The sequence below is a fragment of the Rhodococcus sp. P4_F3_2 genome (genome assembly GCF_056401335.1).
In genome coordinates, this window is the sequence record NZ_JBFUJN010000021.1 from 61705 (window position 1) to 119375 (window position 57671).

At 62.4% G+C, this 57671-nt stretch carries 50 protein-coding genes, 1 tRNA gene and 1 riboswitch (1 of these 52 running past the window's edge); of the genes, 11 read left to right on the forward strand and 40 right to left on the reverse strand.

Translation table 11 applies throughout. From position 1 onward, the window contains the following. Positions 1–25: 25 nt before the first annotated feature. Entirely contained in the window at positions 26–1357 is a 1332-nt protein-coding gene (locus tag AC1DWA_RS21990) for an ABC transporter substrate-binding protein (RefSeq protein ID WP_003944031.1), read from the reverse strand. A gap of 218 nt (positions 1358–1575) precedes the next feature. Continuing rightward, positions 1576–2193 carry an ANTAR domain-containing response regulator gene (locus AC1DWA_RS21995; RefSeq protein ID WP_003944029.1) on the reverse strand — a complete coding sequence of 206 codons (618 nt, stop codon included), beginning with the start codon at positions 2191–2193 and terminating at the stop codon, positions 1576–1578. Between the two features lie 107 nt (positions 2194–2300). Here AC1DWA_RS21995 and AC1DWA_RS22000 point away from each other — a divergent pair. Both AC1DWA_RS22000 and AC1DWA_RS22005 read left to right on the forward strand, forming a co-directional pair. After that, positions 2301–2377 (forward strand) — tRNA-Leu (locus AC1DWA_RS22000). Positions 2378–2452: 75 nt separating this feature from the next. Beyond that, complete coding sequence (locus AC1DWA_RS22005; protein WP_477846780.1) at positions 2453–3085, forward strand: AMIN-like domain-containing (lipo)protein; 633 nt, start codon at positions 2453–2455, stop codon at positions 3083–3085. Between the two features lie 167 nt (positions 3086–3252). Here AC1DWA_RS22005 and AC1DWA_RS22010 read toward each other — a convergent pair whose 3' ends face one another. Then, complete coding sequence (locus AC1DWA_RS22010; RefSeq protein ID WP_175470281.1) at positions 3253–4188, reverse strand: bifunctional 5,10-methylenetetrahydrofolate dehydrogenase/5,10-methenyltetrahydrofolate cyclohydrolase; 936 nt, start codon at positions 4186–4188, stop codon at positions 3253–3255. 22 nt (positions 4189–4210) lie between these two features. After that, a riboswitch (ZMP/ZTP riboswitch) is annotated at positions 4211–4291 on the reverse strand. A gap of 174 nt (positions 4292–4465) precedes the next feature. Here AC1DWA_RS22010 and AC1DWA_RS22015 point away from each other — a divergent pair. After that, positions 4466–4969: an SRPBCC domain-containing protein gene (locus AC1DWA_RS22015; RefSeq protein ID WP_003944006.1), complete on the forward strand. Its 504-nt coding sequence runs from the start codon at positions 4466–4468 to the stop codon at positions 4967–4969. Positions 4970–5002: 33 nt separating this feature from the next. On the opposite strand, the gene AC1DWA_RS22020 is transcribed toward AC1DWA_RS22015, so the two are convergent. The 12 genes from AC1DWA_RS22020 to AC1DWA_RS22075 all read right to left on the reverse strand — a co-directional run bounded on the left by AC1DWA_RS22020 (position 5003) and on the right by AC1DWA_RS22075 (position 21439). Further along, positions 5003–5884 (reverse strand): acyl-CoA thioesterase, encoded by an 882-nt coding sequence (locus AC1DWA_RS22020; protein ID WP_019748651.1) that lies wholly within the window; start codon positions 5882–5884, stop codon positions 5003–5005. Further along, a complete protein-coding gene (pyk, locus tag AC1DWA_RS22025; RefSeq protein ID WP_003944038.1) occupies positions 5885–7303 on the reverse strand; it encodes a pyruvate kinase in 1419 nt (472 codons plus the stop codon). Positions 7304–7385: 82 nt separating this feature from the next. Continuing rightward, entirely contained in the window at positions 7386–8888 is a 1503-nt protein-coding gene (locus tag AC1DWA_RS22030; protein ID WP_477846781.1) for a glutamate synthase subunit beta, read from the reverse strand. After that, entirely contained in the window at positions 8881–13359 is a 4479-nt protein-coding gene (gltB, locus tag AC1DWA_RS22035) for a glutamate synthase large subunit (protein ID WP_477917024.1), read from the reverse strand. Before gltB ends, AC1DWA_RS22030 begins: the two co-directional genes overlap by 8 nt. A 132-nt stretch (positions 13360–13491) precedes the next feature. Beyond that, a complete protein-coding gene (locus AC1DWA_RS22040) occupies positions 13492–14370 on the reverse strand; it encodes a TM2 domain-containing protein (RefSeq protein ID WP_030245814.1) in 879 nt (292 codons plus the stop codon). 127 nt (positions 14371–14497) lie between these two features. Continuing rightward, on the reverse strand, positions 14498–14923 hold the full coding sequence (locus tag AC1DWA_RS22045; protein ID WP_019748655.1) for a TM2 domain-containing protein: 426 nt from the start codon (positions 14921–14923) through the stop codon (positions 14498–14500). Beyond that, entirely contained in the window at positions 14920–15993 is a 1074-nt protein-coding gene (lgt, locus tag AC1DWA_RS22050; RefSeq protein WP_477846783.1) for a prolipoprotein diacylglyceryl transferase, read from the reverse strand. The genes AC1DWA_RS22045 and lgt overlap by 4 nt, the downstream gene beginning before the upstream one ends. Continuing rightward, positions 15990–16793, reverse strand: coding sequence for a tryptophan synthase subunit alpha (gene trpA / locus AC1DWA_RS22055; protein WP_003944010.1), 804 nt, complete (start codon positions 16791–16793; stop codon positions 15990–15992). The genes lgt and trpA overlap by 4 nt, the downstream gene beginning before the upstream one ends. Further along, on the reverse strand, positions 16790–18139 hold the full coding sequence (gene trpB, locus AC1DWA_RS22060) for a tryptophan synthase subunit beta (RefSeq protein ID WP_019748657.1): 1350 nt from the start codon (positions 18137–18139) through the stop codon (positions 16790–16792). The genes trpA and trpB overlap by 4 nt, the downstream gene beginning before the upstream one ends. 74 nt (positions 18140–18213) lie before the next feature. After that, the gene (gene trpC, locus AC1DWA_RS22065; protein ID WP_003944016.1) at positions 18214–19023 is read right to left on the reverse strand and encodes an indole-3-glycerol phosphate synthase TrpC; all 810 of its coding nucleotides are present in this window, start codon (positions 19021–19023) and stop codon (positions 18214–18216) included. Positions 19024–19148: 125 nt separating this feature from the next. Next, the gene (locus AC1DWA_RS22070; RefSeq protein WP_477846784.1) at positions 19149–19856 is read right to left on the reverse strand and encodes a TIGR02234 family membrane protein; all 708 of its coding nucleotides are present in this window, start codon (positions 19854–19856) and stop codon (positions 19149–19151) included. Next, on the reverse strand, positions 19853–21439 hold the full coding sequence (locus AC1DWA_RS22075) for an anthranilate synthase component I (protein WP_477917026.1): 1587 nt from the start codon (positions 21437–21439) through the stop codon (positions 19853–19855). The genes AC1DWA_RS22070 and AC1DWA_RS22075 overlap by 4 nt, the downstream gene beginning before the upstream one ends. A gap of 57 nt (positions 21440–21496) precedes the next feature. Here AC1DWA_RS22075 and AC1DWA_RS22080 point away from each other — a divergent pair, with 57 nt between their 5' ends. Next, the gene (locus AC1DWA_RS22080) at positions 21497–21955 is read left to right on the forward strand and encodes a peroxiredoxin (RefSeq protein ID WP_020907928.1); all 459 of its coding nucleotides are present in this window, start codon (positions 21497–21499) and stop codon (positions 21953–21955) included. 39 nt (positions 21956–21994) lie between these two features. On the opposite strand, the gene AC1DWA_RS22085 is transcribed toward AC1DWA_RS22080, so the two are convergent. Beyond that, positions 21995–22777 carry a dioxygenase family protein gene (locus AC1DWA_RS22085; protein ID WP_019748662.1) on the reverse strand — a complete coding sequence of 261 codons (783 nt, stop codon included), beginning with the start codon at positions 22775–22777 and terminating at the stop codon, positions 21995–21997. Positions 22778–22952: 175 nt separating this feature from the next. Here AC1DWA_RS22085 and AC1DWA_RS22090 point away from each other — a divergent pair, with 175 nt between their 5' ends. Continuing rightward, entirely contained in the window at positions 22953–23462 is a 510-nt protein-coding gene (locus AC1DWA_RS22090) for a MarR family winged helix-turn-helix transcriptional regulator (RefSeq protein ID WP_029538195.1), read from the forward strand. Between the two features lie 29 nt (positions 23463–23491). Here the strand turns inward: AC1DWA_RS22090 and AC1DWA_RS22095 are convergent, their stop codons facing one another. Continuing rightward, positions 23492–25030, reverse strand: coding sequence for an FAD-binding protein (locus AC1DWA_RS22095; protein ID WP_097387328.1), 1539 nt, complete (start codon positions 25028–25030; stop codon positions 23492–23494). A gap of 266 nt (positions 25031–25296) precedes the next feature. On the opposite strand from AC1DWA_RS22095, the gene AC1DWA_RS22100 reads away from it, so the two are divergent. Then, on the forward strand, positions 25297–25887 hold the full coding sequence (locus tag AC1DWA_RS22100; RefSeq protein WP_477846785.1) for a TetR/AcrR family transcriptional regulator: 591 nt from the start codon (positions 25297–25299) through the stop codon (positions 25885–25887). Here AC1DWA_RS22100 and AC1DWA_RS22105 read toward each other — a convergent pair. From AC1DWA_RS22105 to AC1DWA_RS22200, 20 genes are all read right to left on the reverse strand, one after another. Then, on the reverse strand, positions 25884–26351 hold the full coding sequence (locus AC1DWA_RS22105; RefSeq protein ID WP_029255477.1) for a hypothetical protein: 468 nt from the start codon (positions 26349–26351) through the stop codon (positions 25884–25886). The genes AC1DWA_RS22100 and AC1DWA_RS22105 overlap by 4 nt on opposite strands. Then, positions 26348–26884 (reverse strand): hypothetical protein, encoded by a 537-nt coding sequence (locus AC1DWA_RS22110; RefSeq protein WP_020907934.1) that lies wholly within the window; start codon positions 26882–26884, stop codon positions 26348–26350. Before AC1DWA_RS22110 ends, AC1DWA_RS22105 begins: the two co-directional genes overlap by 4 nt. Next, on the reverse strand, positions 26851–28170 hold the full coding sequence (locus AC1DWA_RS22115) for an MCE family protein (RefSeq protein ID WP_029255478.1): 1320 nt from the start codon (positions 28168–28170) through the stop codon (positions 26851–26853). Before AC1DWA_RS22115 ends, AC1DWA_RS22110 begins: the two co-directional genes overlap by 34 nt. Then, complete coding sequence (locus AC1DWA_RS22120) at positions 28167–29324, reverse strand: MCE family protein (RefSeq protein ID WP_477917028.1); 1158 nt, start codon at positions 29322–29324, stop codon at positions 28167–28169. The genes AC1DWA_RS22115 and AC1DWA_RS22120 overlap by 4 nt, the downstream gene beginning before the upstream one ends. Then, the gene (locus AC1DWA_RS22125) at positions 29321–30583 is read right to left on the reverse strand and encodes an MCE family protein (RefSeq protein ID WP_069147170.1); all 1263 of its coding nucleotides are present in this window, start codon (positions 30581–30583) and stop codon (positions 29321–29323) included. Before AC1DWA_RS22125 ends, AC1DWA_RS22120 begins: the two co-directional genes overlap by 4 nt. Next, complete coding sequence (locus tag AC1DWA_RS22130) at positions 30583–31605, reverse strand: MCE family protein (protein ID WP_477917030.1); 1023 nt, start codon at positions 31603–31605, stop codon at positions 30583–30585. Before AC1DWA_RS22130 ends, AC1DWA_RS22125 begins: the two co-directional genes overlap by 1 nt. Continuing rightward, positions 31602–32624 (reverse strand): MCE family protein, encoded by a 1023-nt coding sequence (locus AC1DWA_RS22135; RefSeq protein ID WP_021334007.1) that lies wholly within the window; start codon positions 32622–32624, stop codon positions 31602–31604. The genes AC1DWA_RS22130 and AC1DWA_RS22135 overlap by 4 nt, the downstream gene beginning before the upstream one ends. Beyond that, positions 32621–33790, reverse strand: a complete 1170-nt coding sequence (locus AC1DWA_RS22140; protein ID WP_477917032.1) for an MCE family protein — start codon at positions 33788–33790, stop codon at positions 32621–32623. The genes AC1DWA_RS22135 and AC1DWA_RS22140 overlap by 4 nt, the downstream gene beginning before the upstream one ends. Before the next feature lie 9 nt (positions 33791–33799). After that, on the reverse strand, positions 33800–34672 hold the full coding sequence (locus AC1DWA_RS22145; RefSeq protein WP_003944051.1) for an MlaE family ABC transporter permease: 873 nt from the start codon (positions 34670–34672) through the stop codon (positions 33800–33802). Beyond that, the gene (locus tag AC1DWA_RS22150) at positions 34669–35409 is read right to left on the reverse strand and encodes an MlaE family ABC transporter permease (protein WP_021344419.1); all 741 of its coding nucleotides are present in this window, start codon (positions 35407–35409) and stop codon (positions 34669–34671) included. Before AC1DWA_RS22150 ends, AC1DWA_RS22145 begins: the two co-directional genes overlap by 4 nt. A 34-nt stretch (positions 35410–35443) precedes the next feature. Further along, entirely contained in the window at positions 35444–36697 is a 1254-nt protein-coding gene (locus tag AC1DWA_RS22155; protein ID WP_477846788.1) for a cytochrome P450, read from the reverse strand. Between the two features lie 53 nt (positions 36698–36750). Continuing rightward, positions 36751–38388 carry an acyl-CoA synthetase gene (locus AC1DWA_RS22160; RefSeq protein ID WP_290287027.1) on the reverse strand — a complete coding sequence of 546 codons (1638 nt, stop codon included), beginning with the start codon at positions 38386–38388 and terminating at the stop codon, positions 36751–36753. 26 nt (positions 38389–38414) lie between these two features. Then, positions 38415–39662 carry a hypothetical protein gene (locus tag AC1DWA_RS22165; RefSeq protein WP_042952026.1) on the reverse strand — a complete coding sequence of 416 codons (1248 nt, stop codon included), beginning with the start codon at positions 39660–39662 and terminating at the stop codon, positions 38415–38417. A gap of 5 nt (positions 39663–39667) precedes the next feature. Then, a complete protein-coding gene (locus tag AC1DWA_RS22170; RefSeq protein WP_477846789.1) occupies positions 39668–40219 on the reverse strand; it encodes a Cif family virulence factor in 552 nt (183 codons plus the stop codon). A gap of 58 nt (positions 40220–40277) precedes the next feature. Beyond that, complete coding sequence (locus AC1DWA_RS22175; RefSeq protein ID WP_020907945.1) at positions 40278–40469, reverse strand: ferredoxin; 192 nt, start codon at positions 40467–40469, stop codon at positions 40278–40280. A gap of 2 nt (positions 40470–40471) precedes the next feature. Beyond that, positions 40472–41866, reverse strand: coding sequence for a cytochrome P450 (locus AC1DWA_RS22180; protein ID WP_195791395.1), 1395 nt, complete (start codon positions 41864–41866; stop codon positions 40472–40474). Continuing rightward, positions 41863–42669, reverse strand: a complete 807-nt coding sequence (locus AC1DWA_RS22185; protein ID WP_317832675.1) for an SDR family oxidoreductase — start codon at positions 42667–42669, stop codon at positions 41863–41865. Before AC1DWA_RS22185 ends, AC1DWA_RS22180 begins: the two co-directional genes overlap by 4 nt. Then, positions 42669–43874 carry a cytochrome P450 gene (locus AC1DWA_RS22190; RefSeq protein ID WP_317832673.1) on the reverse strand — a complete coding sequence of 402 codons (1206 nt, stop codon included), beginning with the start codon at positions 43872–43874 and terminating at the stop codon, positions 42669–42671. Before AC1DWA_RS22190 ends, AC1DWA_RS22185 begins: the two co-directional genes overlap by 1 nt. Continuing rightward, the gene (locus AC1DWA_RS22195) at positions 43871–44437 is read right to left on the reverse strand and encodes a TetR/AcrR family transcriptional regulator (RefSeq protein WP_024487471.1); all 567 of its coding nucleotides are present in this window, start codon (positions 44435–44437) and stop codon (positions 43871–43873) included. The genes AC1DWA_RS22190 and AC1DWA_RS22195 overlap by 4 nt, the downstream gene beginning before the upstream one ends. A 136-nt stretch (positions 44438–44573) precedes the next feature. Next, positions 44574–45431 carry a mycofactocin-coupled SDR family oxidoreductase gene (locus AC1DWA_RS22200; RefSeq protein WP_317832671.1) on the reverse strand — a complete coding sequence of 286 codons (858 nt, stop codon included), beginning with the start codon at positions 45429–45431 and terminating at the stop codon, positions 44574–44576. A gap of 229 nt (positions 45432–45660) precedes the next feature. Here AC1DWA_RS22200 and AC1DWA_RS22205 point away from each other — a divergent pair, with 229 nt between their 5' ends. From AC1DWA_RS22205 to AC1DWA_RS22225, 5 genes are all read left to right on the forward strand, one after another. Continuing rightward, entirely contained in the window at positions 45661–47127 is a 1467-nt protein-coding gene (locus AC1DWA_RS22205) for an aldehyde dehydrogenase (protein WP_477917034.1), read from the forward strand. A gap of 61 nt (positions 47128–47188) precedes the next feature. Continuing rightward, entirely contained in the window at positions 47189–47938 is a 750-nt protein-coding gene (locus tag AC1DWA_RS22210) for an SDR family oxidoreductase (RefSeq protein ID WP_317832667.1), read from the forward strand. Continuing rightward, positions 47935–48879: an NAD(P)-dependent oxidoreductase gene (locus AC1DWA_RS22215; protein WP_080910676.1), complete on the forward strand. Its 945-nt coding sequence runs from the start codon at positions 47935–47937 to the stop codon at positions 48877–48879. The genes AC1DWA_RS22210 and AC1DWA_RS22215 overlap by 4 nt, the downstream gene beginning before the upstream one ends. Beyond that, positions 48876–49337 (forward strand): carboxymuconolactone decarboxylase family protein, encoded by a 462-nt coding sequence (locus AC1DWA_RS22220; protein ID WP_003944075.1) that lies wholly within the window; start codon positions 48876–48878, stop codon positions 49335–49337. The genes AC1DWA_RS22215 and AC1DWA_RS22220 overlap by 4 nt, the downstream gene beginning before the upstream one ends. Before the next feature lie 87 nt (positions 49338–49424). After that, on the forward strand, positions 49425–50891 hold the full coding sequence (locus tag AC1DWA_RS22225; protein WP_069147166.1) for an FAD-dependent oxidoreductase: 1467 nt from the start codon (positions 49425–49427) through the stop codon (positions 50889–50891). 10 nt (positions 50892–50901) lie between these two features. Here AC1DWA_RS22225 and AC1DWA_RS22230 read toward each other — a convergent pair whose 3' ends face one another. The 3 genes from AC1DWA_RS22230 to AC1DWA_RS22240 form a co-directional block, all read right to left on the reverse strand. Next, positions 50902–51738: a helix-turn-helix domain-containing GNAT family N-acetyltransferase gene (locus AC1DWA_RS22230; protein ID WP_477846790.1), complete on the reverse strand. Its 837-nt coding sequence runs from the start codon at positions 51736–51738 to the stop codon at positions 50902–50904. 102 nt (positions 51739–51840) lie between these two features. After that, positions 51841–52863, reverse strand: a complete 1023-nt coding sequence (locus AC1DWA_RS22235) for an alpha/beta hydrolase (RefSeq protein WP_046378652.1) — start codon at positions 52861–52863, stop codon at positions 51841–51843. Positions 52864–52949: 86 nt separating this feature from the next. After that, positions 52950–57671: part of an amino acid adenylation domain-containing protein coding region (locus tag AC1DWA_RS22240; RefSeq protein WP_477917036.1), annotated on the reverse strand (this coding region is incomplete at its 5' end). The annotated region continues 7562 nt past the right edge of the window; the window shows 4722 of its 12284 annotated nt.

A 57671-nucleotide genomic window follows, 5' to 3' on the forward strand; every position in this document is an offset into this window, starting at 1 on the left:
ACCCTGGCCCATTCTCGTTGGCTGCTTACTTGCCCACGACCACGAATCCTTCTGTGGTCAGCGTGTTCTCAGGGCCGAACTTGAGCTTTCCGTACGAACCGATGGACGGTTCTCCCGAATCGTTGAAGTCCAACTCACCGGTGATGCCGTCGTAGTCGATGTCGGTTCCCGCCTTCACCAACGGCAGGCACTCGACGTAGGACGTGCACTTGGTGCCACCTTCGGTGACGCTGTTGATGTTGGCCGCGATGTCGGTACCGGCCGTCGACTTCGCCTGCTCGGCAGCAAGCGCTGAGATCACCACCGCGTCGTACGACTCGCCGGCGTAGTTGAAGTCGATCAGAGAGGGGTTCACAGCCTTGAGACGATCCTGGAAGGCAGCTCCGACGTCCGTCAGGGGCGTGGTTCCCTGCATGGTGTCGAGCAACGGCTTCGCCACGGATTCGCCGAGCGCGTTACCCATGTTGCCGTCGACGCCGTACATCGCCATTCCGTCCGACGGGCCGATGCCCACTTCGTGCATGCGCGTGATGATCTTCGCCGACTCCTCGAAGCCCACCAATGCCACTGCATCCGGATTGAAGTTCTTGACTTGATCGACTTCGGAGTTGAACGACTGCGCGTTCGGGTCGTAGATGATCTTCTCGATCTGATCGGAGGGGACGCCCGAATCGATCAGATTCTTTTCGATGTTGTCCGCCAGACCCGTCCCGTACGGGTCGTTGAGGGCCATGATCGCTACGCGCTGACCACCGTCGTCCGAAATGAGCTGTGCGACGGCCTGAGCCTGCAGTACGTCCGTCGGAGCGGTGCGGAAGTACATGCCCTTGTCGGGGTAGCAGACGAATTGGTCCGAGGTGTTGGCAGGCGAGAACATCACGACGCCTGCGCTGGCGATCTTGTCGATCACCTTGAGCGAGACCGAAGACGACGCGGCGCCGACGATGACCTGAGTGCCTGCAGCCAATTCGCGGTCGACGGTGGTGTTGGCGGTGTCCGTTGTGGTGTCACCCGAATCGCCGGGAATCAGCTGGACCGGTTGGCCGAGAACGCCTCCGGCAGCATTGACGTCGTTGACTCCCAGCTGGGTGCCCGCGACCATCGGCGGCCCGAGGAACGACAAGCTGCCTGTATCGGGAAGAAGCGTACCGATACGCAGCGCTTCCGTGGACGGGGTGGCGCCGGCCTTGGCCTGCTCCGGGGTGCAATCAGTCGTGACGGATGTCGTCGCGGCGGAAGCGCCGGACGTAGAGCCACTCGAAGACGAGTCATCCGACTTGTCCGAGCTACAGCCTGCAAGTGCCAGTGATGCCGCGCCGAGAACTGCAGCAGTACGCACAAGTGTTCGTCTAGCCATCCCACGCTCCTAAGATCAGCCGGTGCTCGCGCCACCCGAACTGGCGCTCGCTGTGGGATCAGACGCTAGACCTTGGAACCGTTTCGCGATCCTTCAAGAAAGCCCTGTGACCTGACTGTTATCTGAAGGCGCACAGTGTTTACACGGCTGTAGCGCTGCGCGACGTTTCGACGGTCGACGCAGCCACTCAGTGCAGCCGGATAACCCGGACACTTTGCTCAAGCGTCCGGTTCACCGCCCAGAGTTTCCAGTACGACCTGTGCGACCGCCTTCATCGTGGAGCGCCGATCCATCGCGGCGCGCTGAATCCACTTGAACGCCTCAGGTTCGGTGAGCGCTTGGCGAACCATCAGAACACTCTTGGCTCGCTCGATCAGCTTGCGTGCTTCGAGCCGGTCGGAAAGATCAGCGACCTCACGCTCGAGCGCCGTCACCTCGCGGAAACGACTGACCGCCAATTCGACAGCGGGAACGAGGTCACTGATCGAGAACGGCTTGACCAAGTAAGCCATGGCGCCGGCATCGCGTGCGCGCTCGACCAACTCGCGCTGACTGAACGCTGTGAGAATGACAACAGGAGCGATCCGCTTGGCGGCAATCTCCGAAGCGGCGTCGATGCCGTCTCTCCTGGGCATCTTCACGTCCATGATGACCAGATCAGGCTTGAGCGACTCGGCCAACTCCACCGCAACCTGCCCGTCACCGGCCTCACCGACGACGTCGTAGCCCTCTTCGCGGAGCATCTCGACCAGATCCATGCGGATCAACGCCTCGTCTTCAGCGACGACAACACGACGGGGTGCGAGCTGATTGCCTTGCGGCTGCGGCGAATTCATGGCCACCATCCTCCTCCATCGAACCGCCCCGACACGAGACGCGAACGATTAGAGGGTACCGGTGTTTGACATTGAAATCGCATCTTCTAATGTAGTCATCGCAACAAGCCCTCGTATCCCAATTGGCAGAGGAAACGGATTCAAAACCCGTCCAGTGTGAGTTCGAGTCTCACCGAGGGCACCACCTGCCGCAGTTGGCCGTACCGCAAGGTTTCGGCATTCGGCTGTACCCCAGATCGACCGCAGTTAGATTCGATCCATGAACGGTCGTCGCCTGATTGCTCTGCTCGGAGCCATATCTGTTTTCGCGCTGCTCACCGGGTGTCAGACTGACGACCAATCCGACACTGCCGGCGAATCCAACACTGCCGGCGAATCTTCCACCCAGACCGTCCTCGATGCTGCAACACAGACAGGCACCCTTCAGGTCGGCACTCCCCCGATCGATGCCCTACCAACCGAGATCTCCACGCTTGCTCCGCTCCCGAACGACACGGAGATCTTTTCACCGAATCCGCGCGTCGACGTGACCGAGATCGACGTAACCGATCACGACGGTTTCACCCGAATCACCTACCGATTCGACGGAAATGGATCAGTGTTCTGGAAAACCGAATACGTCAGCGAAGCAATCCGAGCGGGTGACAGCACAGTCGTGGACGTCGGAAGTCGATCGATACTTCAAGTCGACCTGATGGGAGTCCAATCGGATTCGTCGCTCAACTCCGTATCTCACGAGGGCGAAAACATCACGCGCATAGACAGTGCGGCCAGGAACAGTGCGATCCTGCAGTCGTTTGTCGGCACGGTCGACATCCGTCCGGCATACACCGTATCGACATCCGATTCACCGTCCCGGTTGATGATCGACATCCCCACGGCAGACAGCTGACTGTCGAATACACCAATTGCGCGCTCAGCTCAGCCATTCCAGCGCAGCGGTGCTCGACGCGGTAATTCGGTTATCGAGGGGCGGATGAATACTCCGTCTCGAAACCGAGGTCTCACAATCGATCCGAGGCGATTGCTGGGTCCGGTCCAACACGACTGTCATGATTCTCACTGCATGCCCGAACTCTCACTGCATGCCCGAACTTCCGCTGCGCGAACTGCTGCTGCCAGTGTTTGTTCCAGCAGGACGGCAACCGTCATGGGGCCGACGCCACCCGGCACCGGTGTGATCGCACCGGCATGTGGGAGCGCGGCGGCGTACTCCACATCTCCGACGTTGCCCGCGTTGTACCCCGCATCGATCACCACTGCCCCAGGCTTGATCCACGCCCCTTTGATCAGTTCCGGAACACCGACGGCCGCGATGACGATGTCTGCCGAAGCGACGTGGGCGGCCAGGTCGACGGTTCGCGAATGGCAGTATGTCACCGTTGCGCCTCGACGCAGGAGGAGCATTCCCATCGGCAATCCGAGTATCGGGCTTCGGCCGACCACGACAGCATGCTTTCCGGAGAGTTCGACGCCTGTGGCGTCGAGCAGGCGCAGGATGCCACTCGGTGTACATGATTCGAATCCCCCACCGGTCAACGCCATTGCCGCGAACGCTGCCGAGGTAACGCCGTCAACGTCCTTGTCGGCCGAGATGGCATCGAACGCAGCCCGTTCGTCGATGTGGCCTGGCACCGGGTGTTGCAGCAGTATGCCGTCGATCGAAGGGTCCGCCGACGACGCTCTCAGCACGTCGACTAGTTCTTCGGTGGTTGTACTCACCGGGAGTTCGACCGTCCGCGACGTCATTCCGACGACGACAGACCGTTTGGCCTTCATCTGTACATACGCCTTCGAGGCCGGGTCCGCTCCCACGATGACGGCGGCCAGGCAAGGAACGTGCCCCGTCTCATCACGAAACTGCCTCGTGCGCACTGAGAGGTCCGCGAGCGCAGCATCGGCAATTGCGCGTCCGTCGATTATTCGAGCGGCCACGTTCTGGCTGGGCAGATTTTCGGTAGGCAGATCTTCAGTAGACAGATCTTCGGTAGACATGAATCCCCTTCACACAAGATGTGTGAAGCACCCAGGCGGTCGATGCCTCGCGATGTGCACTCCCCGGTGGTAATTCCCACCCGCGCCAGTCGTGCGTGGTCAGCGTACCGCGCGTGTGTCTCACTGCCACGAAACGCATCCGGAACGCCGCTCTCAAATCGAGACAAATCGACATAACCTATCAATAGGTAACGATCTGACCTGCAGTTATTCCATCCTAAGCAATTAGATGGCACGATGGGGGCAACCGCACGGGCACCAAGCATTGGAGGCACCGATGGACAACGGCAAGATAAACCTGACCTATGACGGTCGGGTGTCACTGAGCTTCCAACTGGCAATTCCGCACGCACCGGACAAGGTCTGGAAAGTGATAACGGAACGCGAGTACCTCGACGCCTGGTTCCCGGCGGACGTCGATTTCAATCTCACTCCAGGCGCGGATCTGCTGTTCAAGGTGACCCCGGAACAAGTCGAGCGATTCGGACTGCCCGCAGATCACGTGACGCGCGGGACGGTCATCAGCGTCCACCCGCACCGAATTCTCGAATTCCTCTGGGACGCAGATACTCTGCATTGGGAACTGGCACCGGACGGCACCGGCGGTTGCTGGCTGACCCTCACCCACACGATGGAAGACGAAGAGTCCGCGTACGCCCACGCCGCCGGCTGGCACGCGGGCTTGGAAGTTGTTGCGGCCCAACTCGATGGACGCGAAGTCGACTGGTCTCCGTGGGACCGCGCCGACGAACTCTCACCGCAATATCGCAAGTCTGCTTGATTCTGGGCCCGAGTTCAGTCTCGGGCCCGCATCTCATTCCCCTTTACGCGGGAAATGCCTGATCATTCCTTCTTGGACCACCGTCGCCAACAGCAGTCCTTCCACCGAGAAGTACCGTCCGGTTGCCAGACCGCGCGAACCTGCGGCGACCGGCGATTCGGTGGCGTACAGAACCCAGTCGGTGAACCGGAACGGGCGATGGAACCAGATCGAATGATTGACCGTCGCCGCGACGATACGATCATGACCCCAGGACAAACCATGAGTGGTCAGAATCGAATCGAGCACGGTGGTGTCGGACGAATATGCCAGCGTCGCAGCGTGAATGAGCGAATCGTCCGGCAGATCACCGTCGGGGCGCATCCACACCCGATTGTGGTTGAGTTTCTCGCCGGTGCCCTTGAGGATCCACGCCGGATCGTTGGCGTACCGCATGTCGATCGGCTTGAGCGCCGCACTGAAATGCGGCAGTTTTTCCTCGTACCCCACCAGATGATCGCCGATGGGAGGCAACGACTCCGGAAGTGGAACATCCGGGATCTCGACAGCATGGTCGAGCCCCTTGCCGGAGTCCTGGAACGCCGCGAGCATCACGAACAATTCGTTCTCACCCTGATAGGCAGTCACCTGACGGTTGGCGAATGCCCTCCCGTCACGATGACGCTCCACCCGGTACTCGATAGGCGCCTTCACATCTCCGCCCCGAATGAAATGGGCGTTCACGGCATGGATGGGGCGATCACCGTCGACAGTCCGTCCGGCGGCCATCAGTGCCTGAGACACCAATTGACCGCCGAACGTCCGCGAACCTACCTGTTTCGGGTGGTATCCACGGAACGCGTCGTCACCGATCTGCTCCAGATCCAACAGACCGAGAAGAGTACCGAGGTCGGTGGACGCGTTCGCGTGGGTCACTCAGTGGTCCTCTTCGCCGATACGGTGGACGTGAATGAGGTTGGTGGAACCGACAGTTCCCGGAGGGGATCCGGCAACGATGACCACGAGGTCACCCTTGACGTACCGCCCGAGGGAGAGCAACGCACTGTCCACCTGACGCACCATCTCGTCAGTGGTGGCCACCGCATCGACCAGGAACGTCTCGGTTCCCCACGTCAGCGTCAGCTGACTGCGCACCGCAGGCAGCGGTGTGAAGGCGAGCAACGGCAGCGGCGTGTGCAGACGAGCCAGTCGACGCACCGTGTCACCGGACTGAGTGAACGCAACCAAGGCCTTGGCGTCGAGACGCTCGCCGATGTCGCGTGCTGCGTACGAGATGACTCCGCGCTTGGTGCGCGGGACGTGGGTCAACGGTGGGACACGGGTTGATTCGTTCTCGACGGCCTCGACGATGCGGGCCATGGTGCGAACGGTTTCCATGACGTACTTGCCCACCGAAGTCTCGCCCGAGAGCATGACTGCGTCGGCGCCGTCGAGAACGGCGTTGGCGACATCGGATGCCTCTGCGCGAGTGGGACGTGAGTTCTCGATCATCGACTCGAGCATCTGCGTCGCGACGATGACCGGCTTCGCGTTCTCACGAGCAATCTGGATTGCGCGCTTCTGAACGAGCGGGACCTGCTCGAGCGGCAACTCGACACCGAGGTCACCGCGGGCGACCATGACGGCGTCGAACGCGAGCACGATGGCTTCGAGATTGTCGATGGCCTCGGGCTTCTCGAGCTTCGCGATGACGGGAACGCGGCGCCCGACTCGATCCATGATGGCGTGAACCAATTCGACGTCCGCCGGTGAGCGAACGAAGGAGAGTGCAATGAAGTCGACACCCAGCTTGAGAGCGAACTCGAGGTCGGCGATGTCCTTGCCCGACAGGGCTGGAACGGAGACGTTCATACCGGGCAGTGAGAGGCCCTTGTTGTTGCTGACCGGACCGCCTTCGGTGACCCGACAGACGACGTCGTTGCCGTCGATGGACGTGACGACCAGGCCGACCTTTCCGTCGTCGACCAGCAGTCGATCACCGGCCTTGGCGTCGCGCGCCAATTCCTTGTACGTGGTCCCGACACGATCGTGCGTTCCCTCGACGTCGTCGACGGTGATACGAACCTCTTCACCGTTGGCCCAGGTGGTCCGCTCGTCCTTGAATCGGCCGAGGCGAATCTTGGGCCCCTGAAGGTCGGCGAGAACACCGACGGCCTTTCCGGTGGCGTCCGACGCGGCGCGGACGCGAATGTAGTTTTCTTCGTGATCGGCATGCTCGCCGTGGCTGAAGTTGAGGCGCGCCACGTCCATGCCGCTCTCCACGAGCTCACGGATGCGGTCGCCAGAAGCTGTCGCAGGTCCAAGTGTGCATACAATTTTTGTCCGTCGGTTCACGGCTCGAGCCTAGTCGCTACCCCACCGCACTTCTATCCGGCATTTGCGACCTGCACTTTCTGTACTTACTCGATTCAGTTGGTCAGCTCACGAACAGCGGAAATGCCTTTGGATGAACCGGAGCCGGAAGCGCCGACTCGCCTGTGAGAAACATGTCGACGGCACGTGCGGCCGACCGTCCCTCGGCAATCGCCCAAACGACCAGCGACGCCCCGCGATGCGCGTCGCCGCAGACGAATACGCCGGGTGTCCGGGTCTGCCACCCGACATCACACTTGATTCTGCCGAGTGGATCGGTGCCGACATCAAGGTCGGTGAGCAGTGGGGCGGTTTCGACGCCGTCGAAACCCAGAGCGAGCAGGACCATCTCGCACACCAGATCCGTCGCGTCGCCGGTCTCCACCAGGGTCCGTTGTCCGTTCGTCCCCCGCGACACGGCTACCGGAACCATCCGGATTGCGCGGACCGCACCCCCACCGTCGTCGAGAAATTCCTGCGCCGCCCATCGGAATCGTTTGTCACTGCCCTCCTCGTCTGCCGGCGAGCTGCGTAGGACCCGCGGCCACAACGGCCATGGGTCGCGATCTCGATCGCGGCGTGCCGGAGGTGGGACGTGGTAATCCAATTCCGTCACCGAGAGGGCGCCTTGGCGATGCACCGTGCCGAGGCAGTCGGCGGCCGTGTCGCCGCCACCGATGATCACGACGTTCTTACCTCGCGCCGAGATGCTCGACGCTCCGTCACCCTCGCATTCGTGGTTGGCCGCACGCAGGTACGTCATCGCACGATGGATTCCGCGAAGACTACGACCCGGTACGTCTGTGTCTCTGGCACGGTCAGCCCCGACCGCCAGGACTACCGCCTCGAATTCCGTCGAGAGGTCGTGCGCGCTCACGTTCACTCCGACGGCGCAGTCGGTGACGAATCTGGTCCCCTCGGCGGTCAGTTGTTCCAGCCGCCGGTTGATGAGGGCCTTGGGCAACTTGAATTCCGGAATTCCGTAGCGAAGCAGTCCCCCGATCCGATCGCTCCGCTCGAACACCGTGACACTGTGTCCGGCTCGTGTCAGTTGTTGAGCCGCGGCCAGTCCCGCCGGTCCCGAACCGACAACCGCAACACGGTTTCCGCTGTGAACTACCGGTGCCTGCGGCCCCAACCAACCCGACTCCCAGGCGTTGTCCACGATTGCCTGTTCGATGCGCTTGATGGTGACACCTCCTGACGTGTGCTCGTCGTCGAGTGCGAGAACGCACGCCGTTTCGCACGGTGCGGGGCACAGATGTCCGGTGAACTCGGGGAAATTGTTGGTGGAATGCAGATTCTCCGAGGCTTCGGACCACCGTCCACGCCGAACCAGGTCGTTCCATTCCGGAATGAGATTGCCGAGCGGACACCCCACGTCGGCCGAATGGCAGTACGGCACAGCGCAGTCCATGCAACGCGAGGCCTGTGCAGATACGTCTCGATTTCGCACGACGGGATCCAGCGACTCGTATACCGACGCCCAGTCACCGACACGCACATCGGTCGATCTGGTCGGTGAGCCGGATCGTTTCACGTTGAGGAACCCGCGGGCGTCAGGCATGAGCCGGCTCCACCAGTTCGTTCTGTTCCACGACCTTCCGGTAGTCGACAGGCAAAACTTTGGTGAATCTCGGACTCTGGTCAACCCAGTCGTCGAGAAGTTTTGCCGCCACCGGCGAGCCGGTCGCAGCCAAATGCTCGCCGAGAAGTTCGACCAGCTGACTGCAGTCTTCCGCCGAAGGTCGCTCCAGAACGACCATGTCGCCGTTGACCTTCTCTGCCTTCACGTCGAGTACGAAGGCAACTCCGCCGGACATTCCCGCAGCAAGGTTCCTACCAGTTGGGCCGATGATGACGACGCAACCCCCGGTCATGTACTCACACGCGTGGTCTCCGACGCCTTCCACCACAGCGACCGCGCCCGAGTTGCGCACCGCGAATCGTTCCCCGACACGCCCCCTGGCATAGAGCGCACCGCTCGTAGCGCCGTACAGCAGCGTATTGCCGGCAATCACCTGATCCTCGGCCACGAAGGGCGCGTCCTCACTCGGCCGAAGCGCGATTCGTCCACCGGAGAGCCCCTTCCCCACGTAATCGTTTGCATCGCCGACGACGACCAGCGAGATGCCGGGCGGCAGGAACGCACCGAGTGACTGGCCTGCCGTTCCACTGAGCACGACGTCGATGGTGCCTTCAGGTAGCCCGACGGCGCCGTAGCGTCTGGTCACCTCTGCGCCCAGCCTCGTTCCCACCGCCCGATCCGTATTGTGTACTGGCAGTTCGATATGCACGGGTCGAGCGTCCTCGAGTGAGTTCGCGGCGCACTCGATCAGGGTGCGTTCGAGTTCGCTCGAAACAGGTACACACGGCGGGTAGGSCGCGCCGGTCGGCGCGGCCGGAACGTCGAAGAGTGGTGAGAGGTCCAACGTGCGACTCTTCCAATGCGCCACCGCCGGAGACATTTCCAATACGTCTGCGTGGCCCAGAGCGTCGTCGATACTTCGAAACCCCAGTTCTGCCAACAAACGTCGTACGTCGTCGGCGATGAAGCGGAAGAAGTTCTCGACGTACTCCGGCCGGCCGGTGAATCGCTCGCGCAGTTCGGGATTCTGCGTTGCTACTCCGACGGGGCAGGTGTCGAGGTGACATACCCGCATCATGACGCAGCCGGCCGCGATGAGTGGCGCCGTGGAAAACCCGTACTCCTGCGCCCCCAGCAACGCGGCGACGACGACGTCCCGCGCCGTGCGCAGACCCCCGTCACACTGGACGACGATCCGATCGCGTAACCCGTTGAGCACCAAGGTCTGCTGAGTTTCGGCCAGCCCGATCTCCCAGGGCGTACCAGCGTGGTGGATGGACGAGAGTGCCGCCGCGCCCGTCCCGCCGTCGTGACCGGAGATCAGCACCACGTCGGCGTGCGCTTTGGCCACACCTGCCGCAACTGTCCCGACTCCGACTGCGCTGACCAACTTCACGTGTATCCGCGCACGATCGTTTGCGCATGTGAGGTCGTAGATCAATTGGGCGAGATCCTCGATCGAATAGATGTCGTGGTGCGGGGGCGGAGAGATGAGGCCGACTCCAGGTGTCGAGTACCGGGTTTCCGCGATCCACGGGTACACCTTGGACCCCGGAAGCTGCCCTCCTTCACCGGGCTTGGCGCCCTGGGCCATCTTGATCTGAATGTCAGTGGCATTGACCAGGTAATCGCCGGTCACCCCGAAGCGACCACTCGCGACCTGCTTGACTGCGCTTCGACGCTTGTTGTCACGCAACCGCTCCGGTGACTCTCCGCCCTCACCGGTGTTCGAACGTCCGCCGAGGGCATTCATCGCAACCGCCATCGTCTCGTGCGCCTCGGCAGAGAGGGAGCCGTAGCTCATCGCACCGGTGTTGAATCGAGCGAGAATCAACTCGACGGGTTCGACCTGACGGAGCGGAATCGGCGGACGAATCCCACGCCGAAATCGAAACAGCCCCCGAAGTGTTCCGCCCTGCGCACTCAGTCGATCGACTTCATCGCTGTAGCGACGAAATATCTCACTTCGCCCCGTCCGGGTCGCATGCTGAAGGAAGAACACGGACTCGGGTGTGAACACATGCAATTCACCACCGCGGCGATACCGGAACTCTCCACTGCTGCTCAACTGACGATGCCGCACCGTACGATACGTGGCCGCGTGACGCATCAGAACTTCTCGCGCGACTTCGGTGATACCGATCCCGCCAATCCTGCTTCGTGTGTTGCAGAAGTATTCGTCGACCAATTCTCGGCCCAAGCCCACTGCCTCGAATACCTGTGCGCCCGTATAGGAGTGAACCGTAGCGATTCCCATCTTCGACATCACTTTGAGCACGCCGGAATTTGCCGCTCTCAGATAGTTGTCCGATGCCATTTTCGAATCTATTCCGGGAAGCTCGTCTTGCTCGCTGAGTGCTTCTACCGATTCGAGAGCAAGATAGGGGTGGACAGCCGCAGCACCGTAGCCGATCAGCAGCGCGATGTGATGAACTTCGCGCGCGTCACCCGACYCGACGACGAGGGAAACCTTGGTTCGCAGGCCATGCCGAACCAGATCGTGATGCACGGCAGATACTGCGAGCAATGACGGAATGGGAGCCTGCTCAGGGCCCGATCCACGGTCGGAGATCACCAGAATCTCGGTTCCGGCCGCGGCGGCCGTTCGGGCGGACTCACGAAGCCTCTCGACGCCTTCGCCGAGACTGCCTCTCGGATCGAAACCTCCCTGTAGGACAGCGCTTCTCGGAGTTCTTGCGCCGCATAGTTCGGCGACCTTCGCCATCTTCCCCGGTCCAATCACCGGTTTATCGAGAACAATCCTTCGGCACGACAGCGCCGACGCTTCGAACAAGTTCTGCTCAGCGCCGAGGGTGACACCAAGCGTAGTGACGACTTCCTCGCGAATCGCGTCCAAAGGCGGGTTCGTCACCTGAGCAAAGAGCTGGACGAAATAGTCGTACAACAGCTTCGGCCGATCCGAGAGAACGGCGAGAGGTGTGTCGACTCCCATCGATCCCAACGGCTCCGATCCTGAGCGAGCCATTGGAAGGAGAACTTCCTGCAAGTCCTCTGCCTGGTATCCGAAGAGCAGCTGCCTGTGCAACAGCGGAGCCGGATCGCCTCGGGCAGGCGCCGACTCGGGGATTTCCTCGAGATCGACCAATCCCCCGTCGACCCATTCCCTGTAGGGGTCTGTGCTCACGAGTTCGGATTTGATCTCCGCATCGGAAACGATGCCACGGCGAGCGGTGTCGACGAGGAACATTCGACCCGGTTCGAGGCGCCCCTTCTCCAACACCTCGGACGTCGGAGCGTCGAACACACCGCTCTCACTCGCCAACACGATACGGCCGTTCCTCATCCGCCACCATCGCCCTGGGCGAAGACCGTTGCGATCCAACACCGCCCCGACAACAGTGCCGTCGCTGAACGTCACCGACGCCGGGCCGTCCCATGGTTCCATCAGGCAAGCGTGAAATTGGTAGAAGGCCCTCATCTCGTCTGGCATCGAAGAATCGTTCTCCCATGCACCGGGAATCATCATCGCGATGGCGTGCTGCACACTGCGGCCCCCGAGCGTCAGAAACTCGAGCACTTCGTCGAACGACGAAGAGTCGGATCCACCCGGGGTACAGATCGGAAACATGCGATCGATGTCCCCACCTAAAAGTGCGCTCCGCAACATCGGCTCGCGAGCGCGCATCCAATTCCTGTTTCCCACAATCGTATTGATCTCGCCGTTGTGAGCGATGCAGCGATACGGCTGAGCAAGTGACCACGACGGAAAAGTGTTCGTGGAGTACCGACTGTGCACGACCGCCAAGGCAGTTCGCATTCGGGCGTCGCATAGGTCGGTGAAGTAACCGGGTAACTGCGTCGGCGTGAGCATGCCCTTGTACACGATGGTTCGGGCGGACAACGAGGGGAAATACACCGCATCATCGGCCGAATGAATTCGCTCGACTTGTCTCCTGAGCGCGAACACTCGTCGGTCCAAGGCAATTCCGCCCACACTGCGATCTCTTGGCTCGGCGCACGTCACAAAACATTGACTGATGTACGGAGCGCACTGCGCGGCAACGGTTCCGACGCAGTCACGGTCGACTGGGACCGCCCGCCACCCGATAATCCGCAGTCCTTCTGCCGCTGCGTACCGGTGTATCCGAACTACCGCGCGCCGACGTGCTTCCTGATCCACCGGGAGAAAGCAGTTTCCGGCTGCGTAGGTGTTCTCACCCATCGCGTTGGGTGGTGGAAGCTCGAACGCGGTCACCGCATCGAAGAATTCCGTCGGCAGCTGAAGAAGGATGCCCGCGCCGTCACCACTGTTGCACTCGCGCCCGACCGCGCCACGGTGGGTGAGATTGGCCAGGACCGCGAGCGCCTCGTCGACAATGGAATGCAGGTGACGTCCAGAGGTGTCTGCTACCACGGCTACACCACATGAATCGGTTTCCTGATCGGGGTCGTACAGGCCTCGAGGATCAGGTATTCGAGAAAACGGCACTCGGCGACCTCCACACGGTCATGCAGCCGACGTTCGCTAGTTTATCAGCACATAACCGCAGGTCGCGAGAGTAAAACTGTGGCCCCCTGACGACGMGCGTCAGGGGGCCACAGTTCCGAACATCGTTTTCGATCAGCTACGCAAAGGTCGGTTGTACTGATCGCGCACACTGCCGGTCAACATCATGATGCCGTCGATGAGCGGCCAGATGCCACCGATTCCACACGTCAACCAAGTGACCGCGATCTGTGCGACAGCCATGCCGGGCTGGTTGAGGTAAAAACGTCCTGCTCCGAAACCGCCGAGCAGAATGCCCAGCAATCCGGCGGTCGTCTTCGACTTGTCCGAATACGGTTCGCCGGTCATCGGGTCACGTCCGTACGGTGCGGACGGGTCGACAAGGCCGAAGCCAGGCTGAGGATAACCCTGACCTTGCGGGTATCCCTGCGCCTGACCGTAACCGGGCTGCGAATATCCAGGCTGGGGGTAGCCCTGCTGCTGACCGTAATTCTGGCTTCCCTGCGGCGGRGCGGCGGGGTAGCCCTGCGGCGGAGCCGCGTAGGGATTCGGAGTCTGATCTGCCGGCGCACCGTAAACGGGACCGTCCGTCGGGGTTTGGGTCGGCCTCGAGTAGTCCGGCGCCGGATAGTCGGTCGCCGGATAGTTCTGGGCGGCGTAGCTTTCCTGCGACGTGTACGGCGCCGTGGGCTGATTCGGGGTGGAATCAGAATCGGCAGTGGGGAACGCTGTAGTCGATTCGGTTCCGGTCGGCGGCGGGTAGATGGGGTGGTTTCCCCAGCCCGGGCCGTTCCCGACTCCCGAATACGTGTCCCAGCCTGGACCGGTGCCGGTGGTCTCCGTCGACGGAGTCTTCTCCGTTGGCGCCGAGGTTTCCGTCAACGACGCATCCGCCGTCGCGTCGTAGTCGAACGGCGACCCGAACTGGGGTGGAACCGGCGGCTGCGATCCTGACGAGTCCCCCGACTCGGACGGTTCCGGATTCTTGTTCAAGTTAGGCAACGTACTTTCCTTCGATTCGACGACGGTACGTAATAGCTTTTGTTATCGGGCCGCGAGAAGGGTTCGGCCTTCGCGTGGCCGGTCCCCCACAGATCTTTCCTCGGTTCGTGCTCCCGGATCATCCTCGCAACGGCCGGCGAACACCGTCCCGCGCATTGCCCGAAAGTATCACGATGCCGTCGACGAACGCCCAGATCCAAATTCCGATGGCAAATGGAATTCCGATGAGGAACGCGGACATGAACAGCGCGAAGAACATGCCGAGCAGTTGGCACAGTCCAATGCCGACGCTCCCGATGTAAAGACGACCGACTCCACAGATTCCGAGGAAGCCCAGCAAGATCTGCAACAGTCCAGCTGTAGCTTTCGACTTGTCGGAATACGGTTCCCCCGTTACCGGGTGCCGACCGTACGGCGCATAGGGATCTCCGAACCCGTACATCGATGGAGCGGGCGGTGGCTGCTGATATCCGTACGGATTGGGCGCGCCGTAGACCGGTCCCTGATCCTCGGGGAATCCCCCTTGCGAATAGGGACCTGTCACGGCTTGTCTTTCTTCGACAGCTTCACCGCGTCCGACGACTCATCCGACGTTGCCGTGGAGGCGCTTGCCTCACTGGAAGCGGATTCAGCAGCATCGGATTCAGAATCTTCAGCGTCGGCGCCTTTCGCGTCGGCCTTCGCCGAATCAGTTTCGGTAACTGGCGCCGCGACTCCTGCTTCGCCGGCAGCTACCGCAGCGACGTAGTCCTTCGACTTCAAATCAGCCGGATCCTCACGACCCTTCTTCGCCAGGAAGAAGTAGGCCAGTGCGGCGAAGAACACGATCCCCGAAGTGAATGTGTTGACTCGAATGCCGGCGATCTCGTATGCGAAATCGTCGCGCATCAGTTCGACGACAAACCGGCCCAGGCAATAACCCGCGACGTACAGAGCAAACAGGCGTCCGTGACCGATCTTGAATCGGCGGTCGACGAGGACCAGCAGGATCACGATCAGGACGTTCCACACAGCTTCGTAGAGGAACGTCGGGTGAACGACCCGAATGACTTCTCCGTTGGAGACACCTGCCAGTTGATCGAGCTGGCCGGAAGAGTTCACACGCTCGAAGATCTCGAGGCCCCATGGGACGGCGGTCTCGCGACCGTACAACTCCTGGTTGAAGTAGTTGCCGATACGACCGATGGCCTGCGCGAGCAAGATTCCGGGCGCAATCGCATCACCGAGCGCGGACACCGGAATGCCGCGTCGACGGCAGCCGATCCACGCACCGATGCCGCCGAGGAACACAGCTCCCCAGATTCCGAGGCCTCCCTGCCACACCTTGAGTGCATCGAGAGGCTGGCCGTTCTCGCCGAAATAGGCGGGCCAGTCGGTCAAAACGTGATAGAGCCTGCCACCGATCAGACCGAACGGAACAGCCCAGATCGCGATGTCGAGAACGGTCCCCTTCTCGCCGCCGCGGGCGACCCAACGACGATCTCCCCACACGATCGCGACGATGATGCCGAGGATGATGAAGAGCGCGTAGGCGCGCAGCGCTACCGGTCCGACGTACCAGACGCCTTGGGGCGGGCTGGGGATATAGGCCAGTAGGTCCACAGTTGAGGTCACGACGCCACGGTAGCCGAGCGGACGCCCTCGGCGAGTTCTTCGGTGAGCGAGCGAACCGCTCCCAAGCCGTTCTCGACCGCGGAGACCAGAGCCGAGCCGACGATGACGGCATCGGCGTATGCCGCGATTTCGGCAGCTTGTGCGCCGGACCGAACACCCAATCCGACGCCGACGGGAATGTCGGAATGCGCGCGGATTCGTGCGGTCAGTTCCGGAGCCATCGACGACACGGCGTCGCGAGCGCCGGTGACACCCATTGTCGAGGCCGCGTAGATGAATCCACTACTCGCGTCGAGTGTCATCGCGAGCCGTTCTTCCGTCGAGGACGGGGCGACAAGGAAGATCCGGTCGAGGTGGTGCTCCTCGGATGCTTCCATCCAGGCGCCTGCTTCTTCCGGAATGAGGTTGGGGGTGATGAGTCCGAGCCCGCCGGCGGAAGCGAGGTCTCGTGCGAACTTGTCGACGCCGTACTGCAGTACCGGGTTCCAGTAGGTCATCACGACGGCCTTGCCGCCGACCGAACTGATCTGCTCGATCACGGTGAAGATGTCGCGAAGGCGAACGCCGTTGGTGAGTGCGGTTTCGGCTGCACGCTGGATGGTCGGACCGTCCATGACCGGATCGGAGTACGCGACACCGACTTCGATGATGTCGCAGCCACCGTCGACCATCGCTTTGAACACGTCGATCGATTCGGGAACGGTCGGATAACCGGCAGGCAGGTAACCGACGAGGGCGGCACGCTTGTCAGCCTTGCACGCTGCAAAGGTGGGTGCGAGGCGTGATGGTCGTTCGCTCACTTGTCCGAGCCTTCCGTGTTGTCGTTCTGGTCTGCTGCATCAGCCGGAGCGGTTGCCTGACTCGAGGCGCCGTCGAAGAGACCGAACCAGCTTGCGGCGGTGTCCATGTCCTTGTCACCGCGACCGGAGAGATTGACGACGATGATCGCGCCCTCGCCGAGTTCCTTGCCCAGTCGGAGCGCGCCGGCAACGGCGTGGGCGGATTCGATGGCCGGGATGATGCCTTCGCGGCGCGAGAGCAGCAGTAGAGCATCCATCGCTTCGCTGTCGGTGACGGGTTCGTAGGTGGCACGCCCGATATCGCTCAGGTAAGCGTGCTCGGGTCCTACGCCCGGGTAGTCCAGACCAGCAGAGATCGAGTGCGATTCGATGGTCTGACCGTCTTCGTCCTGGAGCAGGTAGGAGTAGGCACCCTGGAATGCGCCAGGGGTACCGCCGGCGAACGTTGCTGCATGCCTTCCGGTTTCGACACCGTCGCCGGCTGCTTCGTAGCCAACCAGCCGTACCGACAGATCGTCGATGAACGGGTGGAAGATTCCGATTGCGTTGGAGCCGCCTCCGACGCAGGCTGTGACTGCATCGGGGAGGCGGCCGGTCAGTGCCTGAACCTGGACTCGTGTTTCGAGGCCGACCACTCGCTGGAAGTCGCGAACGATGGTGGGGAACGGGTGCGGACCTGCCGCGGTACCGAAGCAGTAATAGGTGTTGTCCGCGTGGGAAACCCAGTCGCGCAAGGCTTCGTTGATCGCGTCCTTTAGCGTGCGCGAACCGGTCTCGACCGAGACGACCTCCGCGCCGAGCAGGCGCATGCGCGCGACGTTCAGTGCTTGACGTTCGGTGTCGACAGCACCCATGTAGATGACGCACTCGAGACCGAGCAGTGCACAGGCGGTGGCCGATGCCACACCGTGCTGGCCCGCTCCGGTCTCGGCGATGATGCGGGTCTTGCCCATACGCTTCGCCAGCAGAACCTGACCGAGAACGTTGTTGATCTTGTGAGAACCGGTGTGGTTCAGATCTTCACGCTTGAGAATGATGCGCGCGCCGCCGGCGAACTCGCTCATTCGCGTTGCCTCGAAAATCGGCGACGGACGCCCGGTGTAATCGCGCTGCAAGCGATCGAGTTCGTTCAAGAACGTGTCGTCCGCGCGAGCCTTTTCGTACTCCGCAGTGACTTCCTCGATAACCGCCATGAGAGCTTCCGGCACATGCCGTCCGCCATAGACGCCGAAATGCCCTCCGGCATCCGGGTCGTGAGAGCGCTCGGTGAGTCCCGCGCTGGCCGGCGGCAAATTGCCGCCCTTGAATACTGCACCGGAGCCTGGTTCCTGAGTACGTGAAGTCACCCCACCAGTCTGCCCCAACGGTGTCGCTGGTCACCGCCCGGGTGCATCAAAGCACGCCGGGCGGGTGAAGCGCTTTATCGAGACGGTTTGGGGCAGGACGGGTGTGCACCGGCATTGACCAGATCTGCGACGGCCTTGCGAGGGTCGCCGCTGGTCACGAGGCCTTCACCGACGAGCACTGCGTCGGCGCCCGCACCGGCGTACGCCAACAGATCGGCAGTTCCGCGAACACCCGATTCGGCGATCTTGATCGTCTCGGTCGGCAGACCGGGAGCAATGCGACCGAAGGTGTTCTTGTCCACCTCGAGGGTTTTGAGATTGCGCGCGTTGACACCGATCACCTTGGCGCCGGCTTCGAGCGCGCGGTTGGCTTCTTCCTCGGTGTGCACCTCGACGAGGGCAGTCATTCCCAGAGATTCGGTGCGATCGATCAGCGAGGCGAGCGCCTGCTGTTCGAGTGCCGCGACGATCAGCAAGATGACGTCGGCGCCGTGAGCGCGAGCTTCGTGAATCTGGTACGGCCCCACGATGAAGTCCTTGCGCAGCACCGGAATGGTGACCGCTTTACGGACTGCGTCGAGGTCGGCCAACGAGCCGTGAAAACGGCGCTCTTCGGTGAGAACACTGATGATGCGTGCGCCACCGGCTTGGTAAGCCGCGGCAAGCTCTGCGGGATCGGCAATGTCGGCCAGCGCACCCTTTGAGGGGCTCGCTCGCTTGACCTCGGCGATGACGCCGATGCTCGATTCCAGAAGTGCTGCTGCAGCATCGAGTGCAGGCGGTGCAGCGGCCGCAGCAGCCTTGACTGCAGCGAAGTCGAGTACGGCTTCGCGGGCGGCGACATCAGCGCGCACCCCGTCGAGAATCGAGTCGAGTACGGTCATCGTGGCCCGAATCCTTTCTGGGCAAGAGCCCGATGTGAGATACGTCATCAGGGTGGTCTCAGCCTAGTGGGACGAAATTTTGCTACTCCGCCGGGGTACCCACGCAGGTGAGGGTTCAGTCTTACTCAGTGCGACGACCCCGGTTTCGCACCGTTGCCTCCCCCAGCTCCGTCGTCCCCGTCAGCCACTGTCGGGTCCTCTCCGGCATCGAGCGCGTCCCACAACATCCGTTGTGTCACAGGCTCGTCCGACGCGGGCGTGTCTCCCTGACCGAGCTTGGCTGCAGCTTCGCGGCGCGCGGCCGGGTTGTCGTACTTCGACGACAACCCGCCTCGCACTGGAGGTTTGCGCATCAGAAGTACTGCTGCGCCGAGCGCCGCCACCGCTCCGAGCAACGCAAGCAAGGCAGGCAGTACCGAAACAGTCGTCGAGAGATCTTCCGGGTGACCGGACAACTCGGCCAACTCCACCGCTCGGTCCGCAGAGGCTCCGGATACCAACAACTGCACCGCCGGAACCGCTACCGCGACGGCGACGAGTGCCACCAACAGTCCGACCACACGAAGCGCCCAACCTCGCACCGCGAACGACGCCGCGATCGCCGCCAGAAGCGCGAGCGCGAGCGGAGTCATCGCCGCCGCCCAGGTGCTGCCGTCGAGGTCCGTCGTCCGCTCCAGCGTCTTGCCGTCGCTCGAGGTCAGATGAACCCACGTCATTCGTGAGCTGCCCCACAGAGCTGCTGCCGACAGTGCAAGCAAAAGCGTCCTCGGCACAGCGGTGCCACGAGAAGCCCTTGTAGGCTGCTCCGTTGCAATCGACTCGTTCTCACTCACTGATCGTCACCTCCGATGGTGCGCAGGGTGTGCGCCGACGCGATGGCGCTCAGCACTGCCATCGCCTTGTTGCGGGCCTCGGTGTCCTCGTAGACCGGATCGGAGTCGGCGACGACGCCGGCGCCCGCCTGGACATATCCGATCCCGTCCTTGATCAATGCCGTTCGGATCGCGATCGCGGTGTCGGCGTCGCCGGCGAAGTCGAGGTAGCCGACGATGCCGCCGTAGATACCCCGCCTGGTGGGCTCGAGTTCTTCGATCAGCTGCATCGCACGCACCTTGGGTGCCCCTGACAGGGTTCCAGCGGGGAAGCATGCGGTGACCGCGTCGAGAGCGTGCTTTCCCTCGGCCAGATGACCGGTGACGGTCGATACGAGATGCATCACGTGGCTGTACCGCTCGATGTGCCGGTAGTCGTGCACCTTCACCGTGCCCGGGCGACAGACACGACCCAGATCGTTTCGCCCCAGATCGACGAGCATGAGGTGCTCGGAGTTTTCCTTCTCGTCGGCGAGGAGGTCCTTCTCGAGCAGGATGTCGTCCTCCTCTGTGGCACCGCGCCATCTGGTTCCAGCGATCGGGTGTGTTGTCGCGACGCCCTCGGCGACGGTGACCAGTGCTTCAGGGCTCGAACCGACGATCGAAAACGCCGTCTCTCCGTCACCATTCGGCACGTTGAGCAGATACATGTACGGGCTGGGGTTCGACGCGCGCAGCATCCGGTACACGTCGATCGGTGCTGCAGTGCAATCGATCTCGAATCGCTGCGAGAGAACTACCTGGAATGCCTCGCCCGCTTCGATGTCGCCGATCAACTTTTTGACGTCGACACCGAAGCTCTCGGTGGTGCGTTGACGACGGTAGTTCGGAGTCGCTTTCGAGAATGTCGACACCGTCGATTTCGCCGGCGCCGCGAGAGCGCGAGTCATCGCGTCCAACCTGGCGACCGCGTCGTCGTACGCCGTGTCGACACGCTCGTCGGTGCCGTCCCAGTTGACCGCATTGGCGATGAGGGTGATCGCCCCTTCGTGGTGATCGACAGCGGCGATGTCGGCAGCGAGCAGCATGACCATCTCGGGTATCTGCAGGTCGTCGACCGCGGAGTCACCCAATCTCTCGAGGCGCCGCACCGCGTCGTAACCGAGGAACCCGACCATTCCGCCGGTCAGCGGGGGTAGGTCGGGAAGTCGCTCCGAACGAAGTAGTTCGAGGGTGGCACCGAGTGCATCGATCGGGTCACCGCCGGCCGGAGCACCGGCCGGAACATTGCCGTACCAAGCCGCCTCTCCGTCCACGACGGTCAGTGCAGCCGGACTCCCGACGCCGATGAACGACCACCGCGACCACGAACGACCGTTCTCGGCCGACTCGAGCAAGAAGGTGCCTGGACGAYTGCCGGCCAACTTCTCGTACGCCGAGAGCGGAGTTTCGGAGTCCGCCAACACTTTCCGAGTGACCGGAACGACCCGGTGCTCAGCTGCGAGGGCACGGAACTGCTCCCGAGTGGTGGTGGAATCGGACGCGTCACCGACGATCGCGGTGTCGGACGACCGTGCGGACATGGAGGTGGGCTCGCCGTGCATGCCTCCATCATCCCAGGCTCCCCCACACGGTCGTCGTGCGCGGGTAACCTCGGCCGAATGAAACCAGGCCAACTCGCCCCCGATTTCTCGCTGCCCGACCAGGACGGAACTCCGCGCTCGCTGACGAGCCTGCTCGCGAACGGCCCCTTGGTCCTCTTCTTCTACCCGGCAGCCTCGACGCCGGTGTGCACCGCCGAGGCGTGCCACTTCCGTGACCTGGGCAGCGAATTCGCCGCGGTGGGCGCTTCGCGGGCAGGTATCAGCACCGATACGGTCGAAGCTCAGTCCACCTTTGCCACCGCACAATCCTTCGACTACCCCCTGCTCGCCGACACCGACGGCAAGGTAGCCGAACAGTTCGGCGTCAAGCGCGGACTCCTGGGCAAGCTGGCTCCGGTCAAACGCTCGACCTTCGTGATCGACACCGACCGCACCGTTCTCAAAGTCATCTCGAGTGAACTTCGCGCCAACACGCACGGCGACCAGGCACTCGAGTTCCTTCGCAATCGAAGCTGACTCACCTGGGCGAAATGATTCTCTGGGCAACCTGATTCTCTAGGCGACCTGAATCGAGCGCTTCGCAAGTCCCATCCAGAATCCGTCGATCACCTGGGTGGGCACCTGCTCCGGATCGGACGACGCACCGAGCGTGACGAACAACGGGGCGAAGTGCTCGATGGTCGGATGCGCGTACGGCATCCCGGGAGCTTGGGCGCGGAAGTCGATCAACGAATCGACGTCTCCGGCAGCGAACCTCTCCCCTGCCCACGCGTCGAATTCCGCCGACCATCCCGGGGCCTGCGCCTCCGGTGACGGATCGCGCAGGAACGGCAGCCCGTGCGTGGTGAATCCGGATCCCACGATCAGTACACCTTGCTCACGGAGTGGCCGCAGGCGTTCTCCGAGATGGAGCAAACGCTCGGGATCGAGGGTTGGCAGCGAAATTTGCAGTACCGGGATGTCTGCGTCCGGGTACATCACCGTGAGCGGCACGTAGGCACCGTGATCGAGTCCTCGATTCGGCTGCTGAACCACTCGTTCGTTGTCCGGCATCAACGCGGCGACCTGAGCGGCGAGTTCCGGAGCGCCGGGAGAGTTGTACTTCGCGCGGTAGAACCTCTCGGGAAAACCACCGAAGTCGTAGATGAGCGGGGTGCCCGTGGTCGTCGAACCGATCGTCAGCGGTGCTGATTCCCAGTGCGCCGAGACGACGAGGATTGCCGTCGGCCGCGGAAGATCGCCGGCCCACGCCCCCAATTGGTCGACCCACAACGCGCTGTCCACCAGCGGCGGAGCACCGTGGCTGAGATACAGCGCAGGCATGGTTGTGGTGGACATATGGGCTCCTCGGGATAGACATTCGTCATTAAGTTGAAGGTTCAACCTAATATAGGACTCAACACTTGCGTCCCGCAACTATTCCCCGCAATATTCTTCTGGACATGCGTCTGAGACGCTGTACACCAGCACGCTCCGTGCACGAAGAATGCTCGACCCGAAGGAGAAGTCACCGATGAGTGAACCGACCGCGCAGCCCGACGCGCAGTCTCAGACGAAGTGGCTCACAGCCGAGCAGCAGGAAGCCTGGCTGACACTGATCGCTCTCGTGACACGGTTGCCTGCCGCACTCGACACTCAACTGCAACGCGATTCGGCACTCACCCACTTCGAATACTTCGTGCTCGCCGCACTCTCGGACGCCCCCGACCACAAGCTCCAGTTGTCGGTACTGGCCCAGCGCGCGAACGCTTCCCTGTCCCGCCTCTCGCACGTCATCACGAAGATGGAGAAAGCCGGCTGGGTGAAACGGGAAGTCATTCGCGGCAGCCGCGGCTCCAACGCAGTACTCACCGACGAAGGAATGACAAAGGTCGTCGCGGCCGCGCCGCCACACGTCGCCTCGGTTCAAGGTCTCCTCTTCGAGGGCCTCGATGATCGCCAGGTCGCCCAGCTTTCGTCCTTGGGGACTGCAATGCTCAGCCAACTGGACAAGGGAATCGCCGCCGGACTCGGCAAGGCCTGACCCCTTTCCCGACACGAGCGGCCCGATCCTTACGACGGCGGCTTCGTGAGGTCGAGTGCAGCCAGGTGACTGAACAGCATGCTCGCTCCGATCGGGTTTCCACCTCCGGGATACGTAGTCCCGCTGGCCGCTGCCATCGTGTTGCCCGCCGCGTACAACCCGGCAATCGCCGTACCGTCGGCTTTGAGCACCCGCCCGGTTGCGTCGGTACGTAGACCACCTTTGGTCCCGAGGTCGGAGATACCGAAAGCGGCAGCGTGAAACGGTCCTTGGTCGATCGGTACGAGCGGTGAAGCCCCCTCCGAAAAGGCACGGTCGTACGCAGTGTCTCCTCGGCCGAAGTCCGTGTCGACGCCGGTCGCCGCAGACTCGTTGAATCGCTTCACGGTCTGCACCAGTTCCGCTGCGGGAACATCGATCTGGGCGGCGAGGTCTTCGAGCGTCTGGGCACTCTTCCACAACCCCGCATCCACATAGTGCTCCGTCTGTGCCATGGGCACGTTGGGCGCCTTCACCGGCGGCACTGCACCTTCCCTGTTGTCGTAGATCATCCAATACGGTGTGGTTACTTTTCGTGTCCGCATGTGTTCGATGACGGAGCGACCCAAGCGGTCGTACGGCGCAGACTCGTTGACGAATCGACGACCGTTGTCGTCCACGAAGATTCCGCCGGTGAACCACAGCGCAAATGCGGAGCGGCCATCCGGATGGGTGAGCCCCGGCGACCACCAGGCCTCCCCCATGAGGTCGGTATCGGCGCCCACGGCGATAGCCGCCTGATGCGCCTTGCCGAGATTGCCGGGACAACCCATCGTGTCGAGCGCAGAGCCGGGAACACCGAATTCGGCTCGCAGGGTCTCGTTCTGTTCGAATCCGCCCGCGGCCAGAATCACTCCTCTGCGGGCTCGGATGGTTCGACGTCGACCACCTTGTTCGACGACCGCGCCGACGACCGATCCGTCCTCGACGACCAATTCTTCGAGAGTGGTGTTCAGGTGCATGGCGGCGTTGGCGAATGTCGAAAGTGCCAGCAAGAATCGACCGATCAACGACTGCCCGCCGACGAGGTACGCCGGCAACTCTTCTCCCAACCGCTCCGTCGCGAGCGGCGATCGAAGTGAATCACGAAGCACACCAAGCTTCTTAGCGTTCATCGGTTTGGGAACGATGTGTCGACCGCTCGCGCGAGCCTTGGGTTTTTCCCCGAAGTAGTCGGGCCACGGCAGTATCTGGAACTCGAAATTCGAGTCCTCTTCGAGATAGTCGATCAACCCGGCGCCGCCTCGAACGTATGCCTCCTGGACGTCGGCAGGTGTCCGATCACCCACCACCGAACGGTAGTACTCCAGCGCATCTTCGATGGTGTCGTCGTCCCCGCCCCGGCGAAGAACGGCGTTGCACGGGAACCACATTCCGCCGCCGCCCGAGTACGCCGTTGTTCCGCCGTACTTGTCGGTCGCTTCGATCACAATGACGTCGAGGTCTTCGCGTGCTGCCGTGTACGCGCCGGCGAGTCCGCCGCCCGATCCCACAGCGAGTACGTCGCATGTCTCGTCCCACTTCGTCATAATCAGCCTCTCCGATCCTGGGCACATTTCCGAACGTGTTCTAGAAATCGTTCTAACACATGGACTTAGCGATCGCGGGGGATCGAAATTCTGTCCCACCGAGCGGGAGCGAGACATGACGCCGAGCGGGAGCGAGACATGACACCGAGCGGGAGCGAGACATGACGCCGAGCGGGAGCGAGACATGACACCGAGCGGGGAGCGAGAACGAGCGGTGATAGCGCACACTTTGCCCGCACGGGTCTGATCCCGTAGTGTCTGGACACATGTCTGGTAAGACCAAGTTCGAGTCCACTCGTCGACGGCTCACACAGCAGCAAGCCGAAACCGTCGATCGATTGACCGCGGCAGCGATCACGGTCCTGCGCGACAAAGGGTTTGCCGATCTGACTGTGCGAATGGTGGCAGCGGAAGCCGGTGTCGCCGCAGCCACGGCATACACCTATTTTTCGTCCAAGAGTCACCTTGTGGCAGAACTGTTCTGGCGCCGACTCGACGCGGTACCTCACGAACCCTCCCCCGAGGCGGAACGAGAAGCGCAGGTCTGCTCGGTCCTTCGAAGCGTCGCACTCCTCGTTTCCGACGAACCGGAGCTGGCCGCGGCCGTGACCACGGCGATGATGGGCAACGATCCCGACGTCGAACACCTTCGGGGACGTATCGGCAAGAACATCCGCGAGCGGCTCATCGAGGCGCTGGGGCCGTCATACGATCCCGACGTACTCGAAGCACTCGAAATCTCCTGGTCCGGAGCGCTTGTCCGAGCCGGCATGGGTTACGAGTCCTATTCGCAGATCGCAGACCGGCTCGAAGTCACTGCCAGGCTGATCATGGCGGGCCACGACAACCTTCACTAGACGGGGGTCATGGCACTCACCAACCATGTGCCGTCGACTCGATCGAGTGTCACCTCGACTCGGCTCGACGTCGACGCTGGTGCCGGCCGCGCGATACTCGTCGTGATCTGATCGACGAACAGGAGCAATTCTGCTCGGTCTGCAGCAGCGGAGAGCACTCCGACGTCGACTACTCGCGCCTTCGTGCTGATTCCTTGCTCCTTCGACTGGGGTGCAACGGTTTTCGATCCGAATTCGGCGAAGCGGTCCTGAAATGTTCCACTTGCGCCCTCGGCAGCATGTGCAAGATCCTCGTCCACCGTGTCGCTGTTGTAGGTCAAGAGATTCTCGACGAGCATCGGCGCCACACCGATCACCTCGACACGTGCGGTTTCAGCGGCTGCCGAACGGTGGTGACTCCAGAGCAGAGTCCCGCCGGCTCCCACCAAGATCAGCGCTGCAAACGCCAAGACCACGCGCTTCACGGGACGAACTCCACACTCGACATCAGTACCCGACCGTCGACCTCTTCGACACCGACGCGAAGACGGTAGGTTCGCGCCGAAGACTCTCCCGCCGAATTGCCGACCTGAGCCGATGCCGCGATCAGTACCACCCCCGAGGTTCCGGATTCCGATGCCAGGGCGGCGGTGTCGACATGACCGTCGGAATCGACGGCGAAATCACGGATCGATGCGACGAACGCAGATTCACCGGACTTCAGTTCGTCTGCAAAAGTTCCCGTAGTCAGCGACTTCAGCTCCGCGAGATCCTCGTCGAGCGTGGCAGAGTGAACGTCGATCAGAGCAAGGGTTCCTGCGACAGCACCGTCGACGAACCCTTGACGCTGGGACTCTCGCACGCGGTCCGATCGAACTGCCAGACAACCGAAGACGACAACGACGCTCAGAGCCGCGAGTGCAATCCAGACCAGGGCAGTGAGTACACCGCGCTTCCCTCGGACCGGATCCAGCACCTCACCTCTCAGCGATTCGTCGGCGTCAGCAACTGTTGCCACGGCTCCCCCTCCCCCGGACCGGAGTCAGCCGGAGCCAACTCCGTGTGTTGATAGTCGACTCCGTCAGGCCCGGTGTACAACTCGCCGGGCGCATTGGTCCCCGACGGCACGTACGCTTCGGGGCTCCGGCAGATCTCCGGGCTCGGTGCTCGTTTGCCCGGTACCTCCATGCAGGGAATGTTCCGAGATCCACGAACGGCGAAGACCGAGTTCTGTGGCACTTTGCAGTACAGATCAGCCGGGGTGTCCGGCACACTCGTCTGGGTCGGGTCCCGTCGCTGATCCGCAGGAAGGTAACCGGTCGAGCACGCCGCAGGGTCCTGCGCTTGGAGGTGGAAGTTGACGTTCGCGGCGCCGTCCACCTGCCCGCGTTGTACGACGGTTTCCTGTGCCGCGACCAGTGGCGGCAAGATGACGAGCACCTGTTCCAACCCGGCGTTGTACGTCAAAGCCACCTGAGCGGTGCTGGTGAAATTGGCAAGCAGCACAGGCAAAGTGGGTTTGAGGCCTTGAAACAGCAGGTCGGCTTCAGTCGCGAAGCCCGGTCCGGTCTCGAGGATATTGCGCACGGACCCGTCGGCGACCTCCAACTGTCCACTGAGCTGAGCGACACTGGACGCCCACTGGCGAATCTGATCGCCCGTCACCACCTGTGTCTGCAGGAGCGGATCCAACTGCTGTACGAGCGTCGTAGCCGGCGTTGTGGCAGCGGCCATCTGATCGACGAACGAGGTGGTCGAATCCAGCAGACGAGCCAGATCCTCTCCCCTGCCTCCGAAAGCTGCCGCGGACTCGTCGATCACCGATCGCAACTTGTCCTGCGGTACGGATGCGAGCATCGCCTGCGCCTGATCGAGGACCGGTCCGATCTCGGTCGGGATCGTGACAGCGTCGGGGCCGATCACGTCTCCGTCGGCCAGAAAGGGTCCGTCCGCGGTGCTCGGTTGCATGTCGACGTATTGCTCACCGATTGCCGACACGCTTCGCACCGCTACTGTGAGCCCGCTGGAGGGAACGGGAACCGCACTCTCCAAGGATAATTCGGCGCGTACCACTCCCGGAGAGAGACGCACCGACCTGACCTGACCGATGGTGTCGCCGCGATAGGTCACGTTCGCGTTCCGATACAGGCCGCCGGCGTCGGGCAGTTCGACTGTCACCGAATAGCGCCCGATGCCGAGCATGGTCGGAACTCTCAGGTACGAGATAGCCGCTGCGCTCATGCCTATCACCGCCAGGATCGCGAAGATCGTCAATTGCCTTCGCACCAACTTCGTGAGAATCATCGTCCACCGTCCTGGTCGGTCCGCCCTGTACCACTTGGGGCGGCCCGCCCGGTGTCACTTGGGGCGGCCCGCCCGGTACCCAGAGGCGCGGTCAAAGGATCGACCAGTATTCCGTTCTCCACCGGAGTTTGCGGCGCCCCGAACGGAGTACCGAAGCCCAGACCTGACTGAAGGCRATTACTCGTGAGGTCGATCAGCGCCCACAAATTGGTGTAATCACCGCGCATTCCGTCGTCGATGGTCGTCTGGGGGAAGGGGAAGGTACTCAGATTGCCCAAATTGTTGATCAGGTCCGGTCCTGTTTCGACCACCTTCTGCAGCGTCGATTCCAAGGCGCTCAAATTGGCTTTCAAATCGTCGCGGGTCCGGYCGACCAGATCGGTCCCGACGTCCCCGAACCTGCCGACCGCATCGAGGGCGGTGGTCAGGTCGACGCGTTGGGCGCTCAGTTCCGCCAAGGCCGGATCAAGGGTCTCCAACGCCTCACCGAGAACGTCTCGCTGAGCCGTGATCTCGCCGGCGAACACGTCTAGATTCTCCATGGTCGTGACTATCGCCTCGCGTTGACGGTCGAGTGTCTCGGTCACGGTGTCCATCTGGCTCAGCAGGTCGCGCGCCGCATCGGTCCGCCCGCCGAGAGCAGTGTTCAGTTCCGTGGTGATGCTGTGAATCTGGGCCAGCCCACCGCCGTTGAGCACCAAGGACAGTGCCGTCAACGCTTCCTCGGTGGTGGGATAGACACTGGCCGATGCAAGGGGAATCACGGATCCCTCCGACAACCGCCCTTCCGGCGCCACCTCGGTGGGCGGCGCGAGCGCGACGTGTTTGGATCCGAGCAGACTGGTTTGGCCGATCTTGGCAGTCGCGTTGGCGGGCAGCGACACCGAACCGTCGAGCGCAACCGTCACCCGTGCGTGCCAGTTGTCGGTCTCGATCGCACTGATACTTCCGACTGTCACGTCGTTGACCATGACCGGAGAATTGGGACTGATCGACGTGACGTCCGGCATCTCGATCACGACCGAGAAACTTCCCTCACCGCGGCCGGCCGCGCCCGGCAGCGACACCGAATTCAGCCCGCTCCATTGACAACCCGTCAGAACGAGCACGGCGCTCGCCGCCACACACACTGTTCCCCACCGGCGGCCAGTCATCGTGATCCTGTCGACGGCATGAGCAAGCCGGTCAGATCAGACGCCACCGGCACCGTCGGAAAGCTCAAGGCGCCAGTCGGTTCCAGATCAGGCTCGCTGTACACCAGTTGGTCCGGAAGAGCCCCGAGCGCCCGGGTCGGATTGATGCTCAGGTCCGGGTAGTTCGCTTTGATCGTGTTGAGCAACGGGCCGAGGTATTCGATGCACAAATCCGCGCCCTTCTTCGAGGTGTCGTTGGCCAGGCCGGCGATTCCGCCGCAGATCAAGTCGATCGGGTTGCCGACGTTCTGGAATGCGGGCACACCCACCATCGCTCCTTGGGCCGGCCGGTAGACGTTGTAGTAGTTCGACAACGCTGTCGGAGCCAGATGCAGTACCTTCTCGAGACCTGCGCGCTTGTCGACCAATACCTGGGACACGTCGGCCAACTTCGCGATCTGCTCCGTCAAGCCGGTTCGGTTCTGTTCGACAAACCGCTGTACGTCGACGACGGCGGCGTCCAGATCGGCGAGAGCCGGAGCCAATTGCGTCCGGCTCTCGGCGAGCACACTCGAGACATTTGCCAGTCGTCCTTGGAACTGAACGATCTGTTCGTCGCTTGCGGCGAGTGCGGTCGTGAAGGTCTGCAGGCCGCGGATGGTGCCGAACAGATCGGCTCCGCCTTCGTCGAGTGTGCTCATAGCCTCCGAGAGTTCGGTCACCGAACGCCCCAGCGCTTCCCCGTTGCCGGCCAGTGCGGATCCGGCACCGTCGAGGAAGTTGGCGGCGGGACCGCGATCGTCCCCGTCGGGACCCAAAGCATCGGCAGCCCGGCCCAGCTGTTCCTTGATCTGGTCCCACTCGACCGGGACGGCTGTTCGGTCGAGCCCGATCTCCGCACCGTCATTCAGTGCGTCGGCGCCGTCCGTCACCGCCGGCGTCAACTGCACGAAGCGGGCCGAGACCAGCGACTGGGCAACGATCACCGCTTTCGCGTCCTCGGCGACGGGAACCTCGCGCGCCAATTTCAGTTCGACGCGCATTCGATCTCCCTGTGGGGCGATCTCGGTGACGCGGCCGACGTCGACCCCCACGACACGAACGTCGTCACCGACATACAGGCCGGTCGTCGAGGTGAAGTAGGCCGTCACGTTGTAGTAGCGCAGATGTTGCACCGCAAGGTATCCCGACACGACGACGATCGCCGCGCCGACGACGCTTCCACCGACTACGCCGATTCGACGCCAGTTCACCGGTTTGCGAACTCGTAAGGCACCCATCATCGAACCTCCGGAATCGGTAGCGGCGCAGGTGGTAGCCCGAACATCGCGTTGATCAACGGTTGGGTGTATTGCGCCGGTACCAGGTTCTGGACGTAGGCGTAATAGAAGGGACCGCTGGCCACGGTGTCGCCGAGCGTGCCCACGTACGTACCGAGACCGTCGATTCCCTGAGAAAGGTTGTCCTTGTTGTTCTGCAGAATGCCGACAACCGTGTCGAGTTTGCCGAGGACCGGCTGCAATTGCGCCTCGTTGTCGTGGACGAGTCCGCTCAGCTGGGTCGACAACGCCGAGATGTTCGTGATCACTTCCCCCAGCGCCGCCTGTCGCCGATCCAGTTCTCCCAACAAGGCGTTGCCGTCGACGAGTAGCGCGTTGACCTGTGGTCCACGCTCGGCCAGCGTCCCGGCGACGTCGTTTGCATCGGACAGCAAGGTGCGCAACATGTCGTCGCGTCTATTGACGCTGTCGGAGATCCGTGCGACACCGTCCAACGCCGGCCTCAGGTTCGGCGCACTGTCGGACATCACCTGCCCCACTGCGTCGAGTGATTCGGAGAGCCGGTCGAGATCGATGTCCTCGACCGTCGTGGTGAGGTCACCGAGCACGTCGGGCAGCGAGTACGCCGATCTTGTTCGCTCGACCGGGATCTCGCCGCCGACCGCGATCCTTCCCGGACCGTCCAGATCGAGCGATACCGCTCGCTTGCCGAGCAACGACATCGTGGTGACGGCTGCCGACGTGCTTTCTCCCAAACCGATCGAGCCTTCCAGTGTGAAATCCACGCGCGCGAGTCCGTGCTCGACCTCGATCCGATCCACCGTTCCGATCTTCACTCCGGCGGCGTTGACTTCGTCTCCCGGCTCGAGACCGCTGGCGTCGGCGAACACCGCGCTGTACCCGACACCCGATTTCAGGAACTGCAGATTCTGATACTGGAGCGATGCCAATACGACGGCGGCCGTGACGACCAATCCCACGACCCCCACGCGTACGGCCTGGCTCTGTGCCATCTCTCTCATCGTGGTGCGCACCTTCCGGTCGTCTGATCCACCAGGTCGACAGTGAGCGGCGTACCGTCGGCACCGTCGACCTTCAATGCGATTCCGCACAGATAGAAGTTGAAGAACGACCCGTACGAGCCGACTCGGATCAGCTGCTTGTAGTTCGAGGGCATGGACGCGAGAATCCGATCGAGCTCACTTTGTTGCTCGATCAGCGGATTCAGGCTTGCGTCCAGCTTCGACAGGTTTCCCTCGATGTCCGGGCGAACTCCGGCGAGGAGATCGGCGAAGGTGCCTGATGCGGTGTTCACACTCTCGACGGCAGTCCCGATCATCTCCCTGTCCGCCTCGAGCCCGCTGACCAGCTGTTGTAGGTGATCGAGAGTGTCACTGAACTGACCACCGCGGCTGCGCAATTCACTGAGCACACCGTCGAGGTTGCCGATCACTCGACCGATCAGTTGGTCGCGGTCTGCGAGAGTGTTCGTGATCGATCCGGAGTGCGCCAGCACCGATGCCACAGTTCCGGACTGGCCTTGAAACACCTCGAGCAAGGACATCGACAACGCGTTGACCTGCTCCGGGTCCAGGGCTTGAAACAGCGGCTTGAAACCACCGAGTAGCGCATCGAGGTCGAGTGCCGGCGCGGTGCGATCGACGGGAATGCTCTCGCCCTGTGGCTGCGGTTCCGCGATCCCCGGATCGTCGAGCAGTTCGAGGTATCGATTACCCACCAGATCCTGATATCGAACAGCGGCTCTGGTCGATACAGTCACGGTGTCACCCGTATCCACACTGAAACTCACGTGGGCACGGTGATTCCCACCGAATTCGACGGAGCCGACAGAACCGACCGGCACACCCGCGATGCGCACCTTGTCGCCGGCTCTGAGCCCGGAGGCGTTGACGAACTCCGCCGAGTACGACCTCGCGTCGCCACCTCGCATCTGGCCGAACACGAGGATCAGCCCGGCGTTGACGAGGATCATCACCAGAACAAAAATTCCGAACTTGACGGTGTACCCACGAACTTTCATCGGATCTCCGTCCCGAACAGGTAGCTCATCAGATCCGGGACCGTGTTCATCGGTTGCCCACCATTCGGCTGACGCTCGGGCGCAAACGGATTCACCCCGGTATCGGTCACCAGGTACGGAGCATTGACGTTCGGGTCGCGCAGTGGAAGACCCATACACTGCGGGCCACCTGTTGCCGCGACCTTCGGAAGGTCGTCGGGATATCGGTACGGTTCGGTTCCGGCGATCAGACCGATCGACATCTTGATTCCTGGTTGTCCGTTGTAGGCGCCGTCGCCGATCTTCTTGCTCTCCTGCAGTCCGTGGAACATGCAGGGAATCACCGGGGAGTATTCATCGAGCAGTGCGGTGGTCGGCCGCAGTAACGACAGAACGGTGTCGATACCGTCGGCGTTGGCTCCCAGTACATCTTCTCCGGTGCGGGCGACCCCGATCACGTTGAGCAAGAGGAGATCAAGATTCTGCTGCTCGTCGAGAACAGTGGTTCCCGTCGTCGTGAGCGAGTCGAGGGTGTCCATCAAGTCGAGAACAGCGTCGCGGTAGGTCTGTGTGACGGCTGGTAAATCAGTCAACACATGATCGAGAGCCTCACGTGCAGTGTTGAATTCGAGCAACGAGGAATCTGCTTGTTCGAGTGCGACCCCGAGCCGTTCGCCGCGTCCTTGCAGAGCAGTCGAGAKGGCACCCAATGTCGAATCGAGCTTGCCCGGGTCCACCGTCCGGAGCACGGTGGTGAGTTTCTCGAACACCGTCTTCAGTTCGACAGTCACCCGGGATGCGTCGATCGTCGCCCCGGCGGCAAGTCGCGCGCTGYTCGGCTGCTCCGGCGAGGACAGGCTGACGAACTTCGCGCCGAAGGCCGTGTTCGACGTGATCGCCACATCCACGTTTGACGGAATAGATTCGAGCGCTTCGGGATCGATCGACAACGACAGTTGTGCGGTAGCGTCGTCAGTCGGCGTGATGGACTCCACCGAGCCCACGGTCACCCCGGCCATCTTCACCCGCGCGCCCGGATCCATCACGAGCCCCGCGCGCTCCGCGATCACCGTGATCGGGACGCGAGCGACAAACACCTGGTTGAAAGACGCGACCGACAAAGCGATGACCCCGACGATCGCCGCAGCCAAGCCCAGAGCAGCCAACTTGTAGCCGTATCTGTGCACGCAGTCCCCCTAACCGGACAGATTGAAGTTGCCGGAACCGCCATAGAGCGCGAGTGAGACGAGCAGGGTCACCGCCACGACGCAGATCAGCGAGAGCCGAACCCCGCGGCCCACTGCAGTTCCCACGCCCGACGGTCCCCCGGACGCGTTGTATCCGTAGTACGTGTGGATCAGCATCACCAGTAGTGCCATCACGAGCACTTGAACGAAGGACCATGCGACGTCGACCGGATCGAGGAACGTCGTGAAGTAGTGGTCGTAAAGACCGGAGGATTGACCGAACAGCACGACCGTGGTGAATCGTCCGGCCAGAAATGATCCTACGAGCGCCAGTGAGTACAGCGGCAAGATCGCGATCATCCCTGCGGTGACGCGGGTGCTGACGACGTACGGGACCGAACTGATCGCCATCGATTCGAGGGCGTCGATTTCCTCGCTGATGCGCATGGCACCGATCTGCGCGGTCGAACCTGCTCCGATCGTGGCCGACAGGCCGATTCCCGCGATGACCGGCGCAGCGATACGAACGTTGATGAAGGCGGAGAAGAATCCGGTGAGCGCTTCGACTCCGATATTTCCCAGCGAGCTGAAACCTTGGATCGCAATGGTGCCGCCCGAGGCTAGAGTCAGAAATCCTACGACCGCAACCGTGCCGCCGATCACAGCCAAAGCTCCGGTGCCCATGCTGATCTCGGCTACCAGCCTCAACACTTCTTTCGGGTGTTTGCGAATTGCCCACGGGATGTGAGCGATGGCGCGCGCGAAGAAGACAGCTTGTCGCCCGACGTCGTCGATCGAGCGTGACGTTCGAGCCACCCGCGCCCGCGTGCGTCCGAACTTGCCGATTTGTGCCAGCGAATCCGACAGCGTCACCTCGATCACCCCGCCGTCAATCGGATGCCGACCGCGGTGACGATGGTGTTGACGACGAACAACGCCATGAACGCGTACACCACCGTTTCGTTGACGGCCTCCCCCACGCCTTTCGGCCCACCCCGTACCGACAGTCCGCGATAGCAGGCCACCAATCCCGCCAGCATCCCGAACAGTGCAGCTTTGACCATCGACAACGCCACCTCGGGCAGGCCGGTCAGCAACGTGATTCCCTCGACGAAGGCGCCAGGGTTCACGCCCTGGAGAAACACCGAGAAGGCGTAACCGCCGGCGATGCCGATGACGCAGACGAGTCCGTTGAGCAGCAAAGCCACCACGGTCGACGCGACCACCCGCGGAATCACCAACCGATTGATCGGATCGATCCCGAGCACYTCCATGGCGTCGATCTCTTCACGAATCGTTCTCGATCCCAGATCGGCGGCGATGGCTGTCGCGCCCGCACCTGCCACGATCAGCACCGTCACCACCGGACCGACCTGAGTCACGGCACCGAGCGCGGCCCCGGCGCCGCTGAGGTCGGCGGCACCGATCTCGCGGAGAAGGATGTTGAGGGTGAAACTCACCAGGACCGTGAACGGCACGGCTACCAACACTGTCGGCACGATCGACACCCGGGCGATCATCCAACTCTGCTCGAGAAACTCCTGCACCTGAAAGCGGGTGCGGAACAAGCCCACTGCGACATCGGCGCCCATCCGGTAGAACTGGCCGAGTTCGCGCATCGGGCCCGCAAGTGCAACTCTTCCGCTGTACACGTCAATGCCCCGAAGGACATGACGTGGAGTTGCCGTAGTCGACCTTGAATTCCTTGATCCCGTTGAGCCAACCGGACGAGAGCCTGCTCGGATCGCCGAGCTTGCTGATGTCGGGCATGTGATCGGCGATCTTGCCGAAGATCAGATCGACCTCCATTCTGGCCAGGTTGGCGCCGACGCAGTAGTGCGGTCCGGTTCCTCCGAACGCGAGGTGCGGGTTCGGGTCTCGGGTGATGTCGAAGACGTCGGGGTTCTCGAAGACGGTTTCGTCGAAGTTCGCCGAGCCGTAGAGCAGTACGACACGCTGCCCCTTCGCAATCGCCGTGCCGGTAATCTGTGTGTCCACCACTGCTGTTCGTTGCATCGACGTCAGTGGCGAAGCCCAGCGGATGATCTCGTCCGCGGCGGTGCGCGGACGCTCACGCTTGTACAGTTCCCACTGATCCGGATGCTCGAGAAATGCCATCATGCCGAGTGTCGTTGCGTTGCGCGTCGTTTCGTTGCCTGCGACAGCCAACATGATGACGAAGAAACCGAACTGTTCCGGGGTGAGTTTCTGTCCGTCGATGTCGGCATGCACCAAGCGCGAGATGATGTCGTCGAGCGGTTCCTCCCGCCTCGCCTCGGCCAGTTGATAGGCGTAGCCCAGGATCTGCGCCGACGCCATCCGAGACTCGCCGGCGAGCGACTCGTCGTCGTATCCCGTCATCTGATTCGACCATTCGTACAGCTGACGGCGCCCGTCCTGCGGTACACCGATCAGATCCGAGATCGCCTGCATCGGTAACTCGCTGGCGACCTGGCTGACAAAATCACCGCTACCTTCCGCCACGGCAGCCGACGCTATGTCTTCTGCCCGCGCTTCCAGCCCGGCCCGCATCGCTTCCACCGACCGCGGAGTGAACAAGCGCGCCACCAACTTGCGCAGCTGTGTGTGCTCAGGGGCGTCCTTGTTGATGAGGACGTGTTTTGTCGCCTCCAACTCCTCCGCCGAGATGTTGTCTTCATGCCGCGGAATGCAGCCGTTGACGTTGCTCGAGAACTCCTCGCTGCGCAACGAGACGTCGCGGACGTCTGCGTGGCGGGAGACAACCCAACAACCACCGTCGTGAAATCCGCCGGTACCCGGTTCCTGGGCGTTCCACCAGACCGGAGCGCATCGTCGTAGTTCGGCGAACTCGGCAAGCGGGACGCGCTCGCCGTACAGATGCGGGTCGGTCACGTCGAACCCGTCGGGAAGGTCGATCTCAGGCATTGCAGATGCTCCTTTACGGATGGGTGCCGGGTGCCGGGTGTTGCGTGTGAGCGCTATTCGATCCGGTGGACCGGGTCGCTGTTCTGTGAGAACTCCTTGGCCCAGCGGTAGTCCGGCTTGCCGCTCGGCGCTCGAACGACCTCGTCGGCGATCCAGAAGGAACGCGGAATCTTGTAGCCGGCAAGCTGAGTGCGGGTGTGTTTTTCGATGGAATCGAAATCCGGTTCCACACCATCGCGGACGCGGAGCACCGCCGCCACCCGATTGCCCCACCGCTCGTCGGCAATGCCGATCACTGTTGCGTCGTAGATGTCGGGATGGGCCTTCACCACGGCTTCGACCTCTTCCACGAAGACTTTCTCACCGCCGGTGTTGACCACCATGTTTCCCCGGCCGAGGAGAGTGACCGAGCCGTCGTCCTCGATCCGCGCTCGGTCTCCGGTCACCACTGCCCGCGCGCCGTTCACCTCTCGGAATATCTCCGCCGACTTCACCGGATCGTTGTAGTAGCCCAGTGGGACGTTGCCGAGTTTCGCCAACCATCCTTCGGCCCCCGAACCCGGCTCCAACACACGGTTGTCGTCGTCGACGACGACCGTGAATCTGTTGGCGCCCACTTTGGGTCCGCCACGCTGCTCGAGCCCTTTGGTTGCGAATCCGATTCCGCCGAAGCCTGTTTCGGACGATCCAACCGAATCGGAGATCATCAGATTCGGAAAGACGTCGAAGAACGCGTCTTTGACCGATCCGGAGAAGAGCGCAGCGCCGGAGGCGAGCACGGCCAGGCTCGACGCATCCGGTTGCAATTCGTGATGGGCTTCGACCAGTGGACGGCCCATGGCGTCGCCGGTGATGACCATGACCTGCGGGCGATATTCGGCGACGACTTTCCAGACCTGTGCCGCATCGAACTTCGGTTCGAAGATGACGGTGTTTCCGGAGAACAGAGCGTTGAACGTCGGCATCAGTGCCGAGGTGTGGATCAGCGGTGGAAGCATGCACCACCGCATCGGTTCGGCTGCCGCGGCGCCACCGCGCGACTGCTGGTACTCGTCGGCGATCGGCTCACCCGAATAGAAGTCGTAACCGCCGGCCAACACGCGCCAGATGTCTTCCTGCCGCCAGACGACGCCTTTCGGTCGTCCGGTTGTTCCGCCGGTGTAGAGAACGTAGACGTCATCGCCGGAACGCTCGGGAAAAGCATGTTCACCTACGCGCAGCGGGGATTGGTTGCCGAGCGCATCCTCGTACGCCACTGCCCCCGGAATCGACGGTTCGTTCCCGAGAGCGAGTTCGTCCGCCGCCTCGATCACGTACTTGACCCGCGGCGCGGACACCAACGCCTCGGCGACCCGCTCAGCGAAACCACGATGGAAAACCAACGCCGTGAGATCCGCATTCTCGTACAGGTAAACCAATTCGTCGCTCGTGTAGCGGTAGTTCACCGTGACGGGAACGCCGCGGATCTTGAAGGCCGCGAGGACAGCAACCATCGCCTCGATCGAGTTGTGCAGTTGAATACCGATGTGCGAACCGACACCCAACCCGACGGACTGGAAGTAATGCGCCAATCGGTTGGCCCGCTCGTCGAGCTCACGGTATGTCACCTCCTCGCCGGAAACGATCAGCGCGAGGCGATCGGGCATCACATCGACGGAATGCTCGAACAGGTCTGCAAACGTGTACGCCATAGGTTGAGTCCTTCGGGTTCGGCCGGTCAGACGACGAAGAGAGGCAAAGGGATTCCGCGATCTTCGAATACGAATGCCGCGCCGGTACTGACCTTCGTAATGGCGACTTCGACGCATTCCGGAGCGGGAGCTTCGGTGATGTCGACGGCCAGAAGGAGCCCCGCGGCATCTTCGGCCACCACTCTCACGGTGAAGTGCGGATTCACGCCGCGGACCAAAGCCTGGAGGGGATCGAGGTGCTCGCTGCCGAGCAAGGTCGGCCAACCGCCGTCACGGTCGACAAGAGCGTCTCGCGAGATCCACAGCTCCAGAGCACCGCCGTCCGGTCGGATCTCACTCTCCACATACTGCTTCGGATTCAGCAAGGGATGCACGGACAGGACCAATGCCAACGATTCCAGAGTCGAAGGAAGCCCGAGCGCATCTCGAATACGCTGTGCCGCAACTCCCGCGATTCCGGTCAATTGCTTTCGCGTGATCTCGCGCGCCTTGTCTTCGTCGGCACGGCGGCGAACCGCTGCCAGAAAGCCCAACGCCAACAGATGATGCTGCACGCAGATCTCCTCTGCGATACGAACCAAGGCCGATCGCGAGAAGTCGGAAAATCTCAGGTCGGACAACAACGGACCCGAGTAGTCCGCCTTACCGTCCCCACCGTGATCGATCGGGCTCAGCTCGACCGTCACCGCGGCGGTGCGTCCGATCTGCTCGGTGTGCGCGGTCATCACGGGAGGCGTGTGCGACGGGTCGATGGAAACGGTCCAGGCGCAGTGCGGATGTCGGTCCGCGGGCCTGCGCGGTGGTCGGTGAATCGGCCGGATCTGGGCGTGCGGGTTGGTCGCGATGGCCGTCGCATCGAAAGTCGGATCCTCGATGTCGTGACACATCGAGGTCACGAACTCATCGCCCAACGGCTCGACGTCCATGAGTGCTCCGCAATGATCGAGCCAGAATTCACCGTGCAGCGGATCGTCGACCCGGTATCGAAAGTCCATGAACTGTGGCGGAGCGCCGATGTCGAGTTGTAACCCTTTGAAGATCGTCACGACGTCGTCGCCCTCGTATCCGAGAGCCTTCTGCATGCGGCGGGTGTACCAGGGGCTGGCCGATTCCCACTCCTCGACGGCCACCTGCGCCATACCCTCGCGTCCGAATTCGACGATCAGATGCGCCATGCCCGAGCGATCGATCAGCTGCCCACACAGGAGCAACTCGGGCACCAACACGGCAAGGTCGCGCTGCGAGAGTGTCTCGAAGGAATCGCGTACCGTCATCGGACTCACCACAGCGGGACCGGCGCGGTGCCCACCGGATACCAGCCCGGTAGCGGGTCGCCCGAGATCGATCGCTGGATCCGGCCCTGCATCCCCTTCGAGAGAGCGTTGTTGCCGATCATCTCCATGAACAGTGCCGACACGTTCCCGAAGTCGAAGAAGTCACGCTGCCAGGACCATTGGAAGTCCCCGCCGTAGCGGAACCAACTACCGCCGATACCGTAGACGGAGTAGTTGCTCCCGTCCTCACGCTTGGCATCGGAAATCTGCTTCCACAAGCCGATCACGTTTCCACTACGTTCGTCGATCACAAAGTCTTGATACGGGTACTCCCAGCCTTCGAGGCCCTTCATCTCGAGGCCGAGCGCGACTTCGCGAATCTCCTCGCGCCCCACCGCCATGAAATCCTGCTTGGGACCGTAGTTCCACCCGTACGTGGCGTCCTCGGTGTACATGTCCGCCAACGCTTTCCAGTCACCGGCGGCTTCGGCCTTCTTGTTCGCCTCGATCCAGCGTTGGACCATCTCGTCGAGCTCTGCGCGGTCGAAACCCGTCATCTGAACTTCCTCCCTCGAGTACTTGAATTCGCTGCAATCAATCGACAATCCGCTGTAATCAGTCGACAATTCTCAGGGCGCCGGTCGGGCAGTACCTGACCGCCATCTCAGCTTCACCACGGAGCGACTCGGGTGGGTCCGAGTCCAGAAGACTGACCTTCCCCCGCTTCGGGACGACAAAGATCTCCGGTGCCTCGAGCTCGCACGCCGCATGGCCTTGGCACAGGTCGAGGTCGACTTCGACGTGCATGATCACCCCTCACGCCCGGGACGTGTTCTGCGCCGGTACCTCACCGCGCACGGCTGCTGCAATTGGACGACCATCTTGCTGTGGTCGTTTCGGTAGGACTCCGACGGCTGCGCCATCTCGAACTCGAAGTCCCGCAGCAGGATCGAGAAGATCGCTTTGAGCTGCATCTGGGCGAATGCAGCGCCGACGCAGCGATGCCGGCCGGCTCCGAACGGAATCCACGTCCAGCGGTTGACGATGTCCTCTTGATTCGGGTCGATGTACCTCCCGGGATCGAAGGTGTCCGGTCGGGGGAAGTCCTCGGCGATTCGATTGGAGATCGCGGGCGTCGCGGCGACAAGATGGCCCTCTCGGATCTCGAAGCCGCCCACTTCGAAATCTCCACGTGCCACCCGCAACAGGATGATCAACGGCGGATGCAGTCGAAGGGTTTCCTTGACCACAGCCTCGAGAACCGGAATCTGGCGCAGGGCATGAAAACTGATGTCGGCGCCGTCGGAGTACAGATTGTCGAGTTCGTCGACGACGTCCGTCATGGTGTCGGGATGCCGCAACATCTCGATCAGCGACCACGCTGCCGTGCCGGAAGTCGTGTGGTGGCCGGCGAACATCATCGAGATGAAGATGCCGGTGATCTCGTCGGCACTGAACCGGAGGTCGCCGTTCTCGTCCTTGACCGAGACCAACACGTCCAACATGTCGCGGTCCTCCTTGCCCTTCGGAGGATTCGCGATGCGCCCGTTCATGATGTCCTGTACCAGAGCGACCAACGCCAACCGGGCCTCGTCGCGGCGGCGGAAACTCTCGATCGGCGCGTACGGATCCACGAAAGCCAATGCATCAGTTCCCTGTTCGAGCTCGTGATACAGCTTGGCGAAGCTATCGTCCAGTTCGTCGCGGAACTTCTTGCCGATCAGGCACGCCGACGAGGTGTAGATGGTCAGCTCGGCGAAGAAGTCGAGCAGATCGATCTCGCCTTCGTCTCCCCACTGCGCGACCATCGCCTCGACCTCGCGGCCGATCGTGGCAGCGTGCCCGCGCATCTGTTCGCCGCGCAGAGCCGAGTTGTGCAGCATCTCCTTACGCCGCTCCGGGCTGGCATCGAAGACGACGCCTTCACCGAATATCGGCTTCATGAAGGGGTAAGCCGCTTGTTGGTCGAGATCCTCGTCGGTGGAGCGGAAGAAGAACTCGTTTGCCTCAGCTCCGGACAGCAGGATCACTGTGCGGTCGGCAAGTTGAAAGGCGCCGACGTCACCACATTCCTCACGCACCCGGCGCATGAGCGCTATCGGGTCGGTTCGCAGTTCCTCGAGATGCCCGTGCGGGAGATCCCCGCCGGACACCCGCGGTGGCTCGGGCAGTGTTCGCGACGTCTCCTGCACTCCGTGCGTCATGTCGTCTCCTGTGAGTTCGCAGTGGGAAGTTTGTCCAGTGGTGCCTCGGGCTGAACTTCGACGAGCACGATGTGTGCTCCTCGCGGCGCCGACACAACGGCGACGATGGCATTGGCGATGTCCGAGGCGCGCAGAAAGTAACCATGGCGGGCGAACCCCCACTTACTCCACGATTCCCCAACCGGTCCGATGATCTCCGGCGTCGTGTCCATCCCCATGCCGGTCAGTGTCGGCCCGGGTCGCACGATCGACGCACGAATGCCTGTTCCTTCGAGCTCCATTCGCATCTGGCGCCCCATTGCTTCGAGCCCGGCCTTGGCCGCGTCGTAAGCACCCATGAGTGGACGCTGGCGCTCGGCACAATCCGAGCCGATCAGTACGAAGTCACCGCGCTGTCGTTGCCTCATGCCGGGGAGTACGCGATGCGCCAATCGCTGCGCACCAACGAGGTGGACTTGGATCTGCCGTGAAAACGCCTCTGGATCCATCTCGTCCGCAGCCCCGAATTCGAGGTCACCGGCACCGGAGACGACCATTTCGGTGGGACCGTGGACTGCCTCTGCGGCCGAGACGAATCCGTCGACCGAATCACCGTCCGTGACGTCGAGGAAGTGGGCAAACGCTTCACCACCATTGCTGCGGATCTTCTCGGCGATGGCTTCGCATTCGGTGACTCGACGCGCACCGAGCGCAACCGGATGGCCGAGTTCGGCCAGGGCATACGCAGTAGCGGTGCCGATTCCCGACGATGCACCACTGATCAATGCCGGCCGGCAAACTGGATTGGGTTCGAAACGAGGCATCAGCGCACCTGCACTTTCACCGGCAGGGCCGCAAAGCCCCGGACGTTTGTCGAATGAACACGCTCGATTCCGGACTCGTCGACTTCGTAGTCGCTGACCCGACGCCCGAACTCTGCGAGGGCGATCTTGGCTTCGAGCTTGGCAAGGTGGGCACCGAGACAGAAGTGCACGCCACCACCGAAACTCGCGAGTTTTCCCGACGAACTCCGGCCGATCTGGAAGCTGTCGGCATCCTCGAAGACGTCGGCGTCTCGGTTGGCCGATCCGATCAGGAGCAGGACCTTCTGCCCCGCCGGAATGGTGCGTCCGTGATATTCGAGGTCGACAACCGAAGTCCGAGCCACGATCTGGCTCGACGTGTCGTAGCGAAGAGTCTCTTCCACCCATTCCGAGGCTCGTTCGGGATCGTCGAGAACCGGTGTGATCTGCTCCCGGTGGTGCGAACCCCAGTACAGAGCGTTTCCGAGAAGCTTGGTCGTGGTCTCGTTTCCGGCCACGACCATCAGAAACATGAATCCGAGGATCTCCTGGTCCGAGAGTTTGTCTCCGTCGATCTCGGCATCGAGCAAGGCCGAGGTCAGATCGTCCGTCCGCGATCGGCGACGCTGCGCGATCATCTCCTTGTAGTAGCCCATCAAACTGATCGAAGCCTCCACCGCAGGTTGCGGCACGTCGAGAACACCCGCCTCTCGATGCACCACCAGATCCGCCTTGCGCCGCAGTTCGGCTCTGTCGGGTTCGGGGACCCCCATGAGTTCGGAGATGACGTCCATCGGCAGCTTTCCCGCCACCTCCGTAATCCAGTCGAACTCCCCCGCGCCCAACGCAGGTACCAGATGTTGCTTCGTGAGTTCGAGGATCCGGCCGGCGAGCTCCGCAACCCGTCGCGGCGTGAATCCGCGAGAAACCAACTGGCGCAACCGCATATGGCGGGGATCGTCCATCGCGAGAAACGACATCACATAATGCGCGTGTGGACCGTAGGCTGCGGGGTCGAGCGATACCCCGTTGGCGCTCGAGAGACGCTTGTTGTCCTTGAATCCGTCGACCACGTCCGCATATCGCGACAACGCCCAAAAGCCAACGTCCGGATTGTGATACAACGGTGATTCTTCGCGCAGACGCTTGTACGTCGGATACGGATCGTCGTGAAAGTGGTAGTCGTACGGATTGAAGACCACCGGATCGATCAAAGCTTCTGTCATGATTTCTCCAGGATCAGTAGAGCTGAGGCCTCGAGGCGTCCAGCGATTTGCGCGTAGGTTCCGTAGCCGATCCCTGCTCGCAGAAGCGCCCCGGCATAAAGCATTTCGAGCGCTTCCAACACTTCGGGTTCGCCATTCGGATCCAGCGCCGAAGCGAGTCGTTGATGGATCTCGAGTCCGATCCGCCCGCGAAGATGTTCCACTTCAGGATCGGATCCGAGCAGTGCATTGGTCACGGCGGCCGATACCTCCGGTTCGTCCGCGAGAAGCAGCGCGATGTTTCGAAGTACAGACAGCACGTGCGCGGTGCGATCCAACCCTGAGCCATCAGGCGCCGACGAGTTCTGAAGTCTTCGCCAGAAAACCTCTGCGACCAGATGCTCCTTGGACGCGAAATACGTGTAGGCGGTCGCAGTTCCTACACCCGCTTCGGCCGCAACCGAACGGACAGTCAGTCCGGAAAACTCTTGTTTGCGTAGAACTTTCACTGTTGCTTCGGCAAGCCTGGCCACAGTTTCCGCCTGTTTGCCCGTGAGGCGCCTGCGAGTGGATTCATAGACAATCGATCCCCCGCCACTTGAATCGCCCCGTTTGCTGGACACGTGTCTGGACGTTACTACAGCACCCTGTCCAGGGCAACGAAATGGGGAAACTTCGAAAATTCACCACTCACAGGCAGCCACGAAGCGAAAAGTTCTACTACAGACCGATCTTCATCCCGGCACCAGCGTCCACGCGCAGTTGCTGGCCGGTGACGAATCGCGACTCGTCCGAGGACAGGTACACGACCGCATGCGAGATGTCCGCGGGCTCGACCCACGGGGTCGGCATCGCCTGCATGAACGGGAACGTCGCTGCCGCATCCTCGGCGGTCGGATTCTCGAGGTCGGGACGGAACGTGCGGTACATCGGCATGCTCTGCAACATGTCGGTGTTCACGTTGGTCGGATGAATCGCGTTGACGCGAATGGAACTCGGCCCGAGAGTCAGTGCCAACGAACTGGTATATGCCTGAATCAGCTTCTTGGCCAGTCCGTATCCGTCGCCACCCGGACCCTGGAGCGCCTGCTGCCCGTTGAATCCGGTCTGTGGCACCAGACCGGCAACAGAGCCGATCGCGATGATCGAACCCCCTTCGCCGAGGTATTCCATCGACGCGTGCACTGTATTGACGACACCGAGAAAGTTCACATCGAACGCGTCGACGAAACCGGCAGTCGACACGTGCTTGCCGAGCGGACAGATACCGGCGTTCGCCACGACGACATGCAATCCGCCCAACTGACCTACCGCCTCGGCAAGTGCCGTTTCGAGTCCGGCGCGATCGCGGACGTCGACACGTGCCGTCACCACCTGCTGTCCGGTCTCTTTCACCAGTCGAGCCGTTTCCTCGAGATCGGCAGGACTGGCGAGCGGGTATTCGTTGCTGGCGATGTCTGCGCACAGATCGAAGGCGATGATGTGCGCGCCCTCCCGTGCGAGATGAACGGCATGACTGCGCCCCTGACCTCGAGCAGCACCGGTCACCAGCACCACTTTTCCGTCAACTCTGTTCATTTCGACCTCTCTCCCGTGTACGTGAAGGCGTGTATGTGAAAGCGTGGATGTGAAGGCGTGGTTGTGAATGTGCGGTGAACCGTAGCCGCGCCGCCCCGGACACGAGGCGCTTTTCACCGAACCAGATCCCGAGACGCTCTCGAAATCTCTTATGCCCCAGAAACCATTGCCTCAACCACGAGTGTGAACTAGAGTCCAGACACATGTCCAGAAAGAGAGGGTTCGCGTTATGACGCTTCGACCCGCAGACAGTTCTGCACTTCTCGTCGACGGAAAGCTGGTTCCCGGATCCGGTGGAACCTTCGAAGTTTTCAACCCGGCCACCGAGGAACTGATCGGCCGTGCGGCCGAAGGCACCACCGCGGACATGGACGCGGCCATTGCCGCGGCGCGCCGTGCGTTCGACGAGACCGAATGGGCACGCGATCACGGGTTTCGCGCTCGCTGCCTGCGCCAACTGTGCGACGCACTCCAGTCCCACATCGAGGAGTTGCGTGAGATCACCGTCGCCGAGGTCGGCGCACCCGTCATGCTGACGAGCGGTCCGCAACTCGAAGGCCCGATCGAAGATCTTCGCTACTGGGCTGACCTGATCGAAACCTATTCGTGGGAACAAGATCTCGGGCACGCGTCACCCATGGGGATTCCGACCCATCGCCGACTGCTCAAGGAAGCGGTCGGCGTCGTCGGCGCAATCACACCGTGGAACTTCCCGCACCAGATCAATTTCGCCAAACTCGGCCCCGCCCTCGCGGCCGGCAACACCATCGTTCTCAAACCCGCGCCGGACACGCCCTGGTGCGCCGCGCTGGTCGCCAAGGTGATTGCAGAAGAAACCGAGATCCCGGCGGGCGTCGTCAACGTGGTGACGTCGACAGATCACTCTCTCGGCGCGCAGCTGTGCAGCGATCCGCGCGTCGATCTCGTGTCCTTCACCGGTTCCACCGCCACCGGACGCACGGTGATGGCCACGGCCGCGCAAACCCTCAAGAAGGTCTTCCTCGAACTCGGGGGCAAGTCCGCATTCATCGTCCTCGACGACGCGGACATCAAGGGTGCATGCTCGGTTGCCGCGTTCTCCGTGTGCGTTCATGCCGGTCAGGGATGCGCACTCAGTACCAGACTTCTCGTGCCGCGCGCTCGGTACGAAGATGCTCTGGCCGCGGCCTGCGCCGCGATGGCGGGTATCCGAGCCGGTGACCCCAGCGCGCGCGGAACGGTGTGTGGTCCGGTCRTCTCCGCGCGACAGCGCACCAGGGTGGAGAGCTACCTCGCCCTCGCGGTCGAAGAGGGCGGCACGATCGTGACGGGTGGAGGCCGACCCGACGATCACCAGAGCGGCTTCTTCGTCGAACCCACTCTCATTGCCGGGCTGGACAACTCGTCTCGCGTAGCGCAGGAGGAGATTTTCGGGCCCGTTCTCGTGATCATTCCGTACGACAACGACGACGACGCTATCCGGATTGCCAACGATTCCCCCTACGGCCTGTCCGGGTCGGTGTGGGGCGCCGATCCCGATCGCGTCGCGCACGTCGTTGCCGGTGTCAGAACCGGAACGCTGAGCGTCAACGGCGGCGTCTGGTATTCGGCCGACGCACCGTTCGGCGGCTACAAACAATCCGGGATCGGCCGCGAAATGGGCCTCGCCGGTTTCGAGGAATACCTCGAAACCAAGCTCGTCGCTTCACCTTCCTGACATTCCACACCCTCACCCCCACACCTTCACCACAGAATCATCACCACGAAAGTAGGTCGACATGGGACGTTTCGACGGTCGCACCGCGATAGTCACCGGAGCAGCGCAGGGTATCGGAGAGGCATATGCCCGCGCTCTGGCTGCAGAGGGGGCCAACGTGGTCGTGGCGGACCTCAATCGCGAACTCGGTGAAGCTGTCGCCAAGCAGATCACGGCGGACGGTGGAAGTGCCGTGTTCAAGGACGTCGACGTCGCCGACGGGCAGTCGACTGCGGCACTTGCCGACTTCACGATCGAGCAGTTCGGTAGCATCGAGCATCTGGTGAACAACGCTGCCATCTACGGCGGAATGAAGATCGATTCCCTGTTGACGGTGGACTGGGACTACTACCGAAAGTTCATGAGCGTCAACATGGACGGCGCCTTGCACGTGTGCCGGGCGGTCGTACCTCATATGCGCGCGAAGGGCGGTTCGATCGTCAACCAGTCCTCCACAGCAGCCTGGCTGTACTCGAATTACTACGGACTCGCGAAAGCCGGCGTCAACAGCCTGACACAACAACTCGCGACCGAACTCGGCTGGTCGAACATCCGGATCAACGCCATCGCTCCCGGTCCCATCGACACGGAGGCGACTCGAACCGTCACCCCCGGCAACATCGTCAAGGACATGGTGAAGCGAATCCCGTTGCAGCGCATGGGAACGCCGGAGGATCTCGTCGGCATGTGCCTGTTCCTTCTCTCCGACGACGCAGGCTGGGTGACCGGGCAGATCTTCAACGTCGACGGAGGCCAGGTGTACCGGTCATGACGGAATCGGCGCCGAAAGCCAGCGCTTCGAAAACCAGACTGGGATACATCGGCCTAGGCAACATGGGCGCGCCGATGGCGCAGCGCCTCCTGGACTGGCCGGGAGGACTGGTGGTGTGTGATGCCCGCGCAGAAGCGCTCGAACCGTTCACCACTGCGGGCGCGAGCGCGGCATCGACGCCCGCCGACGTTGCAGCGCAGGCGAGCATCATCTCCGTCACGGTGCTCGACGACGCGCAGGTACGCGAGGTTGTGTGCGGGCCGCACGGGATCCTGTCGACCGCACAGCCAGGCACTGTCGTCGCGATTCACTCCACTATCTCGGACACCACGGCGGTGGAACTCGCTGACATCTGTCAACAGCGTGGTGTTCTGCTGGTCGACGCGCCGATCAGTGGCGGTGCCGGCGGCGCAGCGCAGGGCAGGCTGGCAGTGATGATCGGCGGCTCCGACGCTGCGTTCGAAGCCGTCCGCGAGCCCTTCGGATCCTGGGCCGAGCTGGTGGTTCACGCCGGTGACGTCGGCGCGGGAACGCGAATGAAGCTCGCACGCAACCTTCTTCACTTCGTCTCGTTCACCGCCACGACCGAGGCCGCGCGACTCGCCGAAGCAGCAGGACTCGATCTCCGCACGCTCGGAAAGGTCGTCAGGCACACCGATGCGATCACTGGTGGCGCGGGCGCGATCATGCTCCGTGACACCACCGCACCGGTCTCGGAGGACGACCCGTGGTTCTCGATACTGCGGCATGTTCGCAATCTCGGGGAGAAGGACTTGGCCTTGGCCATCAACCTCGGTGATCGGCTGAATCTCGACCTGCCGCTCGCGCACCTTGCGCTCGCCGGACTCGGTGCCGGTCTGGGCGTCGGGAATGACAGCGAAGACAGGCTGGCCGAACCTTCAACGGCGTCTTCGGCATCTACTACTCGGGAGCACGCATGACCGACACCACTCACATGACCGATGCCGGTGGAACCGACGAAAGCCGCATCTCCGAGGCCCGCGCTCGTGGCGTCGCGAAGATGAACGAGGTGTACGGCTGGGAGCTTCCCGCCGACGTTCCCGGCGACTTCTTCGCGGTCACCGCCGACCACCTCTTTGCCGACATCTGGACGCGACCGGGACTGTCGGTGCGTGACCGACGACTACTCCTGATCGGTGCCATCACCGCCCAGGGGCAGAACGATGTGGCAAAGATCCAGATCAACGCTGCTCTCCACAACGAGGAGTTGACCGAGCAGCAGTTCGAAGAGGCCGCGATCTTCCTGTGCCACTACGTCGGCTGGCCACTGGCCACCGGACTCAACAATGCGCTGATCGCCGTGAAGGCCGACAGACGTAAAGCCGCGCGCGCCAAGGAGAAGGCCGCGGCCGATTCCGCGAAAACGGACACCGACTGACTTTCGGTCGAGATACTGCCATCAGGGCATCAATCACACCCACCGATTCCCCCACCAACCAACCAGAAGAACGAAGGATCCGAATTCATGGCCGAGGCCAGCTCAATCCGTCCGCAGTCCGCCGCAAGCATCGAGCAGTGGGACTTCGAGGCTGACGTCGTCGTCGCCGGCTACGGCATTGCCGGAGTGAGTGCTTCGATCGAGGCCGCGCGAGCGGGCGCCGACGTATTGGTGCTCGAGCGCACGAGCGGCTGGGGCGGCGCTGCGGCGCTGGCAGGTGGATTCATCTATCTGGGCGGCGGGACCCCGTTGCAGCAGGCACTCGGGTTCGAGGACTCCCCCGCCAACATGAAATCATTCATGATGGCCGCACTCGGGCCCGGCGCCGACGAGGAGAAGATCACCGACTACTGCGAAGGTAGCGTCGAGCACTACAACTGGCTCGTCGACAACGGTGTGCCGTTCAAGGAAAGTTTCTACGGCCAACCCGGCTGGGAAACACCCTTCGACGACGGACTCATGTATTCCGGCGGCGAGAACTCGGCACCGTTCAACACGATCGCGACACCGGCCCCTCGCGGGCACGTGCCGCAGATGAGCGGCAAGCGCACCGGGGAGAAGGGCGGTGGTTTCATGTTGATGAAGCCACTGATCGAGACGGCCGAAATCCTCGGCGTACGAGCAGAATACGACATGCGAGTCCAGCGCCTGGTCGTCGACGGAGATCGAGTAGTCGGCATCATCGCCAAGCAGTACGGCAAGGAAGTGGCAGTTCGAGCACGCACGGGTGTCGTATTGGCGACGGGAAGCTTCGCCTACAACGAAGCGATGATCCAGTCGTACGCCCCACGGCTGATCGGGCGCCCCGGTGCGGCTATCGAAGAGCACGACGGCAAGGCCATCCAGATGGCGCAGGCACTCGGCGCCGACCTCGCACACATGGACGCAACCGAGGTCGCATTCTTCGGCGACCCCCAGTTGATGATCCGCGGCATCCTGGTCAACGGACGCGGCCAGCGCTACGTCAACGAAGACACGTACCCGGGAAGAATCGGCCAGGAGACGCTGCTGCGCAACGAGAATCAGGCCTACCTGATCATCGACGAAGCTTCCTACGAAGAGGGCTGCGCCGCCGACAGTTCCACACCGTTCTTCAGATTCCAGCCCAAGTGGGTGGCCGAGACCGTCGAGGAACTCGAATCCGACATGGGCCTGCCGGAAGGCACCCTTCAGTCGACCGTCGAGGTCTACAACCGGCACGCCGCCCGTGGTGAAGACCCGGTACTCGGTAAGAAGAAGGAGTGGGTCAAGCCGATCGGCTCACCCGTCGCTGCGCTCGACCTTCGCAATTTCACCGCCGGATTCACGCTCGGCGGCCTGCGCACGTCGATCAACTCGGAGGTCATCCACGTCTCCGGCGAACCGATCCCGGGTTTGTTTGCCGCTGGACGCTGCACCGCCGGCGTCTGCGCCGGTGGATACGCCTCCGGAACGTCCCTCGGTGACGGCAGCTTCTACGGGCGACGCGCGGGAATCAGCGCTGCCAAGGGCTGAGCGTCTCTTATCAAATGTCAGCATCCTCAATGTCAGCATCCTCGCTGCGACGTTCGAGGAACAACGTGTCACGCCACCTGCCACCGAGTTGAGCGATACGCGAGCGAGTGCCGACGATTCGGAATCCGACGGCCTGATGCAAGGCGACACTCGCCCGGTTCTCCGGGAAGATCGACGACTGCACCGTCCAGATCTCACTGGCGTCGGCGGCTTGCACCTGTCGGCGAAGCAGCAGCTTGCCTACGCCGCGCCGGCGAGCACCGCTACCGATGTAGATGGAGTTCTCGGCGACCCCTCGGTAGCAATCACGCGAGGACACCGGGCTCAGGCTCGCCCAGCCTTCGACTCGGCCGTCGATCTCGGCGACCCATCGATGATCGGGCAACCATTGCGCGTCGAGCTTCTCGGCTGACGGCACCGACGTGGTGAACGTCGCGGTTCCGGTGTCGATTCCTTCTCGGTAGATCGAGCGCACGGCATCCCAGTCGCCGGATTCCATGCGGCGAAGCACCACATCGTCGGGAAGAACTCCCAGTGTGTCTTCGACCGGGCCACGCGCAGCCACAACGGCGGCCGCTGCCATCAGATCGGAGTATGCCGTTCCGGCAACACTGACAACCGAAGTGCCTTCACGCACCGAAGCCTCGACAAAACCGACCTCGATCAAGGCCTCGAGGTGAGCACTCAGCGCCGACGGCTCGAGTGATGCGGCGTGTGCAATCGTGTCGACGTCGATCGGACCGCCGGCAGCGAGTCGGAGCACTCGCAGCCGCGTCGGATCACCAAGGCACGCAAACCTGCGCGCAAGTACATCGGTGTCGAGGGGCGCGAGTGTTTCTGAACTCATAGGGCGACTATAACGCCGCTGACCTGCAGTTCGGTCGGCTAGGTGGGGCGAGCGGGCCCCGAAGTGAGAAACAACTCAGCCGCCGATCCTCGGGTTCACCGGCTAACGCGCACCGATCGACTCGGCAATCATCGACCACGAGTTGTGAAGATCGTCCTGCCAATAACCCCAGGAGTGAGTGCCAGTTGCCCGGAAATCATAGGTGGCCGGGATGCCCAGGGAATCGAGCCGCTCGGCCAAACGCTGGGTGCACTGGTTCGTCCCGGCCTCGATGACTCCACCCACGATCACCTGGTTCGCCAGAACGCCGAGGTCGCCGTTGACCATCGGTCCGCCCAGATTCTCGTGTGGGCCGGGCAGGCCCGATCCATTGCTGATGTAGAGGTCGACCCCCCGCAATCTCTCGGCGTTGACCACAGGATCGTTGGCTACCCAGCCCGGACCGCCGGGAGGACCCCACATGTTGTCCACGTTGCCGCCGCGGAATCCGACGACGAATCTCACGTAGTCCTGACCGGGTTGAGTACTCGTCTCGGCGCACCCGCTGAAGGCGCCGACGGCACGGTAAACGGATGGCGCCGCCTCGGCCAGGCTCAGAACGGAGGTTCCTGCCATCGACAATCCGGCGACGGCATTCACACCCGTAGTCCCGAGCGTGGCATCGACGATCGGTGGCAACTCCTCGGTGAGGAACGTGGTCCACTTGTTCAGCCCGAGAACAGGATCGGGCTTCTCCCAGTCGGTGTAGTAGCTGTAGGCACCGCCGATCGGGTTGACGACGTTGACGTTCTTGTCGCCGAAGAAGTCGACGACGTCTGTGCGTGTCTGCCACGTCGCCGTGTCCTCGCCTCCGCCCGCGCCGTTGAGCAGGTAGAGAGTCGGCCGGGGCGCACTCGTGTCTGCCGGCCGAATCACCTCGAGTGGGATCACTTTGTCCATTGCAGCGGAGTAGACGTACATCGTCAGCTGACGGGCGTTGATCTCCTCGACGTGATCGAGAGCTGAACTGTCTGGAGGGGATGTTCGCGCCTGATCAGCCGAGGCAAGCGCCGCTTCACCGAACAATCCCGTCCATGCGACGAGGGCGACGACCAGTATCGCCCGAGTACGTCCGATCCTTCTCATTGCCGCTCCTCGTGCTCGATTGCGGTGCCCGGCAACAGCTCGGTGGCGCTCGCTTCACGGGCGTGCGGCTCGGTGGCTTCAAGTTGTCATGCCCGTTCGGAGTATCCGGAAAACATCGAGAGCACCCGAGCCATCTCCGGTCCGATGACCGCCATGGCCGGTGCCTCGATCATCTCGTTGTGTCCGCATCGCACCGGTACCTCCACGATCCGGCCTGTCACGAGCGGACGCCATTCCTGTGGCGACCTCTCCCGCGGAATCCTGTCGTCTTTTCCGTCAGCCGGGAAGATCAGCAGGTCTCCCTCGTAGATCTGGGGAACGAACTGGTGCGTGATTCTCTGCGAAGTCTCGTACCCTCTGGCAATCCGCTCGAGGTCCCGACCGTCGACTCCCGTCTCGGGCCCGAGCCTCCGGGCCAGCACGGCCGCCGCCTCGTCGAAGGTCAGATCTCGGTCGGTCTCGATCTCGAGGCCGAGTCCTCGCAGTAGGTCTCGGACGTCGAGTGCGGCTGACGCAGAGGCATCGCCGTTGTCGGGGTAGCTGTCCATCATCGTCAGTGTGGCAACTTCGCGGCCGGACGATTGCAGTTCGACGGCCATGGCGTGCGCGATGACTCCGCCGAGGGACCAACCGAGCAAGTCGTACGGCCCGTCCGGCGAAACGGCTTCCATCTCTTCGACGTAGCGATGCGCCAACTGTTCGATCGACTGATAGTCACCGTCGTCGCTGAGTGCGGGTAGCTGAAGTCCGTACACCGGTCGGTCCTCGGGCAGATACCGCACCAAGCCGGCGTACCCCCATGACAGGCCGATACCAGGGTGCACACAGAACAGCGGTCTCCCACTTCCTTCTGTCCGCAGCGGAACAACCACGGCGAGAAGCTCTTCCATGCCGGCGTCCACTGTCGGCATGTCGAGGCGTCGAGCGATTCCAGCGGGTGTCGGGTCGAGGAACATCCACTGAAGCGGAATTCTGCGTTGGAAACGGGAGTGCAGTGCGCTGACGATTCGGGTGGCTACCAGGGAGGACCCGCCCAGGTCGAAGAAGCTGTCGGTAGTGCTCACCCGGCTGACACCCAGAACCTCGACAAACGAGTCGACCACGGCGCGCTCGGTGTCGGTGACCGGCTCGCGGAACTCGGCTGCAACCGAACTGAATTCGGGTTCCGGTAGAGCCTTTCGGTCGAGCTTGCCCACCGGTGTCATCGGAATCCGCTCGAGAAATACCACTGCCGACGGAACCATGTGCGAGGGAAGGCGGTCGGCTGCGTACGCCCGTATCTCGTCGCTGTTCGAGGCGTCGGCAGCTGACGTACGCACGTACGACACCAGGACCGTTTCACCCGACGGTCCCGTGTAGCCGACAGTTGCGGCGAAGTCCACCGACGGATGGCGTGAGAGAACTGCATCGATTTCCCCGAGTTCGATCCGAAAACCACGGACCTTGACCTGGAAGTCGCTGCGCCCGATGTATTCGAGTGTGTGATGCACTCCATCGCCGGAACCAACGATTTTGGCACTGTCACCGCCGGATTCACGCCAACGCACGACATCTCCGGTGCGGTACATCCGGCGCCCCGGCGACCCGTACAAGCAAGCGACAAATCGTTCCGACGTGAGCGACGCCCGATTATGGTACCCACGTGCCATACCTGGGCCGATGATGTACAACTCCCCCGGCACGCCCACCGGTACGGGCTGCAAACGCTCGTCCAGCACCAGGAAGCCGAAGCCCACTGCCGGCGAGCCGATGTTCACTCCCGCACCGGGTTTCATCGAATCGCTGACACTCGCCTGCACGGTGGTTTCAGTCGGGCCGTAGCCGTTGTGCAGCCTCCGACCCGGCGCCCATTGCGCGACGACCTCCGGCGGGCAGGCCTCGCCCACCAGATCGAGAACACGGAGCGCCTCGAAACCGTTGTCCCCCAACGCCGCCAGCGCGGTCGGTGTAATGGTGGCATGAGTGACCTGCTCGCGCCGGAAAACATCGGCCAATTCGGCGCCACCGTACACAGCAGGCGGAACGATCACGACTTGCGCCGAGGCGCTGAATGCCATCGTCAACTCGAAGATGGAAGCGTCGAAACTCGGCGATGCCAACTGTGAGACATGAGAGTCGTGAGTGACCTCGAACCTCTCACGAGTTTCGGCCGTGAAGCTCGCCAAACCTCGATGAGTAATGTTCACTCCCTTGGGTTTCCCCGTAGATCCCGAGGTGTAGATCAGGTAGGCCGGATGATCGAGGTTCAGTTCACCGGTTCGATCGTCATCGGTGATCGGTTCCGGCGACAGCGCGGCTACCCGCCGGGCGAATTGTGGGTCGTCGAGTTCCAGCCAGGGAACAACGTCGGGTAGGTGAGTTCGGCTGGACTGAACGGTCAAACCGAGCGAGGCTCGGCAATCGGCGAGCATGTATTCGACGCGCTCGCGCGGATAGGCCGGATCGACAGGCACAAAAGCCGCTCCGGCTTTGGTCACCGACCAGATCGCCACCACCGATTCGATCGAGCGAGGCATTCCCAGTGCCACGAAGGTCTCCGGGCCCACACCGCGACCGCACAACTCCCGGGCAACACGATTCGACCACTCGTCCAGGTCGCGATAACTGAGCTGCCGGTTCTCGAGCGACAGGGCCACCGAGTCCGGATCGATCGCCACGGCGTCCGCCAACAACTCAGGCCACAATTTCGGAGGTACTTCGGGGAGCCCATGCGCCGGCGTCAACTCGCGACGTTCAAGATCGCCGAGTAGATCGATGTCACCGATCGGTGCCTGCGGATTCCGGGTCACGGCCTCGAGTACACGAACGAACATGTCGGCAAACCCGCTGACCGTACCGGGGTCGAAGAGATCGGTGGCAAAGTCGACGGCTCCGCTCATTCCTCCCGGTGCACCGCGATCGTCGTACTCTTCGGCGAGGAGGAATTCCAGGTCTACCTTCACTACCTCGAGTTCTGGGTCGATCCCGCGGACTTCCAGTCCCGCCAGCTTCAGAATCGGCCGATCGTTGTTCTGGAATTCCAGCGACACCGAGGAAATCGGTGCATAGGCGCTCGACCGTTTCGGCCCGACCGCGTCCACTACCCGCTCGAAGGGAACGTCGGAATGCGCGAACGCGGCGAGGTCGACTTCGCGGCAATGCGCAACCAACTCCCGGAACGATTGAGCCGGGTCGACCTGTGTGCGCAGTGCGAGCGTGCCGACGAACATGCCGACCAGATCATCGAGGGCACGATCTCCCCGGCCGGCGATCGGCGTTCCGATCACGATGTCGTCGGTGCTGCCCAAACGTGCCAGCAAGAGCGCGAGCGCTGCATGCACAGTCATGAATGCAGTGGACTCTTGCTGCCTCGACACGTCTCGGATACGGCGGTGAAGATCACTGCTGATCGAGAAGTGAATCCGCGAGCCGTGAAAACTCTGTTGTGTCGGCCGGTCTCGATCGAGGGGAAGTTCCAAGAGGTCGGGAGCGCCTGACAGTGCGCGTCGCCAGTAAGCCAACTGCTCGGTGATCACCGACCCAGGGTCGTCGCCGGAGCCCAGAATCTCCCGTTGCCAGAGCGCAAAGTCGGCGTACTGGACTGGAAGCGGCGTCCACTGGGGTTCCCTGCCGTACGCGTGGGCCTCGTATGCAATCATCACGTCTCGGGTCAGTGGAGACATCGAGAAGCCGTCAGCCGAGATGTGGTGCACCACTACGGCAAGTACGTGTTCGCGCTCATCGATGGTGAACAACGCTGCCCGCAGGGGAATTCGTGCGGCGACGTCGAAACCGGCCGAGACCATTCGGGCAAGCTCGTCACGGAGATGATGTTCGTCGGTCACCGATGTCTCGGCCAGTTGTGGCAGCGCGGCGCTTTCGGTGGGCACGATGTGCTGGACCGGTCCGTCGCCGTGGACCGGGAACATCGTTCGCAGCGATTCGTGGCGGGCGATGACATCGGACATCGCTGATCTCAAGGCCGGTTTGTCGAGTTCACCGCTCAACCGCACCACGAGCGGAATGTTGTATGCAGGAGAACTGGTGTCGAGTTGATTGACGAACCACATCCGCTGCTGAGCAAACGACAAGGGGATGTTGTCGGGTCGGGGGCGCGGTTCCAGTCGCTCCGACCGTTCGGCGACCGACTGGTCGATCACCGTAGCCAACTCGGCCACCGTCGGCGTATCGAACAGGTCCCGCACGCCGACGGTAGCTCCGAGCACCGCCCGTAGCCTCGCCGCGACCGAAGTGGCGCTCAGAGAATTTCCACCGAGCTCGAAGAAACTGATGTCGGTACCGACTCGTTCGAGGCCGAGCACCTCGGCGAACACGTCCGACACTGCCTGTTGGACCGGGCCGACAGGGGGACGGAAATCCCCTGTGGTCGTCTCGATTTCGGGGCTGGGCAATGCCGAACGGTCAACTTTTCCGACAGCGGTCAATGGTATGTTCTCCAGCACCGTGAGAACGGCAGGCACCATGTGCGAAGGCAAGCGCCGGGCCACGGCGCGAATCAGGAGCCTGGTGTCCAGTCGACCCGCGGTGGGCATGACGTACGACACCAGTCGGGTGTCTCCGGTGGGGGCGGAATCGGCAACCGTAACGGCAAATCCGACGTTGGGCTCCGCCATCAGCACACTGTCGATCTCACCGAGTTCGACACGGAAGCCTCGAACCTTGACCTGGAAGTCGCTTCGCCCGACGTACTCGACACACATGTCCGCCGTCCATCGCACGATGTCGCCGGTGCGGTACATCCGCGTTCCTGGGTCGGCCGGATTGGCAACAAAGCGCTCTGCCGTCAACCCCGGCCTTCGGTGATATCC

Excerpts from the sequence above, each read along its gene's own strand:
- AC1DWA_RS21990 (WP_003944031.1), bottom strand. The coding sequence starts at position 1,357 with ATGGCTAGACGAACACTTGTGCGTACTGCTGCAGTTCTCGGCGCGGCA.
- AC1DWA_RS21995 (WP_003944029.1), bottom strand. The coding sequence starts at position 2,193 with ATGAATTCGCCGCAGCCGCAAGGCAATCAGCTCGCACCCCGTCGTGTT.
- AC1DWA_RS22005 (WP_477846780.1), top strand. The coding sequence starts at position 2,453 with ATGAACGGTCGTCGCCTGATTGCTCTGCTCGGAGCCATATCTGTTTTC.
- AC1DWA_RS22010 (WP_175470281.1), bottom strand. The coding sequence starts at position 4,188 with ATGTCTACCGAAGATCTGTCTACTGAAGATCTGCCTACCGAAAATCTG.
- AC1DWA_RS22015 (WP_003944006.1), top strand. The coding sequence starts at position 4,466 with ATGGACAACGGCAAGATAAACCTGACCTATGACGGTCGGGTGTCACTG.
- AC1DWA_RS22030 (WP_477846781.1), bottom strand. The coding sequence starts at position 8,888 with ATGCCTGACGCCCGCGGGTTCCTCAACGTGAAACGATCCGGCTCACCG.
- trpC (WP_003944016.1), bottom strand. The coding sequence starts at position 19,023 with ATGACCGTACTCGACTCGATTCTCGACGGGGTGCGCGCTGATGTCGCC.
- AC1DWA_RS22080 (WP_020907928.1), top strand. The coding sequence starts at position 21,497 with ATGAAACCAGGCCAACTCGCCCCCGATTTCTCGCTGCCCGACCAGGAC.
- AC1DWA_RS22085 (WP_019748662.1), bottom strand. The coding sequence starts at position 22,777 with ATGTCCACCACAACCATGCCTGCGCTGTATCTCAGCCACGGTGCTCCG.
- AC1DWA_RS22090 (WP_029538195.1), top strand. The coding sequence starts at position 22,953 with ATGAGTGAACCGACCGCGCAGCCCGACGCGCAGTCTCAGACGAAGTGG.
- AC1DWA_RS22095 (WP_097387328.1), bottom strand. The coding sequence starts at position 25,030 with ATGACGAAGTGGGACGAGACATGCGACGTACTCGCTGTGGGATCGGGC.
- AC1DWA_RS22100 (WP_477846785.1), top strand. The coding sequence starts at position 25,297 with ATGTCTGGTAAGACCAAGTTCGAGTCCACTCGTCGACGGCTCACACAG.
- AC1DWA_RS22115 (WP_029255478.1), bottom strand. The coding sequence starts at position 28,170 with ATGATTCTCACGAAGTTGGTGCGAAGGCAATTGACGATCTTCGCGATC.
- AC1DWA_RS22125 (WP_069147170.1), bottom strand. The coding sequence starts at position 30,583 with ATGGGTGCCTTACGAGTTCGCAAACCGGTGAACTGGCGTCGAATCGGC.
- AC1DWA_RS22130 (WP_477917030.1), bottom strand. The coding sequence starts at position 31,605 with ATGAGAGAGATGGCACAGAGCCAGGCCGTACGCGTGGGGGTCGTGGGA.
- AC1DWA_RS22135 (WP_021334007.1), bottom strand. The coding sequence starts at position 32,624 with ATGAAAGTTCGTGGGTACACCGTCAAGTTCGGAATTTTTGTTCTGGTG.
- AC1DWA_RS22155 (WP_477846788.1), bottom strand. The coding sequence starts at position 36,697 with ATGCCTGAGATCGACCTTCCCGACGGGTTCGACGTGACCGACCCGCAT.
- AC1DWA_RS22160 (WP_290287027.1), bottom strand. The coding sequence starts at position 38,388 with ATGGCGTACACGTTTGCAGACCTGTTCGAGCATTCCGTCGATGTGATG.
- AC1DWA_RS22165 (WP_042952026.1), bottom strand. The coding sequence starts at position 39,662 with ATGACGGTACGCGATTCCTTCGAGACACTCTCGCAGCGCGACCTTGCC.
- AC1DWA_RS22170 (WP_477846789.1), bottom strand. The coding sequence starts at position 40,219 with ATGACGGGTTTCGACCGCGCAGAGCTCGACGAGATGGTCCAACGCTGG.
- AC1DWA_RS22175 (WP_020907945.1), bottom strand. The coding sequence starts at position 40,469 with ATGCACGTCGAAGTCGACCTCGACCTGTGCCAAGGCCATGCGGCGTGC.
- AC1DWA_RS22180 (WP_195791395.1), bottom strand. The coding sequence starts at position 41,866 with ATGACGCACGGAGTGCAGGAGACGTCGCGAACACTGCCCGAGCCACCG.
- AC1DWA_RS22185 (WP_317832675.1), bottom strand. The coding sequence starts at position 42,669 with ATGCCTCGTTTCGAACCCAATCCAGTTTGCCGGCCGGCATTGATCAGT.
- AC1DWA_RS22190 (WP_317832673.1), bottom strand. The coding sequence starts at position 43,874 with ATGACAGAAGCTTTGATCGATCCGGTGGTCTTCAATCCGTACGACTAC.
- AC1DWA_RS22200 (WP_317832671.1), bottom strand. The coding sequence starts at position 45,431 with ATGAACAGAGTTGACGGAAAAGTGGTGCTGGTGACCGGTGCTGCTCGA.
- AC1DWA_RS22210 (WP_317832667.1), top strand. The coding sequence starts at position 47,189 with ATGGGACGTTTCGACGGTCGCACCGCGATAGTCACCGGAGCAGCGCAG.
- AC1DWA_RS22215 (WP_080910676.1), top strand. The coding sequence starts at position 47,935 with ATGACGGAATCGGCGCCGAAAGCCAGCGCTTCGAAAACCAGACTGGGA.
- AC1DWA_RS22220 (WP_003944075.1), top strand. The coding sequence starts at position 48,876 with ATGACCGACACCACTCACATGACCGATGCCGGTGGAACCGACGAAAGC.
- AC1DWA_RS22225 (WP_069147166.1), top strand. The coding sequence starts at position 49,425 with ATGGCCGAGGCCAGCTCAATCCGTCCGCAGTCCGCCGCAAGCATCGAG.
- AC1DWA_RS22230 (WP_477846790.1), bottom strand. The coding sequence starts at position 51,738 with ATGAGTTCAGAAACACTCGCGCCCCTCGACACCGATGTACTTGCGCGC.
- AC1DWA_RS22235 (WP_046378652.1), bottom strand. The coding sequence starts at position 52,863 with ATGAGAAGGATCGGACGTACTCGGGCGATACTGGTCGTCGCCCTCGTC.